The following is a 57,671-nucleotide window of genomic DNA, read 5'->3' as shown; positions in this document are numbered from 1 at the left end:
GCAAAAAATAGCTGTGTATTAAAAGCCTTTTCAGTTGGATTATATTTGATATTGTCTATCTTTATTTTTTCACCTATACTTGATGCTATCACCAAATCCATAATTTCTACATCCGCGACATAAGGAATCGTTTTATCTTCATATGCACCACCAAGACGGCACGCAATTTCATTGATCCAGATTCCTTTATCTCCTATCAACATTTGAAAATATATTGGTCCGTTATTGATATCAAAATGATGACAGATGCGCTTCGTTAAGTCTTCGATTTTCTCATACATATGCTTATGCACCGAAGGATGCCTATGTGCGATGCACACACCAATTTTTTCTTCTGAGGGGAAAGTGACACGATCAGTAAGAGATAGAATTGAAACTCTCCCTTGACTAACCCACCCACTTACAGTAACTTCTGTACTTTCGTAAAACTCCTCAACTATAATTTCTTCTTCTCTAGAATGCCTCAAAACATCATCGAAAAGCATCCTAATTTCATCAACTGTATCAACTTTAAAAATTCCCCTTTGACCTTGGGAGTCAACAGGTTTAATTACATACGGTGGCTTAATAGGCATTATCGCAGTTGTAGCAAAATTTTTACTAACTACTGCAAAAGGAGCTGTAGGAAGCTTAAATTGTTGAAACCTTTGTTTCATCACTTTTTTGTTCGTCACTCTAAGCGCGACTTCACTATCTATAAGTGTTGGTAAATTTAGTATTTCAGCTACTTTACTTACCGTGTATACCGGTTGATCAGTACCGACTGTAAGCAGTCCATCTAGCTTCATGTCTTTCGCACATGCAAGTATAGCATCTACATTGAAAGCATCCGCCAGCACCTGTTCATCTGCAAGAGCCTTACCGTCTGTTGTTTTATTATAGTCAGCTGCGATTACGTAGTATCCCAGTTGCTTCATTCTCTTTATCGCATTAATTTGACAACTACCTGCGCCTACAATCAGCAACTTTTTCATAATGATTTGTCTCCTTTACACTTTGCCATCTTTTCGGTATTATACCATAATAAAGTGTCAACTTAGCACCAATTAAAAGACACTTTTTTAAATTGTACCCTGATTTACCATATACGCGTTCTCTACGTTCAATGCTGATATTTTCAGGCTTTTTTGAGTATGCTAATAGTTCGGCACTTAGATAAAAGAACTTTGAAAAATTTGGGTTAAGTTTTGAATAGACTGATCGATGAATCAATCTAAAACTACTTACTCGCTTACCATCTAACACACTAAACTTACACCTAAAGAAGGCACCGATTATTTTGGAACCCCACGCTCTCGGACCATTGATGCCATAGTCATCATATATCCCAAACACGAGATCACTACCTTTTTCAGAGAGTTTAAGCATCTCATCCAAACTAATTATATTATGCTGAAGGTCATCATCCATGGTAAGAGCGAATTGCCCGTTAGCCTTTAAAAGTCCAACAGCAATTGCTTTTTGCTGACCGATATTTTTTTCCAAATGAATTACTGTAAGTACTACTTTATCATTTAAAGAATTTCTGGGTAACTTTTTAAGTCTTTCAAGTTCAGTATATGTTGCATGCTCACTTCCATCATTCACAAAGATAATTTCATAATTAAAGTTTTTTCCATCAAAAAAATCATGAATTTCATCGGTTAATATTGCTAGAGATGCTATGCTATTGTATACCGGAATAACAATTGAAAAGTCCATTGAATCTCCTTTATGATATGATATACTATTATTATGTTTATAATTTAACAATTTGTCCTGCTATTCAAGATGTGATATAAACTTTACAGAAGGTGATCTTATGAATAAAATTGACTGCTTTGGGGATATATGTCCCATTCCACTTTTAAAAATGCAAAATGAAATGGAACTGCTTACACGTGGCGAATCTTTTGAAATGGTTGTTGATCATAGCTGTGTTATTGAATCTATCAAAGAACATTTAAAACGTACATCATTTCAATATGAAATAGAGGAAGTCATGAACGGCGTTTGGGAAATCATTATCACAAAAATCTAAGTTACTTTTAACATAATCCTCATAACTACTCAATCAACGAAAGGATGGATCTATACGATCACATCCTTTTTTGTATTAAAAAACTAAAAATATTAGCAAAAGTCCTTTTCAGCATTTTCAATGAAGTAATTATAGACGTCATTTACGGCTCTGTTGCGATTGCATTTCCGATGTGATACAAGATAAATATCGTAATCTAAATTAAAATTTGTAACTTCCACTATCTTATAGCGTTTTTCATATAGTTCTTTTTTAACTGACATATATGGCAAGAAACAAATTCCTAAATTATTATTAACAGATGACTTCGCAGCTGGAATCGAATCCACTTTAAACATAATAGGTATTTTGTCTATTGTCACACCAACTGACTTAAGTTTACTTTTTAAAAATGAAGATATAACCAGCGCTTCATCGTCTAGTAAAACCATCTCATGTTTTTGTAAGTCTTGTACATCAATTACATCAGGAATGCGCGAATTTACATTTGCAATCAACACAATACGTTCTTTTCCTATTTTTCCGTAATCCAAACGGTCATCACAAGGCTCTTCTGTTACAAAGCAAAGGTCTGTGAGTTCATTTATTAGATCATTGATAGAATCTATATTAGATCTAGCATGCATTTCAAAGTTGTAGCTAGGATGTTTCTTTTTTACTTTATAAAGAACACATGGCAAAGAATAATCTACAAGTGAAAGTGAGCCGTTAATTCTTATATTTTCGACGCTAAACTCTAAAGAATCTAGTTCCTCTTTCATCTTCTCGTATATTCGAGTGATTGTTCCAGAATACTTGAATAGAATTCTTCCTGCTTCCGTTGGTTCAACGCCTTTGTTACTTCTCTCAAGCAGCATAAAGCCTAACTCATTTTCGAGTTTTTGGATATTCTGACTTAATGCAGACTGGGAGATATGTCTGTTTGTCGCTACCTTTGATATACTCTTCGTCTCAACAACTTCCCTAAAATATTCAAGTGCTGTTAAATTCATAAGCCACCTCACTACCATCATGCCTGATAAGCACACTCATTGGGTATCGTATTTTCTTATACTGCTTTAGAATTGCAAGTGATAACATTCATTGATAAAATGTTATCATATTATTGTGAGATTGTTAAGAGTGTAGCAAACTTTTTTAATCAGGAGTGTGAAAAAATGGCTGAACAAACTAGACCAGCAGCATCAAGACGCTCTTCCGCGAACAGAAAGCCAAAGAAAAATCAAATTCCATTTGGTTTTATAACAGTTGCTTTCATCGTTGTCGTTGCCATACTACTCAATATGAATTCTACAAATGTAGCATTCTTTTGGATCACGGGAACTGCATTCGGCTTTATTCTTCAAAAAGGAAGATTTTGCTTTACAGCTTCTATGCGCGATCCTTATTTAACCGGTAGTACTTCTATAACTAGAGCTGTGATTATTGCTTTTGCTCTAACGACAATTGGCTTCACTGCCATTAAATATGGCTATTCCTCAGCAGGACTACCAATTCCAGGTATGAGTTATGTAGTTCCAATAAGTATTGCAACTCTTATTGGCGCATTTATGTTTGGTATCGGCATGGTTATCGCTGGTGGATGCGCATCAGGTACACTTATGCGTGTTGGTGAAGGCTTTTTTATGAATGCAATTGCACTTGTTTTCTTTATCATTGGCTCTCTTTGGGGCGCACATGATTTTGGATGGTGGAAAGAGTTCTTTATATCAAAAGGACCAAGTATATTCTTACCTGACGTTTTCGGATGGATGGGGGCAGTACTTTTACAACTATTTGTTCTTTTAGGACTATACGTACTTGCAGAACAATATGAGAAAAAACGCGGTTCGTCTCATTAAAATACACAAATATCTAATAATATTTAGATTTCACAGAAATCAAGTTAAAGAAAATTATGTATTTAAAAGTAAAATATGTGTGTAACGAAATCTACTAAATAATGAATACCTATTAGGAGGAAACTATAATGAAAGAAGTAATGTTAGATTGTCTAGGCGAAGCATGTCCAATCCCTTTAGTAAAAGCTGAGAACAAACTTAAAGAACTTGAAATTGGTGATATGCTCATCGTTCAAATAGATCACAGTTGTGCTATGAAAAATGTACCTGAATGGGCAAGAAAAGAAGGCTACAACGTAGAAGTTGAAGAAGTTGATGACGGTGAATGGGAAGTAATCATCGAAAAAACAAAATAAAGTCGTATCACACCATATATGGAGGTGTAACTCTTGGAAAAGAAAAACGGTAAATTTTTTGATCGAATGAAATCAAATGAATACTATATCAAATGGCTCAAAAATCCATTTACCTACATCGTTGCTGCCGTACTTCTCTCTTTATTTCAAATTGTGACGCTTGCTGTTTCGAAAAATCCATGGGGCGTATCAGGCGTGTTTGCAGTATGGGGTGCTTGGATCTATGAAGCGGTCGGTGGTAGTGTGGATAAATGGTATTACTTTGCAAGTTCCGGCGCACAAGCTACACTTGAAGGTGGTCTTTTAAATCATGCAGATTCATGGAGAAACTTAGGGATTATATTTGGTGCTCTTGCAGCAACACTCCTAGCTTCAGGATTTAAAATCAAAAAAATCAAGTCTAAAAAACAAGTTATTGCAGCAGCTCTTGGTGGCCTTTTAATGGGCTACGGTGCAAGAATCGCATTTGGCTGTAACATCGGTGCACTCTATAGCGGTATCGCTTCTTTATCCCTTTCAGGATGGGTATTTGCTATTGGTATGTTTGCTGGTGCAGTAGTAGGCAGTAAGCTACTTGTAAAATACTTTATGTAGATTTTTATTACAGCATTCTATAAATATATTATGGAATGCTGTATACAAGTAAATTATTAGCCTTCGAAAATAAGAAGGAGTTTATCATGGCTAGAGAAAAAGTTGTTGAAAATTATGATGTAATTATTATTGGTGGTGGTCCAGCTGGACTAAGTGCCGCAATATATGCTGGACGTGCAAGACTAAAGACGCTTTTGCTTGAAAAGGCACTTGTTGGCGGTCTTGCAACATATACAAACGAAATTGCTAATTATCCAGGTTTTCCTGATGCACCTAAAGGAGAAGCTATTACGAACTTGATGAAAGAACAAGCCAAAAATATGGGTGTTAATTTCAAATTGACAGCTGTATCAAGCGTCCAATTAAAAGGTGAAGAAAAAGTCGTTGAGACATTTAGAAACAAATACATCGGAAAAGTAGTTATCATAGCGACTGGTGGTCGACCAAGAACAACAGGTGGCGAAAATGAAGAAGAATTCTTATTTGATAAAGGAATTAGCTTCTGTGCAACTTGTGATGCTGCAGGAAACACTGATAAACATGTTGTCGTAATCGGATCTGGTGATGCAGCAATTGAAGAAGGTATGTTTTTAACGAAATTTGCTAAGAAAGTAACGGTTTCAGTTATGCACGACGAAGGCATTATGGACTGTAATGAAATTGCAAAAGAGGCCGCTCTTGCAAATCCTAAGATGGAATTTATTTGGAATTCAGTTGTTAAACGTTTTGAAGGAGATGAACATTTATCTCGTGTTGTACTTAAAAACGTAAAAACTGGTGATGAAATTCCTGTTGATTGCGATAATTGCTTTGAATTTATCGGTTACTTGCCAAATACCGAAATTTTTGAAGGTCAATTACCTCTTACTAGACAAAGATATATTACCGTTAATGAGAAAAAAGAAACGGGAATTGAAGGTGTTTTTGCTATAGGTGATGTTACGGACAAATGGCTTAAACAAATTGCGACTGCAGTTGGCGATGGAGCAATTGCTGGGACTGCTGCTGAGCGTTATATCGCTGAGAAGGAAATCTTTGATCACAAAATAATGCAGTGCGAAAAACCCGGTTTAATATATGTTTACAATGCTATTGACGCAGAAAGTAGAAACTTTCTATCAGAAATTGAAGCAATAGAAGAATCTAACAAGGGAAAAATTGCAGTTAATAGAATTGACACTTATAAATCAAATGGTTTAGCTTTGAAACTCGAGCTCGATCAAGTCCCTGCAATAGTTATAACTAAAGATGGTAAAGTTACTGATAAAATATATGATCTAGATTCAAGCCTTATTAGTGCAAAACTCTAACCCAACCTAAAAGAAAAGACCAACGGGCTTGCATAACCGCAGGTCTTTTCTTTTTTACAAATGGAGCTCTTCATGAGATAATCTTTGCGCTAATGTATAGATTAATTTATACATAAATTAATCTATTCTGAATATTCTTGTGCTCATGACGGCTGCTTCCCTCTCATCATGTGTTACAAAAACAACTGATAACTGTTGTTCTTTTTGAATTTTTAAGACTAGTGCTTGCATCTTTTCTCTCAACTCCATATCAAGACTTGCAAAAGGTTCATCCATGAACAAGATTTTTGATTTACATAGCAAAGCTCTCGCAATCCCCACTCTTTGCTTCATACCACCAGACAATGCTCTAGGCTTTTTATACCTATGTTCCTTTAATTCAACCTTTTCAAGGACATCATCAAGTACTTTTTCATCAATATTTTGATGTATTACTTTTAAATTCTCCTCAACACTGAGCCAAGGCAGTAAACTTTCAGATTCCTGAAAAACCATTGGAAATGGAATTTTTATTTCATCAAAAATTGAATTATCATATTTTACTTCCCCCTCATAATCATTGTCTATTTGACACAAAATATTGAGTAAGGTACTTTTACCTGCGCCTGAGTTACCCATGACTACAAGTATTTCATTCTCATAAATGTCCAAATTAATCTGTTTAAATATGCATTGTTTATTAATTACTTTTGTTAAATTTCTTATCTGAATTATTGTTTTCATGACACTACCTCACGTTGTTGTGCGAAGTGAATTAATCTTTCGAAAATTGTACCGCACATTGCAATAGCAACCAGTCCTGCGATCATTCCCGATGTATCCATGTACATCCTTCTTTCGTATATCAACCATCCCAAACCTGAGTTTTTCCCTACTATTCCAAAAATCATTTCTATACTAATAAGTGCACGCCACCCTCTACTCCAAGCGATTTCAATTCCAGATAAAAGATCTGGCATCATCCCCCTTAGATAAATTTGAATCATCATTGTTTTAAAATCTATACGAAAAACCTTAATCATCCTACTATATTGTGAGGACAAACGATCTGCGCTAAGTAACAAAGTTGAATAAAGCGGCCATACCATTGCATGAATCATAATCAGTATCATGGAAGTACTAGATATTCCCATCCAAAGAATTACAATTGGTAGAACAGCAACACCAGGTAAAGGGCTAGCAATCCCATTAATCAAAGAAATTCCATTCTTAAAAAAATTTATTTTTTTTGATACACAAACCAGACCAAAAGCTATAATCAGGCTTACGATTAAAGCAAAAAAAACGATTCCTAAACTAAATATAATTTTACTTATTAATGATTCATGAAAAAACATATAAAGCAATCGTTCTATCACTGTGCTTACACTTGGAAATAAGGATTCAGGATAAACTTTCAACTTTACAATAACTTCCCATACACCTAAAATCATTAGTAAAAATATGATTTGATCACGCGTTTTATGCTTGCTGTTTAGTAAAGATGATTTACGTTGCATAAATATTTTATTATATTGTTTCATTGATTTATTTCGTTTCTGATATTCTAGTGGTCTCATTGTAAGCTCCTTGAAGTTTATTCTTCAATTATTGAAAGTTAATAACTAAAAGAATATTGAATGTCATTTATTAACCCAAAATAGGGACTCCGAAGAATAACTTCCTTTTAATTGATCTGATGACTTCATGAAAGAGATAAACTTTTCAATGCCTTTAACTTCTGTACTAAAATACATCTGATCACGTTGCAGATACTTTTTAATTTCATCTTGTGAATAATCATAGTTCTCACTTAATATAAAGTATGCTTCTTCTGGAGATTCATTAATATATGATATTGCCTCTTCAAGTGCTATCATAAAAGATTGATATATCAACGTATCGCTATATAGCGACTCTTGACAAACGCCTACTATAAAAGTAAAGTCTTCTCCAAAAGCATCTCGCCCATTTAGTATTTCATGAGAGCCCGCCGCTTTTAAATCCTCTTGTATAAAAGGTGGTGTTGTAAAATGTAGTTGCAAGTCATCACCAGCAGTATACGCAATTACCCCATCTGGGTGAGACAATGCAATCAATTGATCATCAAACTTATGAGCATCATCAAATACTTTTTCCGCCGCCATCATAAGAAGAATATGTTGAATACTACCTGGTTGAGGTAGTATTATTCGATTTTTATCTGTTAAATCAGAAAAATTTTCAATCTCAAAATCTTTGGTCATCAAAGATACGTTACTTTCTGATAGTCCAGTCATAATACGCCATGGCATACCATTATCCAGCGCCAACAAAAAAGGGGGAATTCCTACAAAACCAATATCTAAGCTACCTGAGAGCATCGCTTCTCTTATTGCAACTGTATTTCCAAATTTTTGCCATTTGATTTCAATGTCATCCAATCCATTTTCAAGTAATGCATTTTCTAAAAAACCCTTTTGTTTCATAATTTCAATCGGTGCATATGCCATCCCAAATTGATCAGCAATAATCAAAGTCTCTCTTTTTTTCGTCTCATTTGAAAAAATAAGCCCCCAGCAGCCTGCAAGAAACAAAATGAATACTATCACAACGATCAACATTATTTTTCCATTATTGATTTTTCTTTGAGTATTATTGTGCATTTTGTGCTCCTTTTATTCATCAAAAAAACACTCCTTTTTAACCGGAATGTTTGTTTATTTTTTATCAATTAATTATATCATAACTACATACTTTTAATGCCCTTAAAAACGAAAGCTATATCACATTCACTAATGGCTAAAAGGTGTCAGGTCATAGTTAGCCTTTTGGCTAACTATGACCTGACACCTTTTAGCCAAATAATAATTCACTAAACCTCGACACGGTTGCTTCAATCTCTCCTATTGAAAACACACGTTCAAATCTCTTTGTCTCTTTACCTTGCGCAAAAATGATAATCGTTGGATATACAAAAACCATGTATTCCCCTACTAAAGCTTTAATCGTCTCAACATCTGCTGAGATAAATTGCGCCTTCGCGTATGACTGAGACATTTCTTCTAAATCTGGTGTAATTGATAAACATACATTACAGCCCAAATCACTAAAAAGAGCAACAACTAAATCTTCATTCTTGATAATTTCTTTAACAGCCTCAGGTGAAGTAAAATTTCTAAGCATGTCTTTTCCTTTCTACATATCTCTTTAAGATATAATAAAGGACCTGATTACTAATCAAGTCCGTTTAATTTCTTCAGCATTTTTTGTAATAATTTTTTTTCATCTTGATCTAGGTTAATAAAGAAACCTTCTAAAACAGCTAAATGTGCGTCAAATACTTCTTTTATCAGACTTCTTCCTTCATCAGTAAGTCCAATCACAAAAGCTCTTCTATCTGCTACATTGACCTGTCGCTTTATGAGTCCTTCTTTTTCAAGGTTTCTAATGACAACTGTCATATTACCACTTGTTGATAGTGTTTTATCTATGAGTTCACCGATTTTTAAATCACCTAGATGAAATAAAGTTTCAAGTACACCAAATTGTGCGATGGTCAAATCGTAGTTGTTAAAAAACGTCTGAAGCACCCTTTGAAACGAGGTGTTTGACCTTGATAATGCTATGACCAACTTTAAGTTGATGGTGTTTTCTTCCCCGTAGTTCGCATGATTTTTCATACTATAATAGTATCCTTTGTTGGTATAGCTGTCAATATATTGATTGCTATTAGATCTATTAATATGACTTAATCACAGACCACATGCACTATATATCTATAACAAGTACTTATCATATCATGGTAAAAGTTTCACTTTAAGTTCATCATAAGTTTTTTTCAATTCTTCTAATGGCTGGTTAAAGATGATTTTTTTACCTTCATATTCAAAATAAATATAGCCACGATCATTTGTATTAATAAATAAAGTTACCGCACCTAATTCTTCTAATTGAAAATGTCCTTTTAGATGCGATCCAAGAGCAGCTCCATTTGTTCTCATAGATATTTTAGGTAGTTCATCCATGTATTTTAGCTGTTCCATTTGATCGTAAGCATATGTGCCACCATACATCCCCTTAATTTGCAGAGCATCATCACCTAAAACGACTCCTAGTGGTTGCATCGTCCATAGTAAAACAACTGCGACAATTACAATCACTACACCACCAGATGTTACAGGTAAAAGCATACTCTTAAGTGCACCTTTTTTTAACTTACCTGACTCCTCAAAATAGTGAGCGTCATATCTCAACGAATAAATTAACATAAATATAATTGAAATACCAATAACCACGACAATTGCAAATGAGCTTACATGTATATTTAGCGCGCTTAATATTGCAACAAGCAAAAGTAAAGCACCGTCAAAGTAGCTTACAATTCCTATAAATCTTGCCATTCCTTCAATATCAACGTCAGCTTTTCTTTCAACAGACATTCTTCTGTAACTCTTAATTAGAAAATACATTTTAAACACGTGTAGTGAAAGTCCAAATGCGATCAGTATCAAACCAATTATAGCGTATAACAACATAGTCTCCTCCTATTAGATGTTCTACTGTCGTTATACGCCATTAATCTTAAAAAAGTGTTAAATTAGAATTATCTTTCATTTAATTGATTTCTTAAATTTTCTAATCTAGACTGCACGATGTTAATCAATGATGCCTCAGTCCCAGATAAAGCAACCCCACCTTGGCGATTACCTATCATACCACCATTGAACTGCCCATTATCAGGTCTTACTCCAGGTTCAGGACGCTCTCTGGCCTCAGGGGTTTCTCCAAAGACTGGTCTTTCCCCACTCGAAAAAGCTTCTTCATCGCTTGGTAGCGCTCCCCTTTCGGGTCCATTATATGGCGTTACATTTGTTTGAGCATCTATAGGATTCTCATTAGCTATAGGGGCCTTTTGTGTTACACTAACTTCTTGATAAGCCACACTATATTCAAACTGTTCCATCGTAACAAACTTAGTTGGGTCTGCTTCAACATAAGGTCTAATCTTATCTGCAAGCGCTGTGACTTGATTTTCAAAATCTCCTAGCAAAACGATATATTCCTTAATTATTTCATAGTACCTCTCTTTGTACTCTGCGACACTTAACAGTTTACTGATCATTGGAACGTTTTCCATACTTGTACCAGATATTGGCTCATCAATAGCTGCATCTGACTGCGCGCCCTCAGGGAATCCACCAAATGACATATTGTAATCCCATGGTAAAACTACAAATTTACCTTCGTTATTATAGAGATAATAATTTTGTGCAAACTTCCCATTGTAACTGTCGTAGTTTTCAAGCACTGTATTTGCAGCGATATACTTTAATGCACTTTCAACATCTAGTACAGATTCAATATCACCTTTTTCTCCTATAGGCATATCATTTAATATTTTAATAAAGTTAGATAGGTCTTCTTTGCTTTCATCTTTTCCGTTTTTTTGTTCACTGTTTTTGTACTCACTGTTTTCTTCATACACGAGTGTGCTACCAGATTCTTGCTTATATAAATTACCATCATTATCTCCAAAGAGTCTCGTCAAATAGCTATCATCAATTGCCTCTACCATAAGGTAAAGTCCATAAAGTTCATCATTTATTTTCACCTGTACGAAATTGTTAAGTGGCACATTTAAACCTTCTTCACCCATAATTTTATAACTAAGGTATTCGCGCAAATAAGATGGGTCTGAGAACATGTTGTTAAGTACAAACTCATCAAGCCCCATCAAATTTTGATCATCGATGTATTTGTCAATTTTCACTCTAAAACTATATCTTTCAGATTCGGAACTCGCCACTGATTTTAGAGAAGAGTTTCCTTTAGTTCTGAAACCAACATCGCTGACGAAGTTACCATCTACTGTTATACTGGCAGAGTAATAGGTTTCATCTTGCGGATTAGCTAAAAGTTCAGCCCAATCTGCAGCAGCTATTTCTATATTGATCTCATGGACTTTCTCATCATCAAACAGTTCGCTGTAAGCGGTTTTATCTATCTCTGTTTTCGTAGTTTCATCCATTTCCTCTTGTGTATCAGCCAGCGTCTCTATCACTTCATCTGGAGTAGAAGCGATTGCATCATCGGCACTGCATCCAGATAATATTAGTATCAACACCAGACTCAGCATCACCAATATTTTCTGTTTTTCAAAAAATCTTCTCAAATTATCCATATCGACCCCTCTTTATTATTTTTCTTGTATACTTGTCACTAGCTTCACTCACCTGCTTGATCAGATAAAAGTGTCAAACTGATATTTAGATTACCATTTCTACACCTCAACTCATCGATAAAGGCTTTAGTGCTCACATTTTCTTTTAAATCAATGTCATAAAAGATTTGATATAAACTACCGAGTGCCGTTGTCTTTACCCGTTTCAGATTACTTTTTAGTGTGAATTTTTCCATAATGTCAGCAAAAGCAGTTTCATAGTTTAGGTCTTCCGGAATGGTGATTACCAGTTGTTTAGATTCTGTGGCACCACCTTTAAATTTAGTTTTAAATAACAGAAACATCACTGCACAGAGAATAACCGTAAACACAGCTGCATATGCGAATGCACCTACGCCACTTGCAAGCCCCGCTGCCATGGCAAACAATACGTATGCAATATCTTTAGGCTCGCCAGGAGCACTTCTAAACCTGATAATTGAAAATGCTCCTGCTAAACTAAAGGCCCTAGCAACATCACTTCCAATGAGAAATATAATAATAGATATCACTGCTGGTAATAAAATCATCGTTAAAGCGAAGTTTTCAGAATAATGTCCTTTAATGGATGTTTTATGATACGTAAAACTGATAATCCCTCCACAGATAAATGCCATCACAATTGTAACAATAACTTCAATCAAACTTAACGAGCTGCTTGTTGCTGTTGTACTAAATAAGGACTCAAACATGTCACTTTTTCTCCCTTCACTTTTTTCTTTTCTTCAATTTGATACTTATAATCTTCATCTTTAGTCAGAAATTCCTTGCCATATTTTGAGAAACTCGTCGCATATAATTTATATTCGGATAGCACTCTTACAAGCCACATGGGCAATGTCTTTTCAGCTTTAACTTCCATCAGCCATTGTCCCTTTGCCAAAAGTGGCCGCCCATAATCACCACGTTCAAGACCTAGGTCATACCGGCGTGTTCTTATATTTGTATCAAAGGTGATTCTTAAATCATCTGCAAACAAAGCTTTGCGATCATATGCGATATATACCATCGGTTTAAGTTTATATTGATGTAGCATAAAATGTATTTCATTAATAACTTGTCTATTCTGATATGGCTTTTTCTCTGGGATCACTTTGTCGTTAATAAACTGATATGCTTCAGTGAGTTCTAACGTCGTTCTACGTTTATTTACAAGCCCTTGATACTTTTTCTTTATTTCCAAAAAGACCTTTGACTCAAGTTCTGGTATACCATATGCTCTGAGCCTCAACTTTTCTTTGTAGATCGGTTTTGATAATGATTTCTTTATTAAAGCATCATCTACAGTATCACAATAGAGATTGCTAATTGTATAAAATCCGTTTGCTTGATTATAAGCATCCAAAGTCATCTGCTCCTGTAAAACTGCTGATACAGCTTCGTAAGTCTGTTGGTCTAACAAAAATTTTTTCTCATATCTATTAAAAACTTCTATACTCATTGCTCTCTCCTCACTGAACTACCTATTTTCTAACTTGAGCTTATTATAAAATGAATTCCTTTAATGAACCTTAAAGAAAAAAGCTAAAAGGTGTCAGGTCATAGTTAGCCATTTGGCTAACTATGACCTGACACCTTTTAGCTTTTAAGATTCATTAAAGGTTACCTTGCTATTCTATAGGAAGAAAATCGGTTATAATATGTAGAAAAGGAGTGAATGTATGAGAATTTTACTCGTTGAAGATGAAGTGCATTTAGCAGAAGCGATCTCACAGATTCTAAAAAAAAATAATCTCACTGTTGATATGGTTCATAATGGTGAAGATGGATTAGACTACGGATTAAGTCAAATATACGATATGATACTGCTTGATATTATGTTACCTAAAAAGAATGGTCTCCAAGTTTTAAAAGAGCTTCGGGCAGAAGGCATAAAGGTACCCGTACTGATGTTAACTGCAAAGGGAGAAGTGAGTGATCGTGTCACTGGACTTGATAGCGGAGCAGATGATTATTTGCCAAAGCCTTTTGCAACCGAAGAGCTTTTAGCACGTATCCGTGCCCTTTCTAGAAGAAAAGGTGAAATCCAAGTGAGTGATGATCTGAATTTTGGCGATATCAAGCTTACACCGTCTACTCTGATGCTCACGAAAGACTTTCAAGAAATTAAACTGACGCTTAGAGAATGTGAACTACTAGAATTTTTGATTCTTAGAAAAGGTTTGATTGCTTCTAAAGAAATGATCATTGATAAACTATGGGGGTTTGACTCTGAAGCTGAGCATAATAATGTAGAAGTCTATATTTCATTCCTTCGTAAAAAGCTAAGCTTTTTAAAATCAAACGTTATAATTGCAACTACTAGAGGCGTCGGATATGCATTGGAGGTAAATAAGTAATGTTCAAAAAGTTACGCAATCGTTTGCTACTAATGAACTTAAGCATAATCTCTATATTGATGCTCATCTCTTTCTCAACGATCTATATCATGACATATAACAATATCCACGAGGTTATCAAACAAGATCTGTTCAGAATTGCTGATTTCAATAAAAGCGACCGCATTGTTTTACCAAAGTTTGATTTGCTAGGTGGATCAATGCCTGTACCAACTGAACCCCAAATCGCAGATAATAATATGAATACTAAGGAAAATGATAAGTTGCCTAAAGAGAGAATTGCAGCTTTTGTAATCGAAACCAATAAGGGCTTCAAACTTTCCTCTTGGCTCTCTTTTTTCTCAGCTGATGACACATTTTATACCAATGCTTTAGCAAATGTCGACAAAACTGAGGATGCCTATGGTGATTTCGATCTCGATGGTAGCACGTGGGCTTACATGGTTCAAAAAAGACCAAGTGGCTATGTCATCTCTTTTTTAGATATGACCACCCAAAAGGATGTACTTGACCGACTAATTCTCACTTTTATAGGTGTTTCAGTTGTGATGCTTTTCGTTATTTTCTTTATTAGTAGCTTCCTAACGGAAAGGTCAGTTAGGCCGATCAAAGAAGCGTTCGACAAGCAAAAACAGTTTATCTCAGACGCATCACATGAACTCAAGACACCACTGGCGGTCATACACACCAATGTAGATGTTCTGCTTAGCAGTACAGACGAGTCGGATAAAAAATGGCTTAAATACATTAAATCAGAAGTTGAACGAATGGGACATCTCACCAACGATTTACTTTATCTAACTCAAATGGATGGTGCAGAAGATCATCAGATGATGAAATCTAATTTTGATATTTCAGAAAAAATTGAACATATTTTATTGGGTCTTGAAGTTGTAGCTTTTGAAAAAGAGATAGATCTAACTTATGATATACTACCAGGCGTAGAAATCTATGGCAATTCCGAGCAACTCTCTCAAGTTGCAATGATTTTACTTGATAATGCCATCAAATACACGCCTTCAAAAGGCAGCATTAAAATCAAACTATATAGATCAACGCATCACTACACACTTGAAATTGAAAATACTGGTGAAGGCATCCCCGAAGGAGACTTACCTAAAATCTTCGATCGTTTTTATAGAGGTGATAAGGTGCGTTCCCGCGAAAGTGGTAGCTATGGATTAGGACTAGCGATTGCAAAATCCATCACCGAGCAACACGGTGGAAAACTAAGCTGTGAAAGCCTCCCTAATGAAAAAACAACTTTCACCTTAAAATTAAAATCCTAAACTTTAATTTTAAATCCTAAACTTTAATTTATAATCCAAAACTTTAATTTAAAATGAAACTAAACTAAATTAGACTAGACTTAAAAGAGCTAGACTTGACTCTCTTATTTAGAGAATCCTAAGTCTAGCTCATTTTTTGGATACGTCTTCTATACTTGATTAAAATATACATTCAAACTTAAACAACTGGGAAATCCTTTGACTCTGAACTTAAGTCTAGAGTCTCTATTGTTTTTACCATTTCATCAAGTAAGGATGTATCTGCAAGTTCTATCATGCCTCTATCACACGCCGCAGCATGTTTAGGATCAATCGGTAGCCTTGCCATCACATTTAAACCATAATTGTTAGCAACTTCATCCGCATTGCTCTTGCCGTAGATATAATGTTCTTTGTCACAGTCTGGACATTTAAAATACGACATATTTTCTACGATGCCTAAAACCGGTATTTTAAGCATACTCGCCATCTTAACTGCTTTAGTCACAATCATCGATACTAAATCTTGTGGTGTTGTGACGATAATCATGCCGTCTATAGGCAAATTTTGAAAAACAGTAAGTGCTACATCGCCTGTTCCTGGTGGCATGTCCACAAACATATAATCAACATCACCCCAAATTACATCAGTCCAGAATTGTTTAACTGCACCACCAATCATAGGTCCTCGCCAAACAACTGGATCAGTATCATTTTGAAGCAATAGATTGATCGACATCAATTTAATTCCCATATGGCTGCGTACTGGAAACATCCCTAGTTCGTTTGAACTGGCTTTTTCCGTTATACCGAAGCTCTTTGGTATAGAGGGCCCTGTGATATCTGCATCGAGTATAGCTGTTTCATAACCACGCTTATTCATCTCAACAGCTAACATAGACGTTACAAGCGATTTTCCTACACCGCCTTTACCACTAACGACACCTATCACGCGTTTTATTTTACTTAGATCATGCGAAGGTGATAAATCAAGATTGCTTTTAGTTGTGCGATCTCCACAATCAGTTGCGCATGAACTACAATTTGAGTCACAAGAATTGCTCATGAAAGCCTCCTCATCATTAGGATTTTTCATCTATATCCGTTATTTTCCGCAGCATCCTTTACCTTCACCATGATGTCCAGCGTGTCCTTCACCTTTTCCATATCCACCGCAGCATCCACCTTGCTTATGCTCCGCAGCTATATCACCGTGATGGCCGTGTCCACCACAGCATCCGCCTTGCTTTGGTCCAGTTCCATCTTTATTTGGCATATTAAATCTCCTTCTATAATATAGTGGTCAAATAAAACCTTAAATTTTTAGTATGAGCTCTAGTCCCAACCACTATAAGTATAATACGTTTTCGATATATGTCAATAACTATAAAAACATTTCCAAAAAAGTATTGACAACACCCTATTGATTGTATACAATCTAATTGTACCAAACAAAAGTACATACAAAATATATGGAGGATATGATGAATATATACGATTTTAATGCAAAAGATATTGATGGTAACGAAGTTTCACTTAGTGATTATGAAGGGAAAGTTCTTTTAGTGGTTAACACTGCTAGCAAGTGTGGTTTCACACCCCAGTACGAAGATCTACAGAAGCTTTATCTTGAGTTCAAAGACCAAGGCGTAGAAATTCTAGGATTCCCTTGTAATCAGTTTAACGCACAAGAACCAGGCACTAACGATGATACAAAAAACTTTTGTTCACTGAACTACGGTGTCACTTTCCCACTATTCGAGAAAACAGATGTCAATGGCGCTGATGCCCATCCAGTCTTTAAATATTTAAAAGATGAAGCGCAATTTGAAGGCCTTGACTTATCCCATCCAACAAATAAAATTTTGGACAATATTTTGAAAGAAAAATATCCTGAATTCACAATTGGAAATGCAATACGTTGGAACTTCACAAAATTCCTAATCGATCGCAAAGGAAACGTCGTTAAAAGATTTGAATCATCATTTGAGCCACTTGACTTAAAAGAACATCTATTACCACTATTATAAGTGCATTCTAAACACCTTTTTGGTTAAATACGATTCATTAACTCCTTAGTTCATGGCTTTACCATCAGCTGAGGAGTTTTTTCATAACATTATCAATCCGTTTTTCATTCCAAACCAGATTTCTCATACAGCAATTTTGATAAGATACATTTATAAACTAAATATCAAAAATAAATAAGAATATATATCAATATAATGTTTATAATCACTCTTTATTGGGGTATTAATGCATTAAACTCAGTGAAAGCGAGGTCATAATAATGACAAAAGAACTCATTCATAGTCGATTTTCAAAAGCGCTTGAAAATCATAATCGTGAAGAAGCAGTTGCAATCATAACCGATGCCTTAGAAAATAATCAAATTAGCATTCAAACGCTCTACGAAGAAGTTCTTACCCAAAGTCTTAATTCTATTTCTAGCAATCGACAAGAACAATCAATGCCAATATGGGAAGAACATCTAAGCAGCAATATAGTCAGAACTGTTGTTGAACTTACTTTGCCTTATGTATATCAGCAAAGACAGCAACTTGAAGCAAATCATACTCAACCCTTAAATCGTAAAAAAGCTGTGGTATTTTGTCTTGAAGAAGAGTATCACGAACTTGGTGCACGTATGACAACTGATTTTTTAACCTTACTTGGATTTGACGCCTATTTTATAGGGGCTAATACACCTAAGCAAGAGATTTTTAGTGCGATTAAGCATTTCAAGCCCGATCTAGTATGTGTTAGTGTGACTAATTATTTTCACCTTACTAAACTTCATCGATTAATTGAAGAACTCAGAACAATAGAAGTTTTAAAACATTTTACGTTTATCGTTGGCGGTTATGCCGTTCACAACAGCTCAGATGTGAAATCACAGATAAAAGCTGATTATTATGTCCGTACTTTTGATGACTTAAAAGCTGTAAAGGAGGCGATCCGATGAGATTAGCATTCAGAATTGCCTTGCGTTTTTTATCATCAAGCAAAGGTCAAACCGTATTAATCGCACTGGGTATTGCTATAGGGATCTCAGTACAAATCTTTATTGGCTCCTTAATAGAAGGACTTCAAATTAGTTTACTCGATTCCACTATTGGAAGTTCGCCACATATCACAATAAGCGCAGCTGAGAAAAACGATCCTGTTGAAGATTATCTCACTTTAGAAAACAAGATCGATCAGCAGTATTCTAAGGTTTCATTTATGACCCCTTCAGTGAGTGGTGGGGCGTTCATGAAAACAAATGACAAGACACAGCAAATTTTATTACGCGGTTTTGAACTTGATCTTGCTGATGATATCTATAAGATTTCCGATAAACTAATAGATGGCTCTATGATGCCCTCCTCTGATGATGAAATTTTATTAGGTATTAGTCTTGCAGAAGAGTTTGATGTCACCATAGGTGAAACAATTGATATACTCACAGCAACCGGTGAAGTTTATCCAGCCAAAGTTGTGGGCTATTTCGACTTAAAAGTTGCTAGTATCAATCAAAGCTGGATTATTAGTCCGCTTGCATTTTCACAAAATACTTTAGGGCTTACCACAGATCAAGTCACTTCACTTGAAATTCAAATTGACAGTCCATTTGATGCTGATATCTTGGCGACACAGATGCTAGGTGACAACCTTTCAGACCAAATAAGGATTGATAACTGGAAAGATCAAAACGAACAGTTACTAAGTGGACTTAGTGGGCAAAGCACCTCAAGTCTAATGATACAAGTTTTTGTTGTGATCTCTGTCGTTTTAGGTATAGCCAGTGTTCTAGCGATTACAGTTCTTCAAAAATCAAGACAAATTGGTATCTTAAAAGCCATGGGGATCAACGATAAAACCTCTAGCCTTGTATTCTTGTTCCAAGGATTTATACTTGGGATACTCGGCGGTATTCTCGGAATTCTATTTGGTTTAGGACTACTGGTTGTCTTTACTAAATTTGCACTTAACCCGGATGGTACACCAGTTGTACCAATCTTTATTAATATGAAATTCATAGGCTTATCAGGATTTATCGCAGTTGCTGCTTCTACTTTAGCATCAATCATACCAGCACTTAAATCCCGAAAACTTTCTCCAATCGAGGTGATCAAAAATGGATAATAATATAATTACACTCAGTAAAGTCAGCAAAGTATATGGCAACCAGATAAAGACACAAGTGCTATTTGATATTGATCTCAACATTAAATCCAATTCATTTAATGGCATCATCGGTGCTTCTGGAAGTGGCAAAAGTACTCTACTTAATATCATAGGTACTTTGGACCAGCCAACTCAAGGCGCGGTCATGATAGATGGTGTACGAACAGACCAGATGAAGAAAAACGCTTTAGCAAAATTGAGAAACGAAACCATAGGCTTTATCTTTCAATTCCATTATCTTCTTCCCGAGTTTACAGCTTTCGAGAATGTGTTAATGCCTTATTACATCAAAGGACAAAAGATCGATAAGAAAATGAATGCTAGAGCACATGAACTGATGGATCTCGTTGGGCTTTCTAAAGTAAAAAACAACTTAGCGGGAAATATGTCCGGTGGACAGCAACAACGAACAGCAATTGCAAGATCTCTTATTAACAATCCCAAATTGATACTTGCCGATGAACCCACTGGAAACCTTGATAGCGATACAACTGAAGTTGTCTATGATTTATTGCGTGATATCAACAAACAGTTCGAAACCACTTTTATCGTCATCACACATGATCGGAGAATTGCTGAAAAAACAGATCGTATCATAGAAATCAAAGATGGGAAAATCTTCAACGACTTTTCTCGAATCTAAGTTCGTAAATAGTGGCACCACTAACCTGAAAGACGTTATTCGGATTAGTGGTGTCTTTTTATATACTCTCAAATCTGACAATGTGCCTTTATCAATATTTTTTTGATATACTGCTAATTGCTGTTAAATGCTGTAAAAATGTGGTATAGGTACTATAGGCATTTCAGATGGAGGTTTCTATGAAAAAGTATATATTATTTGTCTATATAATATTTACAATTGGGCTCTTACATAACATATCGTTTGCAAATGATGAACCTCAACCACGACACATTCTAGTTTTAAATGCTTATCATTTTAATTATGAATGGACATTTAACCAAGACATCGGTATAAACAAAACATTAACTGATGCATATCCAGACGCCATCATCTACAATGAATTCTTGGATTGGAAAAGATTTGCTGATGAAGAACTACTTACAAAACAAGCCCAGCTATTGGGTGCTAAATATGAAAATACCGATATCGACTTGATTCTTACAACGGATGATAAAGGTTTAATCTTTGCAATGGATTATAGAAAAGTTTTTTTTGATAATGCTCCCATTGCTTTTAGTGGCATTATCGAACATACTGCGCTTTCAATTATAGGTAATGAAGATAATATCACTGGCGTTTATGAGAATATGGCACCTGCTGGTGCTTTAGATTTAATGGCAAAGTTAAAACCTTCCCTCAACAAAATCATCGTCATCCACGATCTCACCGAAAGTGGACTGCGAACTTATGAAGCTTTCGATAAGGATTACCAAGAACATAGCTTAAGTCACTCTACAGTTGTTGAAGACTGGTCAAATATGTCTTTTGAAGTGTTACTTGATAAAGTACCATATTTAGATGCCAATACTGCAGTAATGCTGATTTCGTATAACATCTCTTCAGATGGTTTTCTTGAAAAACCAGAAATCTTTGGTGAATTACTATCCGCAGCTAGCTCAGCGCCTATATTTTCAGTAGATGAATTTTTACTTGATCATGGGATTGTTGGGGGGACATTTCTAAGCGGCGTTATGCAAGGAGAGATGCTTGCAAAATTAGGAATCCAAATTTTGGAAGGAACTGCACCTGATCTGATACCGCACGTGAGCAAAGCCACTGTATATAGCGCTGTTGATGAAGATCAATTAATTCGTTTTGGATTAAAAAAAAGTGCTCTACCTGAAGATATTACTATCCTAAACGCACATTTTTCTTTTTTTGAAACCTATAAAAACATCGTTCTCGGTACTTTGTTGGTATTTAGCTTATTGATTCTATATATTTTAATGATGTTTATTAATATTCAAAAAAGAAAAAAATCTGAAAGTGAAATTCGTCGTCAAAAGATTAGCCTTCAAGGCCTGAATGAACAATTGGAAACCTCTGAAGAAGAACTTCGGGCTCAAAATGAATCTCTTCAGGAATATCAAGGCCATCTTGAACATATAGCAAAACATGATGCGTTAACCGGATTACCCAATAGAGTTTACCTTGAAGAATTTATTTCAAACCATCTAAAAGACTCAGACACCATGGCCTGCGACCAAGTAGCAGTTGTCTTTATTGATCTTGATAATTTCAAATTTATCAACAATACCTATGGTCATCATTTTGGTGATCAAGTGCTTAGAATAGTTGCTAATAGGTTAGCTGAAGTAAATATTGATCAGTTTAGCGCTCGCATAGGTGGTGATGAATTTATCCTGGTAATTGATAATTTTAAAACTGAGAAATTATTACTTGAAAATGTATTTAATCGCATTAAGCATGCCTTTTCTTTACCACTTGTCATTGGTGAAGATTACATTACCATATCAGCTAGTATCGGTTATAGCCTATATCCAGATGATGGCTCAACTGCTGAAGAGCTGATTATGCAAGCTGATTTATCCATGTTCAACGCGAAGAAAAGTGGGAAATCGAAATACATGCATTACGATCCATCCATGAGTAACGCACTTGAAAACGATCACTTGCTCATTTCTCATATTAAAAATGCATATGAGAATAAAGAATTCACACTACATTATCAACCTCAGATCAATGCTCACACAGATGAGATCATTGGCTTTGAAGCGCTTATAAGATGGTATAGCAAGGATTTTGGATATATTCCTCCCGATAGAGTGATACCACTTGCAGAATCTACTGGATTGATTATCCCAATTGGTCTATGTATAATTGAACAATCTATTCAATTTGCACTGGAAATGAAGAAAAAGTTTTCATCAAACTTCAAAGTCTCCATTAACATCTCTGTTGTACAATTACTAGAAAGCAACTTTGAAGATGAACTTTTCGAAAGGTTAGAGCGTTATCATTTAGACCCCCGATATATTCAACTAGAAATTACTGAATCCGTTTTAATTGAAACTAGTGGCACAATGATCGTTAAATTGAACTCAATACGCGATAAAGGAATATCCATTTCTCTCGATGACTTTGGAACAGGTTTTTCTTCCCTTACTTATCTACAAAAGCTTCCAATCAATGAGATCAAAATTGATAAATCCTTTATAGATGAAATGCTCACAGACTCTAAACCTGCAAAACTTGTAGATACGATCCTTTATCTTGCAAAAGAACTCAACCTCAACGTAATCGCTGAAGGTGTTGAAACAAAAGAACAGCAAGATTATCTACTTGACCACGGGTGTTCTATCATGCAAGGTTATTACAATAGTAAACCACTTCCAATTGAAGAAGTCATACTTTTTTGTGAAAAAAGAATCCACTAATCTTATTAGACATATGAACCAATCATTATAGCTCCTGCTTTCTCAACGTTTTAAGCACTATGAGAAAGCAGGATTTTTAGTTTGAGTTATTATAAGTCACGCCTCGCTACTATTGTAAGTTTTTTATGGCATAAGTCTTTGACCATCTCTAGGAAAGAGGGAAGTTCTTCTAATGTTACTAAAGCCTAGAAGCAATGCTGTTAATCTTTCAAGTCCAATAGCAAGTCCGCCATGTGGTGGTGCACCATATTTAAAAGCTTCTAGATAGCTTCTATACATCTCAGGATCAAGACCTTTTCTTTGCATCGCTGAGACAAGTGTTTGATAGTCATGGATTCTGCGTCCACCTGTTGTGATTTCAACACCTCTAAAAATCAAGTCGAAACTATGTGTTTCTTCCTCACCACAAGGCATCGTGTACATCGGTCTCTTCCTTTGAGGATAATGTGTTAAGAATAAAAAGTCTGATCCTGTTTCTTTAAAAATGTGGTTACTAATGAGCTTCTCCCCTTCAGGATCAAGGTCCCCTTCAAGCTCCGTTTTTCCATACTGAGTTTTTAAGATTACTATGGCCTCTTCTAGTTTGAGTTTTGGAATGTCTGAGGGCACATCTGGTAAAGCTGCTTCAAGTAATTCTAGTTCTTTTTTATAGTTTTTACTCAACTCCTGAAAGATATATTTTAATAGCTCTGTTTCAAGTGACATAAGTTCATCCTCATGTTCAATAAACCCCATCTCAAGGTCAAGGCTAACATATTCATTGAGATGCCTGCTCGTGCTATGTGCTTCTGCTCTAAAAACCGAACCGACTTCAAAAACACGCTCCATACCTGCGATAACCATCATCTGTTTATAGAACTGAGGACTTTGAGCGAGGTAAGCTGTTTCTCCAAAATAATCGAGTTTAAAGACATTCGATCCCCCTTCAGCACCCTCTTTAACAAGTTTAGGGGTATGAATCTCTGTGAAATCCTGTTCTTTTAAAAAACTGCGAAAAGCATCTCCAATAGCCGCTTGAATTTTAAAAATTGCTTGTTCTTTTGGATGACGAAGTGCTAAAACTCTATGTTCTAATTGCGTATCAAGTTGAACTTCAAGTGATGCACCATTGATCTGAATTGGTAATTCTGGCATCGCTTGTGAGAGTATTTTTACACTTCTAGCAATAAGCTCTATTTGTCCATAGTCATTTTTACTTGGTACACATCTTCCCTGTAGTTGAACGACAGATTCTAAAGTAAGATTATGTTGCTCGGTTTGTTCTGGCGTTAGAATACACTGCAGTAAACCACTTCTATCCCTTAGTATTAAAAAAGTAACAGACTTCAGTTTTCTAATACGGTGTATCCATCCCATTACAGTAACCTCATCATGGCTTTCATGATTGCTTTCACTGCTCAAACTAATCTTACCAACCAATTGCCTTTCTTCTGAATTCATACGTTTCATACACATTCTCCTCTCTGTTTTCGAGAGGCCCTATAAGAGTACCACTGTGATTAATCACATAAAGGTTCTAGCTTATATAAAAAGCCCCTCGAACAATTAAGTTCAAGGGGCGTGTTTACACGCGGTGCCACCCTAATTTAACTACGTCAAAAAAAAATAAAACCTTCACTCCTGTAAGGAGCGAAGGTTAATTCGCGGTACCATCCTTTTTCCGACCGTAGTCCTCAAATCCCTATAACGTAGGAACCCGGCATTTCCTATACAGTTACCTTTTCAGAAATGCACCTTGCGAATGTCTTTCTATGCCGCTTCCATATGAGGCTTTCACCAACTCCTCACTCGCTTAATTTCCACTGCATATACTTTTTCGTTCATTGGTATTGAACGTATAATAACAAAGTTTTTTCTAAGTGTCAATAGTCAGTTGATTAAAATCTCCTGAATTTTGAGGCACCAGATTTAGCATTAAATCTCCTATGTCATAACTTAGGAGCCTATCAAGTTCATCATAGTCAGATTCTGGATTTAACCATAAATCTATGCCCGACGCCTCAAGGATTAAAGGCATCCTGTGATGTATTGTTCCCATAGATGCATTGGCCTCTCGAGTGACGATACTAAATCTCCAATTTTCTTCCCCGGTTTCATCTTTTTGCTTGGTATAAATTCCTGCCATGCACATAATTGGCTGGTTTGGAAGCTCGACAGTATACTTAGGTTTCTTTTTATCATCCGTAAATTCAGACCATTCAAAGAAACCATTTGCAGGTACGATACATCTTCTTTTATCGAAAGAAGCTTTAAATAAAGGCTTACTGCTAATTGTTTCAGCTCTGCTATTAATAATAGGTCTCCCCACTTTAGGAAGTCTTAATCCCCACTGCATCAAACCGATGCGTCTCTCACCTTTACTCTGTATCACTACGGGCGTACTTTGAGTCGGAAAAATTACCGCCTCTGGTACGTGAATTTTAGGCTCATATTTGATTTTAAAGTAATTCAGTAAAAACTCTGCATCTGCATCAAGATAAAACCTTCCACACATTGTTCACTCCTTATGAAAATTTACGAATAAGTGACTTATAAAAAGAAACCGTTTCGAGAATTGTCTTAACAGTAATTCGCTCGTCATTACCATGGATTAAACCACGCTCCTCTTTTGAAAGTGTCATGGCTGAAAATCTTAAAACATTTTCAGAAATCTCACAAAAATGCCTTGAATCACTTGCAGCCAACATAAGATAAGGTGAAACAATGACATCCTTCCATACTTCACCAATTGTATCACTTACGTTTTGCCATGCCTCAGTATCGGTTCTAGAGTATGGCGATGCATTTCTTTTTTCCATCACTTCAATCTCCAATTCTGCTTCACCTGATACGGTTTTTAGATGTGCAATTGCACTTTCTACAGTATCTGTACCCAGTAACCTTAAATTTAATCCTATGCTTGCAGCCGGAGGCATCACATTAAAAGCCTTGCTCCCCTCCATCTTAGTTGGTGCAATTGTAGTTCTAATAAGTGCATTCATTTCACCACCCTGCTTTTTAAACAGAAGCTTAAGTACTGGTGCAAAACACCAAAGGTTCGCAAAAATCAATCGATAAGTAAAACTCGAATACCTACCTAATGTAGTAAACATCTCTGTTACAGCAGGTGTAAAATGCGACTTAAACGGGTGTTTATCAATCCTAAGCAGTGCCGCAGCAAGTCTAGAAACTAACGTTTTTGCAGGTGGTGCTGAAGCATGCCCGCCGTGTCCTTTTAGCTTAAGTGATACATCTAGATATCCCTTTTCCGCTACGCCGATGAGGGCACAAGGTTTATCAAGACCTGGAAAGACTTCTTCTACGATTGCGCCTCCTTCATCTAAAACAAGTGCTGGCTTAACACCCTCTTTTTTTAGATAACTGACAATGCTCGGTGCAGAATCGCCAGAAATCTCTTCATCTCCAGAAAACGAAAGGTATATATCCACATCAGGTAGTGTCCCTTCTTTGATATGCGCTTCTACTGCCTCACATACACCAAATAAAGTCCCTTTGGTATCTAGTGTTCCACGTGCCCAGATGACATCATCTTCTAAAATAGCATCAAAAGCTGGTTTCGTCCAAAGCTCTTGGTTCACTGGCACAACATCATAGTGCGACATCAAAACTACAGGTGCCTTATCTGATTTTCCTTTCCATCTAAAAAGCAATCCAGTCGTGCCATGCTTTGTTTTCTCACAGTTTGCATGAATCAAAGGATACTGCTCTGCTAGCGTGTTCTCAAACGCATCAAATGCACTATAATCTATAAGACTTTGATCATTATAGGAAACTGTTTTGACCCTTAACAAAGACTGGAAACGTGCCATGGCTGCATCTTTTTCAGCTTCACTTTTATACGCAGATTCAACTTGACCCGTTGGTTGACTTGTCCTTTTATCTGGTTTAAATCTAATCGTGTTAAACAATAAAACAACGATCAAAACGATAAGGACCAACAATATAGCTAATAGAACGTTTATAATCATTTTCATACCTCCAGTTAACAATTTTACTAGCAATTAACGCTTCCATTTGTCAAATTTAAATTTTATCAAATTTAACTCTTATCGGTATTTAGCAATCCCTTATTATAAAGTAACCGCGCCATACCAATCGCGATCAACGAGCCCACTGGAACAAGTACAGAAACTGAACTTGCAAGAGATGGCACTAATAAAAATAAAACAATCATAAATAGGAGTGGTGAGATGGCAATTTTCCAATTTTTACTCACATAAACCACTGCAAGTCCACCAAAAAGAGCAGGTAATATATTATCAAAAGCAGGCTTTAGCATCTCTGAATTTAGGATTGGTGTAAGGGGGGTTAGCATCAGTACGCCCACCGCTATAATAATAGTTGTTACTATCGATGAAGTTGCAATAGCAATTGTCGATATTACTTCACCCTCCAGTGTACCTTGTTTCACCTGAGCATTCTCCATGGCATAAAGCGCACATGGTACTTTAAGATTTGTTAAATTTCCTGTAACGAATCCTAGATAAGACCCTCCCGATCCGAGCATCGGCGTGTAGGTGATAATCTCAATCACAGCTACAGTCCAAAAAATTGGTGCTACGCCTAACAGGCCTTTAAATACAGGCGCAAAACCTGGCCATGCATCATAATAAACACTGATCATAAAAGGTATACTCATCATCATAAAAAATGCGCAAATCATCCAAATCCGACCAAAAACGTGAACTTCATCTTCGTATTTACGGCTCTTTTTAACCTGCGCCAACTTTAAACTGCTATTCTTTTCCATAATTTTGTCCCCCTTATCCTATCCAGTTGGTAATCACAATTGCAAACCCCATGGCACCAAGGATGCTAAATGGCAATGCATAGTCTTGTAACCACCTAAGTTTATATTTTTTCATCAATAGTCCACAGATTATCATGATTACTGCTGATGCAAGGAGTACGAATATAGGTATAAAACCTTGAATACCAGAGCGAACATCTGCAAAAACAACACCTAAGAATGCTGAGATCATACCTAAAAAGATAGCGGTTATAAAAAGTTCTCCCCATTCATTGTCCTTATCTTTAACTTTGACGATTCCCCGTTGAATCTTTTTTAAGAAAAGTGGAATCAGAACAACACTTGGAATAATACCTATTGTCATTACCCATACAATTGTTGAAAATACATGAGGATCCGTAATTTGCTGAGTCACTGATACCCCTAAGGAAGACGCTGCAGATGCAGCTGCTGTTAACTCATATGTGATTGCCCCCAGAATACTGAGACGAATCCATGGTAATGGTAAACCTAAAAATTTTGAAAGTGAAATAACCCCTAGTAAAATTGACAACGCTGGTGCAATGGTAAAGACCGCGCTGGTTTTGATGGTTCTCATGATCACTTTTTTATCAAACCCCATAGCCTTCGCTTGTTTAATCGCCTTTAACATGAAAAACAGCGATTGAGCGATCACGAATACAACGATGATTGCAGCCAAAGCGTACATAAATCCACTGTTAAGATCAAACTTCATAAATTGCTCCCCCTTTTTATCGTTTTTTATATCGATATATATATTTGTCTATATCTCTATTTATACATACGTCGCATCAAAGTCCATATCCAAACCTATATGCGATTGCAAGCCAAAACATTGCTAAAACAAATAGGACTACTTGAAGTGGCAATATGAATTTTAACCACTTTACATAACTTATACGTGATAATCCAAGTGCGATTAGCAGTACTGCATTGGTAGGATATAGAATATTAGAAAATCCATCTCCAAATTGAAATGCCAGTATACCCAGTTGCCTTCCAATACCTAAAAGGTCCATTAATGGCATCAAAATTGGCATTAATATAAACGCTTTTGCACTCCCTGATCCGATAAAAAAGTTAAGTCCCATTACTGCTAAAAAAGTCATAAATAGCGCAAATAACGGCGATTTATTCTGAAGTTGGTTAGAAATTCCATATAAGATTGTTCCCAAAATTTGGCCTTCAATAAGCACGTGTTTAATCCCTGTTGCAAGCAAAATAAGTATGATAGCAGGTGACATCTCTTTTGCACCTTGGAAAAACTGCTTAGTTACCCACTTGCCACTACCATTTACAATTTTCCCTACTCCAATACCGGCGATTAAAAATATAAGTCCTATAATTGGAAGTGTAATGTCTCTTAAAAATGAGATGAAAGGTGTCAGACCAACAACGACAACCATCAGTAACATCAGACTGACAAAAAATTTATAAGCACTTGCTGGTACATGTGATGTATCTTGTATTTTTGCGTCAATACGCTCTGTTCTATTTCTTTTAATATGGCCTTTAAGAAAGAAGAATAAGACACCATAAACAGATATAAACACAAAAAACCTTAATAGTGCACCCGAGAAAATAACCAGTCCTGCAAGTTGCTGGGCAACACCTATTGTAAATGGATTGGTCACTGCAGCAGCAAAACCAAGTCCTGTTGCAAGTACACTAACGCCTAGTCCTGTTACATCATCCCAGCCCATTCTTCTAGCAAGGATTAAGATAAGAGGCACTAGGGGTACAACTTCTTCAAAAACCCCGACAAATGCGCCTAGTGTCATAAACACAAAAATCAACATCGCCAACAATAAATTTTCATTGTTTGCAAATCGTTTGACGATCGCAAGTATCACGCCTTCGATTAACCCCGTTTCTTTTAAAACATGAATTGCACCACCAATAATAAGTAAAAAAATAATAATGGCTATTACAAGAGCACCCGAGTCACTAAAGAGCACTAAAATAGGCGCCCCAATCCAAGTTACAATTGGAATTCCTCTTGTTTGTGACTTTGTAAAAATCATGGTCTCAGGGTCAAACTCACCTCCCGGAATAAAATAAGTCAATAAACCCGTGAGCATCAGCATTAAAAATAATATGACCGCAGCACTAATAAAAGTTTTTGCAGCGCCATAATCTTGCCCCTTTTTCTGTTTTTTAACGATAATTTTCTGCTTTGACATGTTCCCCCCCTTATTTTAACCAGACATTCTCTATACGTTCATAAAACCGGTCAAAACATGCTGTACCGATTTCCTGTGCTTCATCAATCATCAGTTCTTCGATCTCCTTCAACCAAATTTTCATAACCGAAGCCCCTTTTTCTTTGACCACGGCATTGCCGACATTTAAAATCCCTATTTGAAATTCATTAACTAACATCGTATAAATCGGATTGCCACTGAGCATGGCTAATGTATGTACCCATATATAAACATCATGACCAATGTTGATCTCAACAGAAGTGATCATGTCATATGATTTTTTCCTTTTAACAGGACTCATCTTATGGATCTGTCTGATCATCGCTTCTAGATTCCTAATGATAAATTCCAGCATCGCATTGTTCAAACTAGGAAAACGGCCTCGATCCATATGATATAAACTTTCTAAAAGTCCAAGCTTACCTGATGTCAAATAATCGTTCACCTTTATGCCTTTTCTTGGTACAATCGTCACCAGACCTTTCCCTTCAAGCCTAATAATTGCTTTGTGAATTACAGGTCTACTGTAACTCAAAAGCACTGCCAATTCTCTCTCTGGCGGTAACATCGTATGCGGCGGATAAACATTCGTCAGTATCTTTTCTACCAAGATTTCCTCTACAGTGGTTTCAGCTGATTTCATAGTAAGCCTCCCATTTCTGTGGTAATACCACAACTTAGACATTATTATATGCTTATGTTTTTAGAAATACAATCGTTTTCTGAATTTTCTGCAAAATAAAAAAACACCTCCTAAGTAGATTAGGTTATTTACCTTGTCTACTTAGGAGGTATCATATCAAAACTAAATTCCTGTTTTTTTATTAACTTTATCATTTTATGGTAACAGCAAGTCATTGAGTGCTTGCTATTGGTTAGATGAACATGTTTTAAGTTCAAACCAAAAAGTGGTGCCTACACCAAGTTCAGATTCAACACCAAAGTTCGCATCATGCGCTAAAAGAAGTGCTTTGGTAATCGCGAGCCCCAGTCCTGATCCCATGGGTTTACCCTTGTTTTGATCTTCAAGTTGATAAAACCGGTCCCATATATGAAGGCGTGACTTTTCTGGTATACCTTTTCCATCATCACTGACTTCAACTCTCAGGCACTGCATTGCTTCTAGCACCCTTATTCTAATCGCTGTTTCCGTCTGTGCGTGGTTAATGGCATTGCCTATAAGGTTAATAAGAACTTGTTCAATTTTATCCCTATCTGCAAATACAAGCGTCCTATGCACATCACAGATAATTTCCACAGGATGCATCACATTGAATCTAGCTTTCATTTCCTCTAATAGTGGCAACATATCAAAACAAGACTCTTGAGTAATCGATTGACCCGACTGAAGTTGAGACATGTTAAGTACATCATCAATCAAACTGCTTAACCTGTTAGATTCTTTAATAATAATGTCGAGTTGAAGTTCTCTTTTTTCTTGATTGTTACCAGTGACATCTCTTAAAGTTTCCGCATAACCTTTGATTATACTAAGTGGTGTTCTGAGTTCATGTGAAATGTTCCCTATAAGATCTTTTCTCAATTCGTCGATTTGACCGAGTTCTTTACCCATTTCCTCTATATCTTTGGCAAGCTGACCAATCTCATCATCTTGAGCAACTTCACATTTTGTATCAAATTTACCTTTTGCGATTTCTTTTGCAGCCAAGCTGATCTTGATCAGTGGTCTAGTGAATTGCTTAGATACAACAAGTGCAATTGCTGAAGCGAGTATCAATAAAATCAACATGATATAAAGTAATTGACTTTTTATTATTTCAGCAGTTTCAGCTACTGGTTCAATTGGTGCTGTGATAATCATCGCCCCTACTACTATACTTTTTTGATCAATAACAGGAGTAGCCATAACCCAGTATTCAGTATCAAAGCGCATATGTGCTACTGTTGTAATCTCTGTTTTGCCTGTGAGGACATGGCTAACCAACTCAGATAAAGACCTTTTAAACATCTGTTCAACTGCTAGGTTATCCTGATATAATGTACTTCCTTGCCCATCGAGGATCATCACGCCTAATCCTGTTAATTCTGTTAGTTCCTCTATCTTCGTTCTGACGCCATCGTCGTTTAATCCTGCTTGACTAGAGCCAGTAGCGCCAATTAATTTTGATACCTCATAGACTTTATCTTCAGTTCTTTGGAAATGCATGGCATAATAAAAGCGCTCTAAAAAAACAACTTGAAACAGCCATAATATAACTAACATAGAGATAACCAACAGCATGAGCCAAGTCCAAAGTTTCCCCCTGATACTCTTCATATTTCCCCCATTATTTTTCTATCACTACAGGATCAAATTTATAACCGACACCCCATACTGTAACAATCCAGTTACGTAGGTCACCCATATGTTCTCTTACCATCTTGATATGCGTATCTACAGTTCTATCATCTCCATAAAAATCATATCCCCAAACAGAGGTTAGAAGTTGCTCTCTTGAAAAGGCAATTTTAGGATTTTGCATTAAAAACTGTAAAAGTTCGTATTCTTTTGGTGTCAAACTTAACCGTGTGCCAGAAATTTCTATCGTTCTTGCATCGGCATCCAATACCAAAGGCTCAAAAACAATCTGAGCATTAGAAGTTGAAACTTCTACCTGTGTTCTTGCAATAACGGCTTTCATTCGTGCCAGCAGCTCGCGTGGGCTAAATGGTTTGACAACATAATCATCGACACCTAATTCAAACCCAAGGAGTTTATCATATTCTTCCCCTCTAGCGGTAAGCATAATCACTGGTTGTTTTCCTTTTTTTCTAATCTCTCTCAGAGTGCTCCAGCCATCGAGCTTTGGCATCATCACATCTAGGATAATCAAATCATAAGTTTGGGTTTCTAATAGTTTTATCGCTTCAAGTCCATCTCCAGCCTCTGTTAGTTGAAAATCTCCTATCGTCATGTATTCTTTCATGATCTCTCGTATGTGAACTTCATCATCTACCATGAGTATTTTTTTCTTTTCAGACATTTTAACCTCCCGGAGTAATATTGGTCATCATATAGCTATCACTATTATATACCCATTATAATTTAGAGTGCTACTTAATATCTTTATTAAAGCATTTGATGTGTGTTACGGCCCATTTTTTTTGCATTAATCATCGTTGCATTCACTTGATCAATATATACTTCAGCATTATCACCGTGATGGATTGGTACGATGCCAATCGTTACTGTAATCTTTATTTCATCCGTTTTATAGAGAATCGGCGTAGCAAATTGGGCTAATATTTCTTCTGCTAAGGCTTCTATTTCAGTTTTCGTCATCTGGTTAAAGACGATGATAAATTCATCGCCTCCAAATCGCATCACTTCTGATTCAATCGCCTTACTCTTTAGAAGTTTTTTAATCCGTCTTGGTACTTCTACCAAGACCTTATCGCCACCATCTCTACCATAATTCTCATTTACACTTATAAAGTGATCCACATCAACATCCATAATATACCCTGTCTGGACACGTTCAATATCTTCAATAATATGTTCTTTATTCATTTCATAACTCATCAGTTTTATACCTTCACTTTCATCAATATGGATAATTTTAAGGCGTGGATACGCCGCTACAAAAATACCAGTCTTTCTATACAGTGTTGGTGAGAGTCCATACATCAACTTAAATGCGCGTGAGAACGCTTCATACGTCTCATACTGATATTTAAGTGCAATCTCAAGTACCGTTTGTTTAGAATACACCAGCTCCGAGGCGGCTTCTGTTAACCTTCTCTTGCGAATATATTCTTTAAGCGTAAAATGTGTAAGCGCTTTAAAAAGTGCATAGTAAGAAGACAAACACATACAAGCTTCTGACGCAACTTGTTCAAGTTTTATAGGCTCTACCAACCTTTTCTCAATATATTCTATAGAATTTTGAAATTGACTAAGGACATCCATTTGCATACAACCTCCGAGATCTCTAATTTTATTTTAGAACATCTCGAAGCTAAATACATGATATTTTTTCCATTTATTGCGCAGTCTATTAGCTTATGCTAGACTTAATTGTAATTATATATTATTTATCTATGAGGTAAACTGGAGGAATTATGTTGCATAAATTTCATAACGATTGGAACGAGATTCTCTCGGAGGAATTCAAAAAGGACTATTATCAGGCACTAAACCGTTTTATCACCGATGAATATCATACAAAAACAATTTATCCTGATAAAAATGATATTTTCAACGCATTCCACTATACAAGCTACAAAGATATCAAAGTTGTACTTTTAGGGCAAGACCCCTACCATGGTGTAGGTCAGGCACATGGTCTTTCGTTTAGTGTGAAACCTGGTATCCCTGCTCCACCTTCACTTGTTAACATCTATAAAGAACTTCACGATGACATGTCGGTTCCTATACCAAATCACGGCTACCTAAAATCATGGGCTGACCAAGGTGTATTACTTCTCAATACAGTTTTAACTGTAAGGGCACACGAAGCAAACTCACACCGTAAAAAAGGATGGGAAACCTTTACAGATCAAGTCATTAGATGCATCAACGAAAAGGAAGATCCTGTTGTTTTTTGGCTATGGGGAAAACCAGCTCAGACAAAAGCAAAGCTTATTACCAACAAACATCACCTTATTTTAACTGCGCCTCACCCTAGTCCCCTTTCTGTTTATAGAGGATTTTATGGTAGCAAACCATTTTCAAAAACTAATGAATTTTTACTTTCAAAAGGAAAAGCGCCCATTGACTGGACGCTCTAGTTTATTTCTTTAAATTTATCAGCAAACTCAATTTTCAGAAAATCGATAACCCCTCTCTGAACAGATTCTTTTTTCAAATAACCTATATAGTTATCAAGTGTTGTCTGTATCTCCAGTTCATACTTGGAGTAGGGGTTATAAATCACACGGTGAATACTGCTAAATTCTATAATTATTGCTGCTCTTTGATCAACAAGTTCAATCTGAATTTGTTTGGCATGATTATCAAATTTGATAATCCCTTGTTCAAGTTGAAAAAAACCTGTTTTGAGTTCAATTGGGATATTCATACTCATATTATTCACCTCAACCCCAATATAACACTCACTAGTAATTATTTACAACTAAAAAGCTTTGTTTGTCATTGACAAATCTTTTATTCGTCAAAATTGTTGTCAATTAATTGCTTTAGCGCTTCAAGTGCTTCAGACTCATCTGCACCTTCAATCTCAATTTTAAGTTCGTCCCCTTTTGATGCCGCTATTTTCATGATTCCTAACATACTTTTGCCGTTGACTTTTACATCGCCTTTGTGTAGTGCTACAGATGATTGAAATTTACTACAAGCTTGTACAAAAAGTCCAGCAGGTCTCGCATGTAGACCATGTGTATTATTTAGAACAAATTCATATACTTTCATCGTATTTTCTCCTTATTTTTTATTACCTCTTATTTACCTTTATACGTTAAAATGTGCTAATAAATATGATTCTGCTTCAGCATTCCAAAGTCCACTATGCTTTTCAACCAGTTCATGCAATTTCTTGAAGAGTGGATCTGTTTCTCCTAGTTTTTCAAAATCATCAATTGCTGTTAAAGGCATATTAATATGGTTATAAACTAGTTTTTTACCCCCAGGGATATTTGGTAAATCCATAACTGCATCAATGGTACAGTCAAGTCCACCAATATGTGTCAACATAACAGATGGATTGATTAAATTTTTAGCAGACATATCCAAAGCTTCAATTAAATCTTCTGTGTTCCCACCTGTTGATCCCATAATATGAGTGTTATTATAGTGCACATTGTAAAGATTTATTGGACCTGTAAACTTAGTGTCTGTTGGACCAGCAAAGAAATTCATACATCCATCATATGCTAAAAGTTGATCCCCCTGTTCAACAAGTGGCACAACTGGTGCATAAACAAATACATCATCATAGCCATGACCATCAGTTAAGCCTTTAAGATGGGCGATTGGATCGTCATAGTTTGCAGTATTTACATATAATAGTTCAACACCCACTTTAGCAGCCTTTTCTGGTGTGATGAACTTTGCAGCTCTTGCAAGTCTATCATCACTGATGTCAGTTACCACGATCTTAGAAGGTTTGTTTTCAATTGCTAGCGCATAATCGACAGCACCCAGTCCCATTGGTCCTGCGCCACCTAAGATTGCTATATTTCCACCTTTTTTTGTCCCCATAATATGTTCATATTTATAAGGCACTGTATGGTAGTTGGCATGGTAACCACCAATGATACAAGACATTGGTTCACCAAGCGATGCGCCATAATAGCTATCGCCATCATAAACTAACAAACATCCTAATTCCATAACTTCTGGCGGAATAATGTTGTAAGTTGCATTGCCACCGAAGTACTCATAAGAATACCCTGGTGCATACGGACTACCATTATAGTTAAGTGCCGGTTGAAGTGAAAATTTCATACCAGCCTTAAACTTATCTTGATGTTTTGCACCGACTTCTACAATTACACCTGCCATTTCATGCCCTACAATTACCGGATGCTCTGCTACATTTTCAGGTACTCTCTTATGCTTATTACCTTGTTTAACGGCTTTATATGTTGACATACAGATACTATCTGAAACCACTTTCACTAGTATTTCATCCTCTTTCATTTCGGGAAGATCAAACTCTTCTAATCTAAGGTCATCTTTACCGTACATTCTCACTGCTCTTGTTTTCATAATATTCTCCATTCTTAAACACGTATTATTAACACATCACGATTTCTATGCGGTCGAGTTGATTCATGATCCACTCTACATTCATCGGTTTTGTACCTACGGTCATCACAGCACCTGCACTCGTTGCAACCGCAAGCCTTAACATCTCATCAAGTGAAAGGCCATGATCCAGGGCATACACAAAAGCACCTACAAATGCATCCCCTGCTCCAACACTACTATGTGCATCAATCTTAAGTGGTAACATCCTATAAGCCAATTCTTTATCGCAATAAAATGCCCCCTCTTTTCCTAGAGATACAAACACATGAGGAATTCCCAAATCTAAAAAATGTTTGCCTGCCTTTACAAGTGCTGCATCATCTGGAATTGCATGGTCAAAATAAAGCTCAAGTTCATGTCTGTTAGGTTTAATATAATCTGGCTTAGCCTGAATACCACTTTCAAACGCTTTACCTGAAGCATCTAAAAAAACGCTAGTCCCCTTCTTTTTACCTATTAAAACTAAATCACTGTAAATACTTTCATGAATTGATTTTGGCGCGCTCCCAGAGATCACCAATATATCATTATCACTTAACAAACTTGCTACTTTTTCAAGCAGAGCTTCTACTTCTAAGGCGTTAACATATGGACCAGGCTCGTTAATCTCAGTCGTATCTGAACTTGTTCGATCAAATATTTTTAGATTTGTTCTGGTTTCATTTTGAATTTCTATAAAATCATTATTTATCTGTAGTTTCTGTAATGCACTTTTGATATATTGACCAGCACTGCCTCCTAAAAAGCCCGTAGCAACACTTTTTCCACCTAAAGATTCTATTACTTTTGAAACGTTGATGCCTTTACCTCCTGGATCTTGAATACTATTCTCGACTTTATTGAGTTCACCAATTTCAAAGCTCGTTATCTCAATCGTTTTATCTATCGCTGGATTTAAAGTAACCGTAACAACCATGCTACATCATCCCTTCACTTGAAAATAGTTCATAGATATACTCTGGATCATTTGTTGTGAGCATCTTTTCAAGGATACTTTCATCTTCAATGGCTTCAGCTATGTTGGCAAGTAATTGTATATGTTCATTGCCTTTGCCTGCAATACCGATCACAAGTTTAGCAAGTTTACCCTCACCAAAACTTACCCCGTTTGGATATTGTACAACTACGATTCCCGAGGCGATGATAGACTCTTTCACACTATTTTCACCATGTGGGATTGCTACATTGTTACCAATGTAAGTTGAGAATTTTTCTTCTCTAGCTAACATCCCAGCTATATAATCTTCTCCAACATAGCCACTATTATAGAGCAACTCACCTGCGTGCTTTATCGCTTCTTCCTTTGATACTGTTGCTCTGTTGAGTAAGATGTTACTTTTCATAAGTATTTCGCTTGGTTTTGAATTTTCCATATTTACCTCCATTACGATACAATATGCCTTGATGGCATCCACTAGTTGTTCATAAGCCTCTTTGTTCAAAAAATCTTTTATACCCACATGAATTGCGTTTGGTGCTTGTTTCTTTGCCCTTCCAATTAGATCGGAATAAGTAATAACCAGATCAGAGTCAGATGGTATAGCATCTATAGGTACATTGATAACTGGAAGTGTCATCTGGTTTTGCTTGATAACGCGCGTCAATAAAGATGCACCTAGTGCACTAGAACCCATGCCAGCATCACAAGCAAATGTTATTTTGGAAATCCTAAATGTATCTGGACGCCCTTTAAACAGTGATGCATAGCCCTCATTTACTTCGATTTCCTCTTCAAATTCAATAATCGGAGAACGCTTGAGTATCAAACACGCTACGATAAAAGTAACAACAGCGGATATAATGACGCCTGTGCTCACCGCCAATATCTCTGATTTAGGCGCCATCGCAAGTAACGCGAAGATGCTGCCTGGTGAGGGTGTTGCTCTTAAACCAGCACCCAAAAGTTGAAAAGAAAATACACCACTCATCCCCCCTAGGATCACCGCTCCAAAAAGTGCTGGCCTCATTACCACAAAAGGAAAATAGATCTCATGAATTCCTCCAAAAAAGTGGATGATCATAGCACTTGGCGCATTGTCCCTTGCAACGCCCTTTGAATAAAACCAATATGCAAGCAATATGCCTAAACCTGGCCCGGGATTTGTCTCAAGTAAAAAGAAGATTGAGCTCCCGTTTGTAAGTGCATCTTGGATTCCCAAAGGGCTAAGGACACCATGATTGATTGCATTGTTTAAAAAAAGTACTTTACCAGGTTCGATAAATAGAGATGCCATAAACAACAACCCTCTATCAACGACAAATGTAACACCCGTTTTCAAAACTTCATTTAGCACTGCGACTAGTGGACCTATCGCTTTATAAGCTATAACAGTTAATAACACCCCTAAAAATCCAGCACTGAAATTGCTCACAAGCATCTCGAAGCCCGTAGGAATATGATCTTTTATTGCAGAATCTATTTTTTTTAATATATAAGCGCCGAGAGGACCCATCAACATGGCACCTATGAACATAGGAATATCTGTACCGGCAACTAACCCCATAGTACCGATTACACCAATGACACCGCCTCGTGTACCATATATCGCTTTTCCACCTGCATATGCAATAAGCAAAGGAAGTGCATAAATGATAATTGGACCAATTAATTGTTCTAATTCACGATTTGGAAACCATCCATCTGAGTGAAACAATGTCGTCAAGGCCCCCCAGGCAATAAATGCACTGATATTGGGCATAACCATTCGACTTAAAAACCTACCGAGACTTTGAATTCTCTCCATCATAATGCGCCACCTGCTTTCAATTGTTTTGAAAGCCATTTATGCATAATGGTTTTGACATAATCAAATAATTTAACTTCGTCAGCTGTTTTAATAAATTCAATAAATTCAGTTTCCTCAATTAACGCCTTGCTAAGAACACTCATGGTTTCCATCTGTTCTTTAGAAAGGTCGGCTGGTATAAGCATCACAACTGCTGCTATTATCTTTTCTCTTCGTTTCTCTAAGCCTACATAAAGTGGCTTTTCTAATCGCCATATTGTAAAGCTCATATTTTTTATTACAGATGTCTTGCCGTGAATTAGCACGATCCCTTCACCCTGTAGGACTGTGCTTCCCAATTTTTCTCTCTCTATCAATGCAGTTTGCAAAACCTTTCGTGTTTTATGATCAGGGGTTGCACTTTCAGAAATAGCTTTAATCAAGTGATCTATGCTTTTTGCTCTAACGTTATCATACAATTTAAAACTGTTTTCAATGATCAAAAAACTATCTGTTAACCCGTGAATTCTTTTTACTTTTTCAATATCAGTAACAACTGGCTCTGCTTTTTTTACCACATCGCTTTGTTCCTTATAAGGCTTGACATTACTGCTTAATATGCTAATAACTTGCTTAATGCGCTCAATATCTTCAGACATTAGTAGAGGATTTACTTGGATTGAAGGCAATTTACTTTTATCAAGACTAATAGTAGTGATTAAAAGCTCAAGTTCATTTTGTTCAATTTTCTCAGAATAAACATCCTCTCTAGAAAACTGCCCTACTACTTCTAATCTAGGAAATAATTTTACAAGTCTTGAATAAAGTAAACTTGAAGTTCCAATTCCGCTTGAACACACAACGCCTGTTCTAATACGCTTTTCTATGTTTTGTAATTTGACATAACGCTCGATTGCAGCACCAAAGTGCATCGCTACATAGCCAACTTCTTCACGGGGAATTACTACTGAAAATTGTTTCGTTATGAGTTCAGAAGCGATCATAGACATCTTAAAAATCTCTGGATACATCTCTTCAATTTTTTCTAAAAGTGGATTTCTAATATCCAGTGAAAGTTTGATTCTTGTCAAAGCAGGCCTTAGATGACTTACTAACCCTATTAACAACTTTTCATCCTCACGTAAATCATAACCACTGAGTTCTTTAAATTTATGAATCATCCCAGATGCTAGCCTACTGAGTTCAAAGTTAGAAATTATCAAGTCTTGTTGATCGATGAGTGCACCTGTTTTTAGTTTTGAACCTTTCAGGTGCATGGTAATGTAACCTAGTTCATCTTCAGGAAATCTGATGCCAAATACTTTCTCAATATCAAAACCAATATCTTGCGCCATTTTAAACTGTACATCTGATTTCAGCGGTGTAAGTACTTCTGGATTCATCACTATACTTTCGCCCCGAAGTATCCTTTGAACTGCTATGGATAGATGAATCATCAAGCCCATATATGATTGGTCTGTCAATCGATTTGCCAGATAATCTTCATATTGTGATAGGATACGACTCACTTTCATGCTAATTTCACGGTCCATAACAGTTTCAACAAAATGACTTGTATTATCAATAAGTGACACTAAATCTTGATGTTCATAGTTTTGATATAAGAAATCGACAATTGCTTTTCGAAAGTCAATTTCTTTTCCTTTTAAAAAGACACCATATCCTGGTTTTCTAATTAAACTTATATTTCTTTCTTCGAACCAAGGTTCAATTTTATCCATATCGTAAGAAATAGTTGCATCTGAAACATTGAGTAAAGTTGAAAAAAAGAAAAATTTTCTTGGTTCACGACTTCTTAAAAGTTCAATGATAATTTGATTTAGTCTCTCTTCTTGTGTAAAATGAACATTTTTATGGCTTTGTGAAAACTGTCTAAATGCTTCTATTTGATGAGGGTCAGCTTCAATCTTTATACCGAGTTTTGATTTTTTATGGAGTTTCATTTGTTGCTGCGCGACAAGTGCTTCAATTTCTTCCATATCGCGAAAAATTGTACGTTTACTAATATTGAGTTCCTCAGCGAGCTTTGCAATTGAAATATAAGAATCTTGATTTAGTAAAATATCTACGATATCCATGGTTCTTTTTGAATATTCCACTTCTTACCCCCATAAAATTGAGACACATCTTAATAATTAAATTTTCTGATAACTCTTCAATTATTATTATACGCCCTTTTTATGCATCTGTTCACTAAAAGATAAGGTATAAGTGACATTATTTATGAGTGACATTATTGAATAACGAATGAATAACGAATAAATAACGAATAAATAATGACTAAATAACACTTAAACGATACTAGCTTGTTGCTTTAATAAAGAAACAGTGAAGATTTCTTCACTGCCTCTAAACTTTAATTTAAGAATTTGATTATTTTAATCTTTTTACCAACTCATCGTAAATTGGATTGCCAACGAACTGATCGATTGTTATAAGCTCTGCTGTTGTGATTTTTGTTTTTGCACGTTCAGCTAAGCTTTCATGTGTAATAACAATATCTGCATCTGCTGGAATATCATCTAGCGATGTATTGATGACTTCAATGTCTAGTCCAGCTGCTTTAACTTTCTTTCTAAGGGTTGTTGCACCCATTGCGCTTGAGCCCATGCCTGCATCACATGCAACCACTATTTTTTTAACTGAGCCAGCAACTTTGGCTTGTCCTTTTGATTCTGCTTTCATACTGCCAACTTTAGATTTTGCTTCTTCTAAGTTTAAGTCAGCATCAGCACTTCTTTTAATAAAGAAAGAAGCTACTAGGAAAGAAACAGCTGTAGAAACAGTTACTCCAGCAATTACTGGAAGGAAACCACCTTTTGGTGTCATTGCTAGTAAAGCAAAGATACTTCCTGGAGAAGGTGTAGCGATAAGTCCAGCACCAAGTATACTAAATGTAAATACGCCACTCATACCACCAGCAATTACAGCAAGTAATAAAACAGGTTTCATTAATACATATGGGAAATAGATTTCATGAATACCACCTAGGAAATGGATGATAATAGCGCCTGGAGCAGATTCTTTGATCATGCCTTTTGAGAAAACCCAATATGCAAGTAAGATACCAAGACCTGGTCCTGGATTTGTTTCTAATAAGAAGAATATTGATTTACCCATTTCAGTAGCTTCTTGTATACCAAGTGGTCCAAGAATACCATGGTTCATAGCGTTATTAAGGAATAAAATTTTACCAGGTTCAATAAAAAGTGATGTAAAAGGCAATAAATTTGCATTTACTATTGTTTCAACACCAGCTTTTAATACATCGTTGAGCATCAAAACAACTGGACCAATACCTAAAAGAGCTAGTAATGCAAGCAACATACCAATAATACCCGCTGAAAAGTTTGCAACAAGCATTTCAAAACCAGCAGCTACTCTACCTTCAACAGCTTCATCAAACTTCTTGATACAGTAACCACCAAGTGGTCCCATGAGCATTGCACCTATAAACATAGGGATATCAGCACCAACTACTACACCCATTGTAGCAACTGCACCAACTACGCCGCCTCTAACTCCACCGATTAATTTACCACCTGTGTAACCAATTAATAGTGGTAACATATAAGTAATCATCGGTCCAACAAGTGCAGCTAACGTTTCATTTGGAACCCATCCAGTAGGAATAAATAATGCCGTAATTATACCCCAAGCAATAAAAGCACCAATATTTGGTAACACCATACTGCTTAGAAAGCGACCAAATTTTTGCACGCCGCCTTTTTTAGAATTTGAGTCTAAAACTTTTTCCATTGTGTCCCCCTTATTCTTTTTTCAATCGATTTATAACTGGCCTGTTACAACTAGATTATATTTTTAGCCATTAAAATTTACAAACAAAAGACCACCAAGGTTGACACTGTATCAGGGTGACAAGATTTAAAAACAAGATATCGCAACACATTGTTCAAATATAAGTACAAAAAAAACTTTACAAAATAAACATAATTTTCTGCAAAAATAACATTATCTTAATATTTTCTTGTATTTTGTTAACCGCCTTATGCTATAATAAGACAATTAGAAGCATAAGGAGGATGAACATGAAAATCAGAGCACGAATCGTCCTAATAACCAGTATCATCATAATCATAGCTATAGGATTTCAAGCTGTCTTTAGTATTATCTCAACGAACTCCTCATTAGATGTGATCGTTGAGCAGCAATTAGCCGATCAAGTTAAAAACATCTCGAATGAACTTAAAACTGCACAGAACGTCATTCAGATTACTAAAGATGCCATGAATGAGAAAAATGCAGTATTGGCACAAGCTATTGCTGAAATGATCGTTTATAATCAAACATGGCTAAAAACTTATAATATGGATAAACTGGCCGATCAGCTGAAAGTAGCTGAAATTCGGGTCACTGATGTCGACGGAATTGTACAATTTGGAAATGATGAGAAGGTTTTTGGAACCAATATCGCTAATGACCCTACAATGGCACCCTTTGTTCCATTAATTGGTCAGCGCGACGTTTCATACGCACAAGAACCAGCCCCTCGGGAAAAAGATGGCCAGATGTATCAATTTGTAGGTGTATCAAGAAGAGATGTTCCCGGCGTAGTAATGATTGGGTTTATACCTTCAACTTTAATTGACTTACTTGAAAACTTGGATATTCAAAAGCGAATAGAAGGACTTGTCATCGGATCAAATGGTTTTGGTGCTATTATTGACTCAAATGACAATTTTATCGCTCATAAAGATATTGCACTTGTTGGTACTGCAGCATCAGATCAGCCTTGGTTGTCAGATGTGTTTGCAAGTACTAAAGAAAGTACCCCTGTTGTAATTGACGGCGAGACTTTTATTGCCTATAAACAGAGCATTGATGACTATACTATCGTTGTCACTTATCCAAAAGCTGAACTTGATGCAATTATTGCTAAAAATCTTTCAAATAATATCATCATCGTTGTTGTATCAGTATTTATACTTGTTCTCATCATTTCAAGGTTGATTAAAAAATATGTAACCTCACCACTGAAGAAAGTGGAAGCTGCCATGGTCGAAGTTGGCTCGGGGAACTTTAAGACTTCTGTGGATTATCAATCAAAAGATGAAATTGGTACGCTTTCAAAGCAATTTGGCACAATGACCAAAAATGTAAGCCACTTAATTAAGGAAGTAAGCCAGAGCATCAACAAACTCGCAGTATCATCAGAGACAATTACTGAAAATGTGGAAGGATTGAGTTTAACAAGTCAAGAAGTGACAAGGGCAATTGAGGAAATTACTCATGGTGCGACTGATTTAGCTTCCAATGTTAATGAGCGTTTACTTACAGGTCAACAACTAAGTGAGAGCATTAACATCATATTTTCAAAACTTACAAATGCAAAATCAGTTTCATCTGAAATGGTGACGGTCAATGATTTAGGAAGAACAAAAATTGATGCACTTAAGTTCGTTTTCCAAGAAACAGTTGACAGTACAGATGCTGTTTCAAAGAAAGTTGAAAATTTAAGCGTCAGTTCACAAGCAATTGAAACAATAGTCAGTACAATAAAAGGGATCTCAAATCAAACAAATTTATTAGCGCTTAATGCATCTATCGAAGCAGCTAGAGCAGGAGAAGCAGGCAGAGGCTTTTCAGTTGTCGCTGAAGAAATAAGAAAATTAGCGGAACAATCCGCAACTTCTGCTGAAGAGATCAGCTCAATTATCGGTGAAATCGTTCAAATTGTGAGTTCAACAAATCAAACCGTTCGCGGTACACAGCTTTCGGTTGAAAGTGCTAAAGTCAACTTAGATGAAACGGTTGATGTCTTTGCTCAAATCGATCAGAGTGTTGTACAAGTTGAAAGTATTATTGAGGAATTCATCAGTGAAACGCAAAAAATTGATACTTTAAAATCTGAACTAATCGTATCTTTAGAATCAATGGCTGCTATTTCGGAACAATCTGCAGCTTCTACTGAAGAAATCAATGCCTCAACTGAAGAACAACTATCTAGAGTATCTGAGATCGCACAAGCAATAGATGACTTAAATGAAGATGTCACAAACTTATCAACTGAAATGACTAAGTTTAAGGCTTAATCTAGTAAATCATAAAAAAATATTCTTTATATAAAAGCGTGTCTAAATATCAAATTGATATCTGACACGCTTTTTTAACTTTTCTTAATATTTGGTTTGCATTTATGATATACTTTTTTCAAAGGGGGGATGATTATGAAATTTGATGAAAAATTTAATCTTTTGATGAACCTACTTAATATCCCTAACAATAAGTTAGCAAAAGCGCTATCTGTTGATCCTTCACTTATTAGCCGATGGCGAAATGGCTCAAGAGATCCCGTGAGAAATAGTACTTATATTGAACTCATTTCTCAATATATTGTCACCCACACAAGTGATAAACAATGTTTATATGAACTGATTAATTTAACGCAATTTGATACTCAAGAGCAACTGGCAAAGGCACTTAGCGAGTGGATGGTGGTTGACCATGTTTCCGACTCTACTTTTGCCAATCGTTTTCTATCCCATCTCTCTAAAAATATCGCACCTGTTGCGTCAAATTTGCATCCTGAATATATGGATAATCAACATAAAGGTAAAAAACTAAGTGTTGAAGTTTTTCATGGCAATGAAGGCAAGAGAAAAGGGGTCATACGATTTCTGAGTGCTGTGATAGCGACTCCTAAGCCATGTGAACTTTTACTTTATAGTGATGAACCTATGACTTGGCTACTAGAAGATCCTCAATTCTTAAAAAAGTGGGGCGTGTTGCTAAATGACGTCATTGCTCAGGGACACCGTATTAAAATTATCCACACTATTGATCGGAATCCCAAAGAACTTATAGCCGCAATTGATCGTTGGCTTCCTCTTTATCTATCAGGTGGTATTGAACCATATTATTATCCAAATTATCAAGAAGCCCTATTCAAAAGAACGATGTTCATTGCCCCAGGGATAGGTGCGCTTACTTCTAGTGCAATGGCCGATGTAGAGTCAATGGAGCAAGTCTATTATCGTGACCACAATATGATCACTATACTTCAGAATGAATTTGACTCCTATCTTCATCTCTGTCGCCCTTTAATGAAAATTTTTACAGAAAAAAATATCACTGACTTCCACGAACTCTTACATGAGTTTGAAATGCAAGATGGCGATTTGACTTACATGTCTTCATCGCCACCCCTTGTAATGCTTCCCTATGATAGTCTATGTGAAAAACTATATGCAAGTAAACTATCACAAGAAAGCATTGAATACTACAAAAATTTTTACATCAAACGAAAGCACGCTTTTTATGAGCACCTAAAGAACAACAACAGATATGATTTGATCCATTTACCTGAGAAGGAAATTTTCAGTTCCCTACATCATGCTTTTTCAAATGTCAATTCTCTAATATTACATGAGGGCATGATCATTAGTCACTCTCTGCTCCTGCAGCAACTTGAGAGTGTTAAAAAAGCTATAAAATCAAACAAGCACTATCATGTCATTTTAAATGCACACCCACTTCCAAACGGCATTTTGATTTCTTATAAAAAAAACATTGGTGTCATCATCTATAAAACAACTGAGCCATTAATTATCTTTGCAATTAATCACCCTCTTATGATGAAGGCTTTTGAAGCTTACATTGATGAATTATCTATTGATAGGCATTACAGTGATCATGACCATTTAACTGTTCTACAAGAGATAGATTACTGGATTCAAAATCAAAATTGATCTATTTTTGAAAATACTGAAGCTTTTGATTGTCTCTTGTAACTTTGTTTTTCAGCAGCTCTAAGTTTGCTCCTTTTCTTTGCGTTTAAAAAACGCATTTCTTTTTGCAATTTATTCCAGTTTATCCACTTTTGTTCATCAATTTGACCATTTTTCAGACCTTTTTGGACGGCACACCCTGGTTCATTATTATGCTTACAATCTGTAAACCTACATGATCTGATCAAACTTTCTATATCACCATAAAGTTTTTCCATACCGTCTTCAGCTTCCCACAGAGAAAGTGTTCTCATACCTGGAGTATCTAAAATTATACCACCATTGGGTAAGAGCACTAATTCTCTGTGGGTTGTTGTATGTCTACCCTTACTATCATCTTCTCGAATTGCTTGGGTTTTCAAAAGTTCTTGACCTGCTAAACGGTTTACTAATGTTGATTTTCCTACGCCAGATGACCCCAAGAGCGCAACTGTCTTTCCCCTTGTCACAAATTGTCTTAGCGTATCTATACCTTCACCCGTCAGGTTACTCACAGAAAAAATATCAACTCCAGGTGCTGTAACCTCAACTTCTGTAACTTTTCTATCAATATCGTCACATAAATCAGATTTAGTCAGGACAATAACTGGAATTGCACCACTTTCCCATGAGGCTATTAGATATCTTTCTAATCTTCTCATATTAAAATCTTTATTAAGTGACTGAATAAGAAAAATCACATCGACATTTGCTGCTACAATCTGCTCTTTTACTTCTATTCCAGCAGCTGCTCTTGAGAACTTTGTTTTTCTTGCTAAAACATGTTCAATTGAAGCGTCTTCCATTTCAACGCTATATTTTATAGCAAGCCAGTCTCCTGCAGCAACTTGTTGATCAAGTAGTTGATGGGTTATAGGCCTTTTTACCATTAATTCTCCATATGGTGAAATCACCTTTAACATCTGTCCATGATCAGAGACAACCCTAGCAGGGACTATATTACTTTCTAACTCGCTCTTTTTATTTAGTTCATCTATCCATTTTTCATTATATATCTCTGACCATTTTTTTTGAAAAAATTCGTCAAATCCGTATTGTTCCATATCAACTGCTTCTTTATCCAAATAAACCATCTCCTTTGAATCACTTTTTATTTTTTCTTTGTCCTTATCATACTTTACAACTTTTACGCTTTCTTTTATCATGCGTTCTCCTTAAATTTAAATGTAGTTTTTTTACAACGACAAAATAATTTCCATTTTTTTCCTTCTTTAGAGCGCAAAAAACCCGCAGCGTCGACCATCTGCGGGATAAATTTAGGCAATAAAAAAACACGCCCTTTAAGCGTGTTGATATTACACGATTCAGATTGCTCGAAAGAAGTGCACAGCGCAATAAGCACTGAGCGAATATTCAGTTAGTCCTTTAACACCTCTACAATTTTCACTAACATTTTACATTCTCCTTTCTGTTTATGTAGTCAATTTGATTATAAGAGGTAAACTACCTCCTTGTCAATAAAAAATTACAATTTCTTAATTGATGGACTACTAGAAAAAACATTGCTCTCTTCTCTATAAAAAGTACTTTCGCTTTTTAAATCGGGATCTCTTTCTTCTAGATCATTAATAACTTGCTTTAGATTATACATACGATCATCTAAACTAGAGATTAAGTCAGCACAACCTTTTAACTCCGTTTGAATCATTGTTGGCGCTTTTTCTCGATATTTATAATATATTTTGTGTTCGATGCTTGCCCAAAAATCCATTGCAATAGTTCTAAACTGAATTTCAACTCTCGTAGGTACAATTCCCGAACTCAAAAACACTGGATATTCTATATGAACATGCAAACTTTTATACCCGTTTTCCTTTGGACATTTTATATAATCTTTAACTTCGACTATCTTAAAGTCACTTTGCTTCGAAAGTAACTCTAAAACGTTATAGATGTCTGCAGTAAACGCACATATTATTCTGATGCCAGCAATATCAAAGATATGAGATCTGGCATTTTCTATTGTGGGTTCAAGTCCGATACGTTGCAATTTTTCTTTTATACTCTTAGGTTTTTTCACACGATATCTGATATGTTCTATTGGATTATAATCATGAATGTTTCTAAATTCTTCGTCTAGAATATTTAGTTTAGTCCTGATTTCATCAACTGCAAACTGATGAACAAGTAGTAAATCACGCCAAGGTTTCATTTCATCAGTTAATAAAGCTTCATACATGTTTTATCCTCCTATTAGGTCAGTTAACTTGACCTACACGTTTAGACTCCTCTTTATTTTTGTACAGATGATCATCTGCCTGCTGCATGATCTCATCTATTGATTTTCCCACGCTATTTGCAACGCCAAAACTAATCGCCAAACCGACGCTTTTATACACGCTCATCGTGTCTGAAAAGAGCTCGTTAATACGGTTTTTGATACTTTCAACATCTTGAACTGAAGTGTCTGGCAAGATAAGTATAAACTCATCACCACCATATCTTACAGGTAAGTCATGCTTTCTACAAGAGTTATTCAGGACATCTCCAAACTCTTTAAGAACTCTATCCCCTGCGACGTGACCAAATGTGTCGTTTACTTTTTTAAAATTGTTTAAATCCATCATCAAAATCACAAAATTATCAGCACTATTTGAGTTATTATGATATGTCTCTAACGCTTGATATAGGTGCCGTCTATTGAAAATCCCCGTCAACTGATCTGTAATAGATAAATGATAGATTCTCTTGTGTTCTGTATCAAAGTAATTATTTAAAACTATCATAATTGAAAAAATAGTAACCGCAACGATTATGAAGTTAATTGAGAGATCATATCCTCTTGAAACTGTATCTGTATATAAAGTGTATTGACTTGGCTTTGTGGCTTCATAATTTAGAAAAAACAAGACTTCGACAACTGAAGCTAAGGGAAATAAATAATCATAAACCTCTTGAGACATTATAATACCAACGAAAAAAATCAAAACTGCGTAAAATGACATCGCACTATAGGACCCCGGCGATGTAAGCCATGCAACCGGTAAATATAGGATACATAGAAAAAACATATATCCATATTTAATTTGCCTTGTATACCTTTTCTTCCAAAATAAAATAAGCAAAACACCTGCAATAATCGCACCAAAAAAAGGCACGAGAAAATTACTGATAGGTCGCTTATTAACAATATTCACTATTGCTACTGCTGTAAAAGCGATACAACTTAACGCTAATATCATTTTAAATATTCTGTTCTTGACTTCAATTAAGTGGACACTTTTTGAAAACATCAAACACCTCTCAATTCTTGATGTGTATATGGTATTTAGTCAAGTAGTTTTAGCGCCATTTCAGCTGACATTGGCCGTGCTAAATGATAACCTTGCCCACTATTACATCCTAAGCTTTCAAGTGTAATCGCTTGATTTTCTTCTTCAATACCTTCTGCAACAGTTTTAAGTCCTAGCTTAGAAGCAAGATGAATGATTTGTTCAACAATCACTTGATCTTTTCCCGGTAAATTCACACGGTCAATGTAGGATTTATCAATTTTTAAACTGTTAAATGGAATTTTACTGAGGTAATTAAGAGAAGAAAACTGAGTTCCAAAGTCATCAAGTGCAATTTTGAAGCCCAATTCTTTAAGTTCATTGATTACTTTTAATGACAAATCAAAGTTCTCAATAAGGGAATGTTCAGTCACTTCAAACTCAATTTGTGAAGGCATAATTTTATAAGTCTCAATTAATCCTTCAATATAACTTACTAACTTTGTTGACATAAGGGATTTTGCGGATAAATTCACAGCTAAAACCAATGACGTATGAGCTAAATTTGCTTTTAAAAATCTAAACGCTTCATCAATAACCCATCTATCAATATCAATGATTTGACCTGTTTTTTCAGCAACACTTATAAGCTCTCCAGTTGATACGGTTTGCTCTGAAGATTTCCAGCGTAGTAACGCTTCAAACCCTGATATATCTCTTAATTTTAAATCAAAAACAGGTTGATAATGTAGCTCAAACTCTTTAGCCTGAAGTGTTTTATTTATTATACTCTCTACTTTAATCAATTTTTGTACATCTGATTGAAAACTATGTTCGTAAAATTTGCATTGTTGTTTTCCGGCTTCTTTCGCTTTATAAAGTGCCATTTCTGCATTTTTAAGAAGTTCAGAAAAATCATCACCATCTTTAGGATATTGTGTAACCCCAACGCTAATCGCCGGATAATATTCGATATCACTTATTGTCCATTTCTGTCTAGTCACTTTCATGAGTTGATCAACAATATCGATTGCATACTTCTCATCATCAGATTCTTGAACAAATACAAACTCATCTCCAGACCATCTATAAACATGTGCTGAACTAAATTTGTCTGTTATAGTCATAGCATAACTCTTTAAAAATTCATCTCCATAAGCATGACCTAAAACTTCATTGAGATTTTTAAAATTATCAAAATCAATATAGAAAATGGTCAAAGGTTGCTTTTTATCAATCCAATTTGTCATTTCTTGTTCAAAGACTGTTCTGTTTTTTAGACCTGTGAGTTTATCAGAGAAAGCAAGTTCGTGAATTTCTCTTTCTCTTTCTTTTTCAGTTGTAATATCTATGCCGAAAGATACAATGTATTCTTTACCAGAAACAGGATCTTTCAACATTTTATCACTCCACAATATGATTTTCTCACCCTGTTCTTTTGTATTGATCGCAAACTCACTATTTGATTTTTTTGAAGGATTTTTAATACTGTTAACATGATTGCCCAATTTGAAACCAATGTCAACATTTACTAGATCAAGCCATTTCATCCCAATGACATCTTTTTTTTCAAAATGAGTGAGTTCAAGAAAATACTGATTTACATCTAGTACAATACCCTCTTGAGTCCAGATTAGTATGATTGTGTTGGCATAATTAAAGATATCTTCAATATATTTTTGGTGCGCTTCAACAGCTTTCATCGACAAGTTTAAAGCTTCTAAATTATCTTTTAACTCTTCTTCAATTGCGATCATTTCTTCTGAAAACCCGATCAATTCTTGGTTTTTTTGAGATATTGATTTAGTTAAACTATACACGGTCCTATTATCCATTCTGATAATTAGATAAAGTAGCACAGAAGTAAGCAATACATAAAACCAGCCCTTGTAGGTCTGAAATGATGCAAATTGATCAGGATCTGGTACAAGGACTCCTAAAATTTTATCTGAAAATAAAATCCAAGAAAAACCAAATAGAATATAAATCAATATAGTTTTCCATGGATTATTTCGTAAATTCTGTGGTTGATTGTCTAATTTATAATTGTATTTTTCAATAAACTTTTGACGTTCTTCATTTTTTTGTTTATCCATTATATTTCCCTTCAATTACTTCGATTATATTAATTATACCCTTAATTGTGCTTAAAAAAACTCAAACATATACTTATTATAATTGATGTGAAGGGAAAAAGACAATTAATATTAAAAACAGTGCGATATCTGATAAACTAAAACGTATATAGTATAAGAGGTAAAAAGTCAGGTGGGGGTGATGCTTTGGAGGATGATGTTTTTGTGGAAGTCTATAATGCATTTTTTCCTTATGTTTATAGATATGTTTATGGGCTAACTTATAATCATCAGACCGCTGAAGACCTTACTCAAGAGGCTTTTATAAGGGCACTTTGTATGCCTTTGTTTCCTAACGAAAACATAAAGTCGTGGCTTCTCACTGTTGCGCATAACCTATATGTGGACTATGTTCGAAAAAATAGACGATTAGATTTTAGGGAGAATAGCTTTCTTAACGAAATAGGTGTGCAAGACTTTACGGGTGCGTTAATACTGACAGAAGCTACAGCGTGTGCTTTTGAGTATATTCAGAAGTTGCCCGAAAATCAGAGCCAGGCGGTTTTGCTTTGTCTTGTAAACGATCTTTCATATGAGGAGGCCGCTGAGATTTTAGGTATAAGTGTTTCTGCAGTGACAAATTTGATATATAGAGCTAGGAAAACACTTCGGGCTCTAAGGAGGTATAATCATGAATAATGATTTTCAGGAAAAACTAAAGCTCTATAAAGAAGAGCAATTGAGTCAAGAGGAAATGTCTCAGATGACGGATGAGATTAATAAATATATCGCCATAACAGAATACCTTAACGACGATGAAAAGGCGTTTATGGATGAATTGAAGATACAGATACAACCTAATCTTCAAAGGGAGGATCTTACGGCACAGCATATAAAACGTAAAGTAAATTCGAGGATTGTTCTTTTAACTGCATTTACTGCTATTTTCATTTTCTTGGGCTTTACCATATTATTTTTTACTGGTTCCAAGATCACAACTTCTCTCTTTGCTTTAGACCATAAAGAAATTTATGTTGAGCGAGAGGCGGTAGTGCAGTTGGCTCAGATTTTTCAACCTGAGTATGTATCACACAGGAGCAGTGTAAGTTCTTCGCTTTTTGCAAAGCAGAGTATCCATGTTTTCCTCGAAAAAAAAGTTGGAAACACCAAAATAGATGAAACTGAAATAAGTGTCAAATATCATTTTGGAAGGCCAGTGTCTTCGGCTGACTTTATGGCGCACCGCGCTATGTTCTTTTACTCTGATGATCCGACATCTGTAGATTTATCGGGTTTTAAAGTATTAGAAAATGCCCCTCAAGGTACTAAATCAAAAGTGTATGTATCGTTTGATAAAGCGCTAACCGCTTTAGAGATAGAGGAACAGTTTATAAAGGAATTGATCAATAGTAATACTGATAACACGTCTTTAGATTTTATGCCTATAGCGGCCATTGGGTCGGAGTTTTTAATAGCGAATCCTTCATATTACCAGATGAAGACAGTATATCCATATGATAAAAAGCATACTGAACTTCTTGAAGATAATGTCTCAATGCAAACGCTTTACGAGGGTTTTGATAATGATGCGCATATGGCATCTCTGATTGGCAATCTCAACCTCATAAAGAGCAATCTTGATTTGTTGGAGGCAATTTATCATGAGAAAATGTTTGAAGATACTGACTTTGACGCGTTGATTGCGCAAGTTGAGGATAATGGTGCCATGTATATTGGCATGTACATCTCTGCCGATAGTAAAGCTTTGTTAGCATTTAAAAGCAATCCGCACGTTCAGAGTGTGACGGTTGAGGATATAGTGATTTGGTGATGTGATTTGGTGATGTAATTGATCAGAACGTAAAAAAAATGCTTAGTGTATGGGACTAAGCATTTTTTGTTTTTCATTATATTGGCGTCAAAAAAAGACACCTATTTTATAAGCATTCTGTAATAAAATTTATGCTTAATTTCAACTTATAAGGATTTAGCTCTTAACTTATGGTAAGGTTCTGGGTATCGCCGTTGGGGAAGTGTCAAAATTACAATATTTTGGACACCCCTGTTATCAAAACATTGTAATAAATATGATTTACCCTTCAATTAATTAACATTTTTACACACTTTATTAATCATGGATCATCACTTCTTTTTAATTAACTTTAATACCGAACTGATTTGCATATCTAGCAAGTAACTCACATTTTTCCTTAATATCATTTAAGATTGGATTAAACAGATTTTCCAAACTTAAATATAATTTCTCTAATCGGAAATTCATACTTTCTTCTGCACCATCGTCTGCATTCCCATCTTCGTCAAAATTCATGTACCCATAATAAATTTCAATTTCACCTTTACTAACTAATGTTTTGTCTTTATAAAATTGAATATATACCTCATCGGTTTCACCACTTTCAGGATTGATATAACCTTCACAATTAATTGCATATTCAACTTCATCAATCTTAAATTTTGCAATTTGGTTACCCAACACAAATCTTTCATCTAATGAATAAAAATCATACACGTCAAAATAATCTTCTTGGTAACAGATTTCTTGTAACTTATTATAAATATCGCATCTCAAATCATCTAAATCATCTGTATCTGTAAATAAATAAAGTGGTTCCTTTGTATGATATTCGTTTAGAATTCTTTGAAACTCTTCATCAGTGTACTTAAATAATTCTTCGTAAAATGAATAAAGAAGTTCGTAGTACTTTTCAAACTGTTTGCTTAGTTCATCTAAATTTTCTTGTATATGATTAGTAAAATCTTCAAACTCATCACTTACACTTATCTTTTCTTCATAATCCACTGACAAAGAACTTAGTCCTCCGTATTCACGATTATTCTCTTCCATCCAATAATCATATTGTATTCTTTCAATTTCTTCCTCGTATTGAGCCTCACTTTCTATTTCTTCATACATACCAATTACGGTAAATTCAGGTTTAAAATTGTCTTTCAAAGTCAAAGTGAATTTTGTGCTATAGTGTACATGTTCAATCATACTATTTTTTTCTAAATCATTAAGTATATCTTCATGTAATAAACCGTTATCTTCCACAGACGAAAAGTCCTTTGGATTATTTGAAATAAAATACACATCATCTTCTGAGTTCAGATCAATAAAGTTTTTCAAATTTATTAAGGTTTCGATTATTACAGCGTCCGGTAAGGAGTTTTTATCTTCTTTCTTGCCCCCGTAGTGAAATGGTCTTTTTTTATGAAGTTCTCTTTGACTCGCCTTAAAAAGTAGCATTTCATCTTCTTCTATGATTACTACATTTTCATGTTGAAATAGAAATTTTATCATTTCATTAGAACTATGTATAAAATCATCTTTTTGAAAATTGAATTCTTCATAAAGATTATTAATACTAAGTTCCATTGGTTTTAACTTTTCATTAAAACGGTCAATCGCCTCTACATTATTTATCCAATTAAGCTTGCTTACACTTACTTTGAGTTCTTTAATACTAGCTCCAATTTTTTCTATTTCTCTTGTCAAATGCCTATTTGTTTCTGTAATCACAATACTTGGCAAGATTACTTTAGCTTTATCATAATCCAATAATTTAATTAATTGATTGTAAGAATTAGGTTTATGGCTTATATCACGACGCACAAACAAATTTATAATAATATTTGTATCTAGCATTATATATTTCACTATACTCACCTCATATTTTATAATTTTTTTCACATCACCAATCACTAAAAATCAAATTCTTTGGTCACATCATAGATTATAACCCTTGGTTTTAGGTTGCATTTTATTTTCGGTAAATCTTTATCAAAAATTACTACATTCTCTGAATAACTTTTTGTTGAATTATATATGATACCATTATAACCAGCATTCCTTGCTAAATCCGATATAAATCTAGTAATATAATATTCTGGTTTATAGTTCTTTTTCGATAAATCGACTGGTTGATCCAAAATACGAAAAGATAAGAGTGCTGTTATTAAATCACTCGTATTTGTACCAAGATGTTCCCAGTCATTCCTCATATCAAGGATGTTGTCAATCTCAACACTTTCATATTCTTGTATCCAAACTAATGAAGGTTCATCTGATTTTATAACTTCTTGAACCGCAGTATTTAAATCCCTAGCAATATACAAAAAACTTTGTCCCGAATGATTATATCTGCCTTCATTTGGTATGCCTATTTGAGGTACATGTAAATCATCATAACCATAAACTTTTCCCTCAGAAACAACTCTTGCTCTATACCACATTCCATTAATACTTGTTGAGCTAATGTTGTTACTAGATATTTCTTTCGAAATCTTTCTACCGAGTGAATTATTCAATATTAGCGTTGGATATAACTTGACATATTCTATTAATTCATCTAATTTAGTACCATACGTTTTTTCAATTTCTTGAAGTCTTAACCGTGTATCTTTATCAAACCTTTCTTCCAAACCAACAATCTCATATTCTTCAAAATCAGAATGTCCGCAGCCAGGACAAAGCAAATGATGAGCTATATTTTCTCTGGATTTTTCAGGTACATCATATTCATCAAAGAGATCATTCAATTCCACTTTTATTCCAAGAATCCATATGCATTCACCACCATCATAAGGTTGACAGTAAGTACAGTATTGAATTTCTTCTTGAATCTTATCTTTAAGAATTTCTTCTTTTCTGGACAGTTGAGGTAAATGAATATTCTTTTTAATAAGACCACCGATTCCGGTGGGTGTTGACCACCCAATCCGGAAAATGGAACCAACGG

The 57,671-nt window shown here is 35.5% G+C and carries 54 protein-coding genes and 1 other annotated feature (1 of these 55 running past the window's edge); of the genes, 17 read left to right on the top strand and 37 right to left on the bottom strand.

What is annotated here, in order from left to right; genetic code table 11:
• Together QE109_RS15420 and QE109_RS15415 are read right to left on the bottom strand one after the other, a co-directional pair.
• On the bottom strand, window positions 1–974 hold the 5' portion of the coding sequence (locus QE109_RS15420) for an ATP-grasp domain-containing protein (RefSeq protein ID WP_281095447.1). It extends 265 nt beyond the left edge of the window; the window shows 974 of its 1,239 coding nt (coding positions 1–974); its start codon is at window positions 972–974; its stop codon lies off the left edge, out of view.
• The gene (locus QE109_RS15415) at window positions 943–1,701 is read right to left on the bottom strand and encodes a glycosyltransferase (protein WP_281095446.1); all 759 of its coding nucleotides are present in this window, start codon (window positions 1,699–1,701) and stop codon (window positions 943–945) included. Before QE109_RS15415 ends, QE109_RS15420 begins: the two co-directional genes overlap by 32 nt.
• A gap of 100 nt (window positions 1,702–1,801) precedes the next feature.
• On the opposite strand from QE109_RS15415, the gene QE109_RS15410 reads away from it, so the two are divergent.
• Complete coding sequence (locus tag QE109_RS15410; protein ID WP_281095445.1) at window positions 1,802–2,020, top strand: sulfurtransferase TusA family protein; 219 nt, start codon at window positions 1,802–1,804, stop codon at window positions 2,018–2,020.
• A gap of 92 nt (window positions 2,021–2,112) precedes the next feature.
• Here the strand turns inward: QE109_RS15410 and QE109_RS15405 are convergent, their stop codons facing one another.
• Window positions 2,113–3,012: a LysR family transcriptional regulator gene (locus QE109_RS15405; protein ID WP_281095444.1), complete on the bottom strand. Its 900-nt coding sequence runs from the start codon at window positions 3,010–3,012 to the stop codon at window positions 2,113–2,115.
• Window positions 3,013–3,177: 165 nt separating this feature from the next.
• Here QE109_RS15405 and QE109_RS15400 point away from each other — a divergent pair, with 165 nt between their 5' ends.
• The 4 genes from QE109_RS15400 (at window position 3,178) to QE109_RS15385 (ending at window position 6,121) form a co-directional block, all read left to right on the top strand.
• On the top strand, window positions 3,178–3,861 hold the full coding sequence (locus QE109_RS15400; protein WP_281095443.1) for a YeeE/YedE thiosulfate transporter family protein: 684 nt from the start codon (window positions 3,178–3,180) through the stop codon (window positions 3,859–3,861).
• Between the two features lie 128 nt (window positions 3,862–3,989).
• Window positions 3,990–4,217 (top strand): sulfurtransferase TusA family protein, encoded by a 228-nt coding sequence (locus tag QE109_RS15395; RefSeq protein WP_281095442.1) that lies wholly within the window; start codon window positions 3,990–3,992, stop codon window positions 4,215–4,217.
• 33 nt (window positions 4,218–4,250) lie between these two features.
• Window positions 4,251–4,811, top strand: a complete 561-nt coding sequence (locus QE109_RS15390) for a YeeE/YedE thiosulfate transporter family protein (protein WP_281095441.1) — start codon at window positions 4,251–4,253, stop codon at window positions 4,809–4,811.
• 86 nt (window positions 4,812–4,897) lie between these two features.
• Window positions 4,898–6,121 (top strand): FAD-dependent oxidoreductase, encoded by a 1,224-nt coding sequence (locus QE109_RS15385; protein ID WP_281095440.1) that lies wholly within the window; start codon window positions 4,898–4,900, stop codon window positions 6,119–6,121.
• A 117-nt stretch (window positions 6,122–6,238) separates the two neighbouring features.
• Here the strand turns inward: QE109_RS15385 and QE109_RS15380 are convergent, their stop codons facing one another.
• From QE109_RS15380 to QE109_RS15340, 9 genes are all read right to left on the bottom strand, one after another.
• Entirely contained in the window at window positions 6,239–6,844 is a 606-nt protein-coding gene (locus tag QE109_RS15380; protein WP_281095439.1) for an ABC transporter ATP-binding protein, read from the bottom strand.
• Entirely contained in the window at window positions 6,841–7,680 is an 840-nt protein-coding gene (locus QE109_RS15375) for an ABC transporter permease (RefSeq protein ID WP_281095438.1), read from the bottom strand. Before QE109_RS15375 ends, QE109_RS15380 begins: the two co-directional genes overlap by 4 nt.
• A gap of 63 nt (window positions 7,681–7,743) precedes the next feature.
• Window positions 7,744–8,745 carry an ABC transporter substrate-binding protein gene (locus QE109_RS15370; RefSeq protein WP_281095437.1) on the bottom strand — a complete coding sequence of 334 codons (1,002 nt, stop codon included), beginning with the start codon at window positions 8,743–8,745 and terminating at the stop codon, window positions 7,744–7,746.
• Window positions 8,746–8,935: 190 nt separating this feature from the next.
• Entirely contained in the window at window positions 8,936–9,265 is a 330-nt protein-coding gene (locus QE109_RS15365) for a thioredoxin family protein (protein ID WP_281095436.1), read from the bottom strand.
• A gap of 50 nt (window positions 9,266–9,315) precedes the next feature.
• The gene (locus QE109_RS15360; RefSeq protein ID WP_281095435.1) at window positions 9,316–9,762 is read right to left on the bottom strand and encodes a MarR family winged helix-turn-helix transcriptional regulator; all 447 of its coding nucleotides are present in this window, start codon (window positions 9,760–9,762) and stop codon (window positions 9,316–9,318) included.
• Window positions 9,763–9,879: 117 nt separating this feature from the next.
• Complete coding sequence (locus tag QE109_RS15355; RefSeq protein WP_281095434.1) at window positions 9,880–10,617, bottom strand: DUF3784 domain-containing protein; 738 nt, start codon at window positions 10,615–10,617, stop codon at window positions 9,880–9,882.
• Window positions 10,618–10,685: 68 nt separating this feature from the next.
• Entirely contained in the window at window positions 10,686–12,263 is a 1,578-nt protein-coding gene (locus QE109_RS15350; RefSeq protein ID WP_281095433.1) for a CotH kinase family protein, read from the bottom strand.
• Window positions 12,264–12,307: 44 nt separating this feature from the next.
• Window positions 12,308–12,994 (bottom strand): DUF4956 domain-containing protein, encoded by a 687-nt coding sequence (locus QE109_RS15345; RefSeq protein ID WP_281095432.1) that lies wholly within the window; start codon window positions 12,992–12,994, stop codon window positions 12,308–12,310.
• Window positions 12,949–13,743, bottom strand: coding sequence for a polyphosphate polymerase domain-containing protein (locus tag QE109_RS15340; protein WP_281095431.1), 795 nt, complete (start codon window positions 13,741–13,743; stop codon window positions 12,949–12,951). Before QE109_RS15340 ends, QE109_RS15345 begins: the two co-directional genes overlap by 46 nt.
• 220 nt (window positions 13,744–13,963) lie before the next feature.
• On the opposite strand from QE109_RS15340, the gene QE109_RS15335 reads away from it, so the two are divergent.
• Together QE109_RS15335 and QE109_RS15330 are read left to right on the top strand one after the other, a co-directional pair.
• Window positions 13,964–14,641 (top strand): response regulator transcription factor, encoded by a 678-nt coding sequence (locus QE109_RS15335; protein WP_281095430.1) that lies wholly within the window; start codon window positions 13,964–13,966, stop codon window positions 14,639–14,641.
• Entirely contained in the window at window positions 14,641–15,930 is a 1,290-nt protein-coding gene (locus QE109_RS15330) for a sensor histidine kinase (RefSeq protein WP_281095429.1), read from the top strand. The genes QE109_RS15335 and QE109_RS15330 overlap by 1 nt, the downstream gene beginning before the upstream one ends.
• A 178-nt stretch (window positions 15,931–16,108) precedes the next feature.
• Here the strand turns inward: QE109_RS15330 and QE109_RS15325 are convergent, their stop codons facing one another.
• Both QE109_RS15325 and QE109_RS15320 read right to left on the bottom strand, forming a co-directional pair.
• Window positions 16,109–16,975: an Mrp/NBP35 family ATP-binding protein gene (locus QE109_RS15325; RefSeq protein ID WP_281095428.1), complete on the bottom strand. Its 867-nt coding sequence runs from the start codon at window positions 16,973–16,975 to the stop codon at window positions 16,109–16,111.
• 39 nt (window positions 16,976–17,014) lie between these two features.
• Window positions 17,015–17,185: a hypothetical protein gene (locus tag QE109_RS15320; protein ID WP_281095427.1), complete on the bottom strand. Its 171-nt coding sequence runs from the start codon at window positions 17,183–17,185 to the stop codon at window positions 17,015–17,017.
• A 208-nt stretch (window positions 17,186–17,393) separates the two neighbouring features.
• Here QE109_RS15320 and QE109_RS15315 point away from each other — a divergent pair, with 208 nt between their 5' ends.
• From QE109_RS15315 to QE109_RS15295, 5 genes are all read left to right on the top strand, one after another.
• Window positions 17,394–17,939, top strand: coding sequence for a glutathione peroxidase (locus QE109_RS15315; protein ID WP_281095426.1), 546 nt, complete (start codon window positions 17,394–17,396; stop codon window positions 17,937–17,939).
• A 260-nt stretch (window positions 17,940–18,199) separates the two neighbouring features.
• Window positions 18,200–18,874 (top strand): cobalamin B12-binding domain-containing protein, encoded by a 675-nt coding sequence (locus QE109_RS15310; protein WP_281095425.1) that lies wholly within the window; start codon window positions 18,200–18,202, stop codon window positions 18,872–18,874.
• Window positions 18,871–20,037: an ABC transporter permease gene (locus QE109_RS15305; RefSeq protein ID WP_281095424.1), complete on the top strand. Its 1,167-nt coding sequence runs from the start codon at window positions 18,871–18,873 to the stop codon at window positions 20,035–20,037. The genes QE109_RS15310 and QE109_RS15305 overlap by 4 nt, the downstream gene beginning before the upstream one ends.
• Window positions 20,030–20,722, top strand: a complete 693-nt coding sequence (locus QE109_RS15300) for an ABC transporter ATP-binding protein (protein ID WP_281095423.1) — start codon at window positions 20,030–20,032, stop codon at window positions 20,720–20,722. The genes QE109_RS15305 and QE109_RS15300 overlap by 8 nt, the downstream gene beginning before the upstream one ends.
• 179 nt (window positions 20,723–20,901) lie before the next feature.
• The gene (locus QE109_RS15295) at window positions 20,902–23,442 is read left to right on the top strand and encodes an EAL domain-containing protein (protein WP_281095422.1); all 2,541 of its coding nucleotides are present in this window, start codon (window positions 20,902–20,904) and stop codon (window positions 23,440–23,442) included.
• 123 nt (window positions 23,443–23,565) lie between these two features.
• Here the strand turns inward: QE109_RS15295 and aspS are convergent, their stop codons facing one another.
• The 10 genes from aspS to QE109_RS15245 form a co-directional block, all read right to left on the bottom strand.
• On the bottom strand, window positions 23,566–24,891 hold the full coding sequence (gene aspS / locus QE109_RS15290; protein ID WP_281095421.1) for an aspartate--tRNA(Asn) ligase: 1,326 nt from the start codon (window positions 24,889–24,891) through the stop codon (window positions 23,566–23,568).
• A 102-nt stretch (window positions 24,892–24,993) separates the two neighbouring features.
• Window positions 24,994–25,275: a binding site (T-box leader), on the bottom strand.
• 22 nt (window positions 25,276–25,297) lie between these two features.
• A complete protein-coding gene (locus QE109_RS15285; RefSeq protein WP_281095420.1) occupies window positions 25,298–25,936 on the bottom strand; it encodes an SOS response-associated peptidase in 639 nt (212 codons plus the stop codon).
• 10 nt (window positions 25,937–25,946) lie between these two features.
• Window positions 25,947–27,410: a M20/M25/M40 family metallo-hydrolase gene (locus QE109_RS15280; RefSeq protein WP_281095419.1), complete on the bottom strand. Its 1,464-nt coding sequence runs from the start codon at window positions 27,408–27,410 to the stop codon at window positions 25,947–25,949.
• A gap of 71 nt (window positions 27,411–27,481) precedes the next feature.
• Window positions 27,482–28,192 (bottom strand): hypothetical protein, encoded by a 711-nt coding sequence (locus QE109_RS15275; RefSeq protein WP_281095418.1) that lies wholly within the window; start codon window positions 28,190–28,192, stop codon window positions 27,482–27,484.
• Between the two features lie 13 nt (window positions 28,193–28,205).
• Window positions 28,206–28,928, bottom strand: coding sequence for a DUF5058 family protein (locus QE109_RS15270; protein ID WP_281095417.1), 723 nt, complete (start codon window positions 28,926–28,928; stop codon window positions 28,206–28,208).
• A gap of 76 nt (window positions 28,929–29,004) precedes the next feature.
• On the bottom strand, window positions 29,005–30,396 hold the full coding sequence (locus QE109_RS15265) for an AbgT family transporter (RefSeq protein ID WP_281095416.1): 1,392 nt from the start codon (window positions 30,394–30,396) through the stop codon (window positions 29,005–29,007).
• Window positions 30,397–30,406: 10 nt separating this feature from the next.
• Window positions 30,407–31,060 carry a GntR family transcriptional regulator gene (locus QE109_RS15260; protein WP_281095415.1) on the bottom strand — a complete coding sequence of 218 codons (654 nt, stop codon included), beginning with the start codon at window positions 31,058–31,060 and terminating at the stop codon, window positions 30,407–30,409.
• A 225-nt stretch (window positions 31,061–31,285) separates the two neighbouring features.
• Window positions 31,286–32,695: a sensor histidine kinase gene (locus tag QE109_RS15255; RefSeq protein ID WP_281095414.1), complete on the bottom strand. Its 1,410-nt coding sequence runs from the start codon at window positions 32,693–32,695 to the stop codon at window positions 31,286–31,288.
• A 10-nt stretch (window positions 32,696–32,705) separates the two neighbouring features.
• A complete protein-coding gene (locus QE109_RS15250) occupies window positions 32,706–33,401 on the bottom strand; it encodes a response regulator transcription factor (RefSeq protein ID WP_281095413.1) in 696 nt (231 codons plus the stop codon).
• A gap of 86 nt (window positions 33,402–33,487) precedes the next feature.
• Window positions 33,488–34,333 carry a diguanylate cyclase domain-containing protein gene (locus QE109_RS15245; protein ID WP_281095412.1) on the bottom strand — a complete coding sequence of 282 codons (846 nt, stop codon included), beginning with the start codon at window positions 34,331–34,333 and terminating at the stop codon, window positions 33,488–33,490.
• 146 nt (window positions 34,334–34,479) lie between these two features.
• Here QE109_RS15245 and QE109_RS15240 point away from each other — a divergent pair, with 146 nt between their 5' ends.
• The gene (locus tag QE109_RS15240) at window positions 34,480–35,148 is read left to right on the top strand and encodes a uracil-DNA glycosylase (RefSeq protein WP_281095411.1); all 669 of its coding nucleotides are present in this window, start codon (window positions 34,480–34,482) and stop codon (window positions 35,146–35,148) included.
• Here QE109_RS15240 and QE109_RS15235 read toward each other — a convergent pair.
• From QE109_RS15235 to QE109_RS15205, 7 genes are all read right to left on the bottom strand, one after another.
• Complete coding sequence (locus QE109_RS15235) at window positions 35,145–35,444, bottom strand: hypothetical protein (RefSeq protein WP_281095410.1); 300 nt, start codon at window positions 35,442–35,444, stop codon at window positions 35,145–35,147. The two genes, QE109_RS15240 and QE109_RS15235, sit on opposite strands and share 4 nt — an antisense overlap.
• 80 nt (window positions 35,445–35,524) lie before the next feature.
• Window positions 35,525–35,788: an HPr family phosphocarrier protein gene (locus QE109_RS15230; protein WP_281095409.1), complete on the bottom strand. Its 264-nt coding sequence runs from the start codon at window positions 35,786–35,788 to the stop codon at window positions 35,525–35,527.
• Between the two features lie 39 nt (window positions 35,789–35,827).
• Window positions 35,828–37,087 carry a zinc-binding dehydrogenase gene (locus QE109_RS15225; protein ID WP_281095408.1) on the bottom strand — a complete coding sequence of 420 codons (1,260 nt, stop codon included), beginning with the start codon at window positions 37,085–37,087 and terminating at the stop codon, window positions 35,828–35,830.
• Between the two features lie 28 nt (window positions 37,088–37,115).
• The gene (gene pfkB / locus QE109_RS15220; protein WP_281095407.1) at window positions 37,116–38,045 is read right to left on the bottom strand and encodes a 1-phosphofructokinase; all 930 of its coding nucleotides are present in this window, start codon (window positions 38,043–38,045) and stop codon (window positions 37,116–37,118) included.
• A gap of 1 nt (window position 38,046) precedes the next feature.
• Window positions 38,047–39,876: a PTS mannitol transporter subunit IICBA gene (locus QE109_RS15215; protein ID WP_281095406.1), complete on the bottom strand. Its 1,830-nt coding sequence runs from the start codon at window positions 39,874–39,876 to the stop codon at window positions 38,047–38,049.
• The gene (locus QE109_RS15210) at window positions 39,873–41,975 is read right to left on the bottom strand and encodes a BglG family transcription antiterminator (RefSeq protein WP_281095405.1); all 2,103 of its coding nucleotides are present in this window, start codon (window positions 41,973–41,975) and stop codon (window positions 39,873–39,875) included. The genes QE109_RS15215 and QE109_RS15210 overlap by 4 nt, the downstream gene beginning before the upstream one ends.
• Before the next feature lie 274 nt (window positions 41,976–42,249).
• Complete coding sequence (locus tag QE109_RS15205; RefSeq protein WP_281095404.1) at window positions 42,250–43,635, bottom strand: PTS mannitol transporter subunit IICB; 1,386 nt, start codon at window positions 43,633–43,635, stop codon at window positions 42,250–42,252.
• A 290-nt stretch (window positions 43,636–43,925) separates the two neighbouring features.
• Here QE109_RS15205 and QE109_RS15200 point away from each other — a divergent pair, with 290 nt between their 5' ends.
• Complete coding sequence (locus QE109_RS15200; RefSeq protein ID WP_281095403.1) at window positions 43,926–45,929, top strand: methyl-accepting chemotaxis protein; 2,004 nt, start codon at window positions 43,926–43,928, stop codon at window positions 45,927–45,929.
• Window positions 45,930–46,064: 135 nt separating this feature from the next.
• Window positions 46,065–47,585, top strand: coding sequence for a hypothetical protein (locus tag QE109_RS15195; RefSeq protein WP_281095402.1), 1,521 nt, complete (start codon window positions 46,065–46,067; stop codon window positions 47,583–47,585).
• Here the strand turns inward: QE109_RS15195 and rsgA are convergent.
• The 4 genes from rsgA to QE109_RS15175 all read right to left on the bottom strand — a co-directional run bounded on the left by rsgA (window position 47,576) and on the right by QE109_RS15175 (window position 52,932).
• On the bottom strand, window positions 47,576–48,769 hold the full coding sequence (gene rsgA / locus QE109_RS15190) for a ribosome small subunit-dependent GTPase A (RefSeq protein WP_281095401.1): 1,194 nt from the start codon (window positions 48,767–48,769) through the stop codon (window positions 47,576–47,578). The two genes, QE109_RS15195 and rsgA, sit on opposite strands and share 10 nt — an antisense overlap.
• A 320-nt stretch (window positions 48,770–49,089) precedes the next feature.
• Window positions 49,090–49,803 (bottom strand): GTP pyrophosphokinase, encoded by a 714-nt coding sequence (locus tag QE109_RS15185; protein ID WP_281095400.1) that lies wholly within the window; start codon window positions 49,801–49,803, stop codon window positions 49,090–49,092.
• 19 nt (window positions 49,804–49,822) lie between these two features.
• Complete coding sequence (locus tag QE109_RS15180) at window positions 49,823–50,857, bottom strand: GGDEF domain-containing protein (protein ID WP_281095399.1); 1,035 nt, start codon at window positions 50,855–50,857, stop codon at window positions 49,823–49,825.
• Between the two features lie 35 nt (window positions 50,858–50,892).
• Window positions 50,893–52,932, bottom strand: coding sequence for a sensor domain-containing protein (locus tag QE109_RS15175; RefSeq protein WP_281095398.1), 2,040 nt, complete (start codon window positions 52,930–52,932; stop codon window positions 50,893–50,895).
• Window positions 52,933–53,136: 204 nt separating this feature from the next.
• On the opposite strand from QE109_RS15175, the gene QE109_RS15170 reads away from it, so the two are divergent.
• Window positions 53,137–53,610: an RNA polymerase sigma factor gene (locus tag QE109_RS15170; protein WP_281095397.1), complete on the top strand. Its 474-nt coding sequence runs from the start codon at window positions 53,137–53,139 to the stop codon at window positions 53,608–53,610.
• Window positions 53,603–54,742, top strand: coding sequence for an anti sigma factor C-terminal domain-containing protein (locus QE109_RS15165; protein WP_281095396.1), 1,140 nt, complete (start codon window positions 53,603–53,605; stop codon window positions 54,740–54,742). The genes QE109_RS15170 and QE109_RS15165 overlap by 8 nt, the downstream gene beginning before the upstream one ends.
• Before the next feature lie 321 nt (window positions 54,743–55,063).
• Here QE109_RS15165 and QE109_RS15160 read toward each other — a convergent pair whose 3' ends face one another.
• Together QE109_RS15160 and QE109_RS15155 are read right to left on the bottom strand one after the other, a co-directional pair.
• Window positions 55,064–56,590 carry a PIN domain-containing protein gene (locus QE109_RS15160; RefSeq protein ID WP_281095395.1) on the bottom strand — a complete coding sequence of 509 codons (1,527 nt, stop codon included), beginning with the start codon at window positions 56,588–56,590 and terminating at the stop codon, window positions 55,064–55,066.
• Between the two features lie 44 nt (window positions 56,591–56,634).
• The coding region (locus tag QE109_RS15155) for an RES family NAD+ phosphorylase (protein WP_281095394.1) at window positions 56,635–57,671 on the bottom strand (1,037 nt) is incomplete at its 5' end.

Origin of the sequence: Fusibacter bizertensis (assembly GCF_029914245.1) — a bacterium.
GTDB classification, from domain to species: domain Bacteria; phylum Bacillota; class Clostridia; order Peptostreptococcales; family Acidaminobacteraceae; genus Fusibacter_C; species Fusibacter_C bizertensis.
Note: the sequence above shows the minus strand (reverse complement) of the source record. Positions and strands in the feature narration are given on the sequence as shown.

Excerpts from the sequence above, each read along its gene's own strand:
- QE109_RS15415 (WP_281095446.1), bottom strand. The coding sequence starts at position 1,701 with ATGGACTTTTCAATTGTTATTCCGGTATACAATAGCATAGCATCTCTA.
- QE109_RS15410 (WP_281095445.1), top strand. The coding sequence starts at position 1,802 with ATGAATAAAATTGACTGCTTTGGGGATATATGTCCCATTCCACTTTTA.
- QE109_RS15405 (WP_281095444.1), bottom strand. The coding sequence starts at position 3,012 with ATGAATTTAACAGCACTTGAATATTTTAGGGAAGTTGTTGAGACGAAG.
- QE109_RS15400 (WP_281095443.1), top strand. The coding sequence starts at position 3,178 with ATGGCTGAACAAACTAGACCAGCAGCATCAAGACGCTCTTCCGCGAAC.
- QE109_RS15395 (WP_281095442.1), top strand. The coding sequence starts at position 3,990 with ATGAAAGAAGTAATGTTAGATTGTCTAGGCGAAGCATGTCCAATCCCT.
- QE109_RS15385 (WP_281095440.1), top strand. The coding sequence starts at position 4,898 with ATGGCTAGAGAAAAAGTTGTTGAAAATTATGATGTAATTATTATTGGT.
- QE109_RS15380 (WP_281095439.1), bottom strand. The coding sequence starts at position 6,844 with ATGAAAACAATAATTCAGATAAGAAATTTAACAAAAGTAATTAATAAA.
- QE109_RS15375 (WP_281095438.1), bottom strand. The coding sequence starts at position 7,680 with ATGAGACCACTAGAATATCAGAAACGAAATAAATCAATGAAACAATAT.
- QE109_RS15370 (WP_281095437.1), bottom strand. The coding sequence starts at position 8,745 with ATGCACAATAATACTCAAAGAAAAATCAATAATGGAAAAATAATGTTG.
- QE109_RS15365 (WP_281095436.1), bottom strand. The coding sequence starts at position 9,265 with ATGCTTAGAAATTTTACTTCACCTGAGGCTGTTAAAGAAATTATCAAG.
- QE109_RS15360 (WP_281095435.1), bottom strand. The coding sequence starts at position 9,762 with ATGAAAAATCATGCGAACTACGGGGAAGAAAACACCATCAACTTAAAG.
- QE109_RS15355 (WP_281095434.1), bottom strand. The coding sequence starts at position 10,617 with ATGTTGTTATACGCTATAATTGGTTTGATACTGATCGCATTTGGACTT.
- QE109_RS15350 (WP_281095433.1), bottom strand. The coding sequence starts at position 12,263 with ATGGATAATTTGAGAAGATTTTTTGAAAAACAGAAAATATTGGTGATG.
- QE109_RS15345 (WP_281095432.1), bottom strand. The coding sequence starts at position 12,994 with ATGTTTGAGTCCTTATTTAGTACAACAGCAACAAGCAGCTCGTTAAGT.
- QE109_RS15340 (WP_281095431.1), bottom strand. The coding sequence starts at position 13,743 with ATGAGTATAGAAGTTTTTAATAGATATGAGAAAAAATTTTTGTTAGAC.
- QE109_RS15335 (WP_281095430.1), top strand. The coding sequence starts at position 13,964 with ATGAGAATTTTACTCGTTGAAGATGAAGTGCATTTAGCAGAAGCGATC.
- QE109_RS15330 (WP_281095429.1), top strand. The coding sequence starts at position 14,641 with ATGTTCAAAAAGTTACGCAATCGTTTGCTACTAATGAACTTAAGCATA.
- QE109_RS15325 (WP_281095428.1), bottom strand. The coding sequence starts at position 16,975 with ATGAGCAATTCTTGTGACTCAAATTGTAGTTCATGCGCAACTGATTGT.
- QE109_RS15320 (WP_281095427.1), bottom strand. The coding sequence starts at position 17,185 with ATGCCAAATAAAGATGGAACTGGACCAAAGCAAGGCGGATGCTGTGGT.
- QE109_RS15315 (WP_281095426.1), top strand. The coding sequence starts at position 17,394 with ATGAATATATACGATTTTAATGCAAAAGATATTGATGGTAACGAAGTT.
- QE109_RS15310 (WP_281095425.1), top strand. The coding sequence starts at position 18,200 with ATGACAAAAGAACTCATTCATAGTCGATTTTCAAAAGCGCTTGAAAAT.
- QE109_RS15305 (WP_281095424.1), top strand. The coding sequence starts at position 18,871 with ATGAGATTAGCATTCAGAATTGCCTTGCGTTTTTTATCATCAAGCAAA.
- QE109_RS15300 (WP_281095423.1), top strand. The coding sequence starts at position 20,030 with ATGGATAATAATATAATTACACTCAGTAAAGTCAGCAAAGTATATGGC.
- QE109_RS15295 (WP_281095422.1), top strand. The coding sequence starts at position 20,902 with ATGAAAAAGTATATATTATTTGTCTATATAATATTTACAATTGGGCTC.
- aspS (WP_281095421.1), bottom strand. The coding sequence starts at position 24,891 with ATGAAACGTATGAATTCAGAAGAAAGGCAATTGGTTGGTAAGATTAGT.
- QE109_RS15285 (WP_281095420.1), bottom strand. The coding sequence starts at position 25,936 with ATGTGTGGAAGGTTTTATCTTGATGCAGATGCAGAGTTTTTACTGAAT.
- QE109_RS15280 (WP_281095419.1), bottom strand. The coding sequence starts at position 27,410 with ATGATTATAAACGTTCTATTAGCTATATTGTTGGTCCTTATCGTTTTG.
- QE109_RS15275 (WP_281095418.1), bottom strand. The coding sequence starts at position 28,192 with ATGGAAAAGAATAGCAGTTTAAAGTTGGCGCAGGTTAAAAAGAGCCGT.
- QE109_RS15270 (WP_281095417.1), bottom strand. The coding sequence starts at position 28,928 with ATGAAGTTTGATCTTAACAGTGGATTTATGTACGCTTTGGCTGCAATC.
- QE109_RS15265 (WP_281095416.1), bottom strand. The coding sequence starts at position 30,396 with ATGTCAAAGCAGAAAATTATCGTTAAAAAACAGAAAAAGGGGCAAGAT.
- QE109_RS15260 (WP_281095415.1), bottom strand. The coding sequence starts at position 31,060 with ATGAAATCAGCTGAAACCACTGTAGAGGAAATCTTGGTAGAAAAGATA.
- QE109_RS15255 (WP_281095414.1), bottom strand. The coding sequence starts at position 32,695 with ATGAAGAGTATCAGGGGGAAACTTTGGACTTGGCTCATGCTGTTGGTT.
- QE109_RS15250 (WP_281095413.1), bottom strand. The coding sequence starts at position 33,401 with ATGTCTGAAAAGAAAAAAATACTCATGGTAGATGATGAAGTTCACATA.
- QE109_RS15245 (WP_281095412.1), bottom strand. The coding sequence starts at position 34,333 with ATGCAAATGGATGTCCTTAGTCAATTTCAAAATTCTATAGAATATATT.
- QE109_RS15240 (WP_281095411.1), top strand. The coding sequence starts at position 34,480 with ATGTTGCATAAATTTCATAACGATTGGAACGAGATTCTCTCGGAGGAA.
- QE109_RS15235 (WP_281095410.1), bottom strand. The coding sequence starts at position 35,444 with ATGAGTATGAATATCCCAATTGAACTCAAAACAGGTTTTTTTCAACTT.
- QE109_RS15230 (WP_281095409.1), bottom strand. The coding sequence starts at position 35,788 with ATGAAAGTATATGAATTTGTTCTAAATAATACACATGGTCTACATGCG.
- QE109_RS15225 (WP_281095408.1), bottom strand. The coding sequence starts at position 37,087 with ATGAAAACAAGAGCAGTGAGAATGTACGGTAAAGATGACCTTAGATTA.
- pfkB (WP_281095407.1), bottom strand. The coding sequence starts at position 38,045 with ATGGTTGTTACGGTTACTTTAAATCCAGCGATAGATAAAACGATTGAG.
- QE109_RS15215 (WP_281095406.1), bottom strand. The coding sequence starts at position 39,876 with ATGATGGAGAGAATTCAAAGTCTCGGTAGGTTTTTAAGTCGAATGGTT.
- QE109_RS15205 (WP_281095404.1), bottom strand. The coding sequence starts at position 43,635 with ATGGAAAAAGTTTTAGACTCAAATTCTAAAAAAGGCGGCGTGCAAAAA.
- QE109_RS15200 (WP_281095403.1), top strand. The coding sequence starts at position 43,926 with ATGAAAATCAGAGCACGAATCGTCCTAATAACCAGTATCATCATAATC.
- QE109_RS15195 (WP_281095402.1), top strand. The coding sequence starts at position 46,065 with ATGAAATTTGATGAAAAATTTAATCTTTTGATGAACCTACTTAATATC.
- rsgA (WP_281095401.1), bottom strand. The coding sequence starts at position 48,769 with ATGATAAAAGAAAGCGTAAAAGTTGTAAAGTATGATAAGGACAAAGAA.
- QE109_RS15185 (WP_281095400.1), bottom strand. The coding sequence starts at position 49,803 with ATGTATGAAGCTTTATTAACTGATGAAATGAAACCTTGGCGTGATTTA.
- QE109_RS15180 (WP_281095399.1), bottom strand. The coding sequence starts at position 50,857 with ATGTTTTCAAAAAGTGTCCACTTAATTGAAGTCAAGAACAGAATATTT.
- QE109_RS15175 (WP_281095398.1), bottom strand. The coding sequence starts at position 52,932 with ATGGATAAACAAAAAAATGAAGAACGTCAAAAGTTTATTGAAAAATAC.
- QE109_RS15165 (WP_281095396.1), top strand. The coding sequence starts at position 53,603 with ATGAATAATGATTTTCAGGAAAAACTAAAGCTCTATAAAGAAGAGCAA.